Origin of the sequence: Photorhabdus hindustanensis, assembly GCF_002968995.1 — a bacterium.
GTDB lineage: Bacteria > Pseudomonadota > Gammaproteobacteria > Enterobacterales > Enterobacteriaceae > Photorhabdus > Photorhabdus akhurstii.
In genome coordinates this window covers 1-57,671 of the sequence record NZ_PUWT01000016.1, presented here as the reverse complement: position 1 = coordinate 57,671, position 57,671 = coordinate 1, and the positions used below count along the sequence as shown (strand labels likewise).

53 protein-coding genes and 2 tRNA genes (1 of these 55 running past the window's edge) are annotated in these 57,671 nt (G+C 41.3%); 32 read left to right on the top strand and 23 right to left on the bottom strand.

What is annotated here, in order from left to right; all coding sequences use genetic code 11:
* The 8 genes from sapA to gstA form a co-directional block, all read left to right on the top strand.
* Nucleotides 1-629, top strand: partial view of an ABC transporter substrate-binding protein SapA gene (gene sapA / locus C6H66_RS06850; RefSeq protein WP_105395196.1) — the end only. Its footprint begins 1,036 nt before the window's first position; the window shows 629 of its 1,665 coding nt (coding positions 1,037-1,665); its start codon lies off the left edge, out of view; the stop codon is at nucleotides 627-629.
* Nucleotides 626-1,591 (top strand): putrescine export ABC transporter permease SapB, encoded by a 966-nt coding sequence (sapB, locus tag C6H66_RS06845; protein WP_105395168.1) that lies wholly within the window; start codon nucleotides 626-628, stop codon nucleotides 1,589-1,591. The genes sapA and sapB overlap by 4 nt, the downstream gene beginning before the upstream one ends.
* Nucleotides 1,578-2,468 (top strand): putrescine export ABC transporter permease SapC, encoded by an 891-nt coding sequence (sapC, locus tag C6H66_RS06840; RefSeq protein WP_105395167.1) that lies wholly within the window; start codon nucleotides 1,578-1,580, stop codon nucleotides 2,466-2,468. The genes sapB and sapC overlap by 14 nt, the downstream gene beginning before the upstream one ends.
* Nucleotides 2,468-3,460, top strand: coding sequence for a putrescine export ABC transporter ATP-binding protein SapD (sapD, locus tag C6H66_RS06835; RefSeq protein WP_036805456.1), 993 nt, complete (start codon nucleotides 2,468-2,470; stop codon nucleotides 3,458-3,460). Before sapC ends, sapD begins: the two co-directional genes overlap by 1 nt.
* Entirely contained in the window at nucleotides 3,461-4,270 is an 810-nt protein-coding gene (gene sapF, locus C6H66_RS06830; protein WP_036805454.1) for a putrescine export ABC transporter ATP-binding protein SapF, read from the top strand. It begins immediately after the preceding gene.
* Nucleotides 4,271-4,444: 174 nt separating this feature from the next.
* Nucleotides 4,445-5,233 carry an enoyl-ACP reductase FabI gene (gene fabI / locus C6H66_RS06825; RefSeq protein ID WP_105395195.1) on the top strand — a complete coding sequence of 263 codons (789 nt, stop codon included), beginning with the start codon at nucleotides 4,445-4,447 and terminating at the stop codon, nucleotides 5,231-5,233.
* Between the two features lie 455 nt (nucleotides 5,234-5,688).
* Nucleotides 5,689-6,447, top strand: a complete 759-nt coding sequence (locus C6H66_RS06820) for a hypothetical protein (RefSeq protein ID WP_105395166.1) — start codon at nucleotides 5,689-5,691, stop codon at nucleotides 6,445-6,447.
* 375 nt (nucleotides 6,448-6,822) lie between these two features.
* Complete coding sequence (gstA, locus tag C6H66_RS06815) at nucleotides 6,823-7,428, top strand: glutathione transferase GstA (RefSeq protein ID WP_105395165.1); 606 nt, start codon at nucleotides 6,823-6,825, stop codon at nucleotides 7,426-7,428.
* 47 nt (nucleotides 7,429-7,475) lie between these two features.
* Here the strand turns inward: gstA and pdxY are convergent, their stop codons facing one another.
* From pdxY to anmK, 4 genes are all read right to left on the bottom strand, one after another.
* A complete protein-coding gene (gene pdxY / locus C6H66_RS06810) occupies nucleotides 7,476-8,339 on the bottom strand; it encodes a pyridoxal kinase PdxY (RefSeq protein ID WP_105395164.1) in 864 nt (287 codons plus the stop codon).
* 100 nt (nucleotides 8,340-8,439) lie between these two features.
* A complete protein-coding gene (tyrS, locus tag C6H66_RS06805) occupies nucleotides 8,440-9,714 on the bottom strand; it encodes a tyrosine--tRNA ligase (RefSeq protein ID WP_105395163.1) in 1,275 nt (424 codons plus the stop codon).
* 119 nt (nucleotides 9,715-9,833) lie between these two features.
* Complete coding sequence (gene pdxH, locus C6H66_RS06800) at nucleotides 9,834-10,487, bottom strand: pyridoxamine 5'-phosphate oxidase (protein ID WP_105395162.1); 654 nt, start codon at nucleotides 10,485-10,487, stop codon at nucleotides 9,834-9,836.
* Between the two features lie 49 nt (nucleotides 10,488-10,536).
* Nucleotides 10,537-11,649, bottom strand: a complete 1,113-nt coding sequence (gene anmK, locus C6H66_RS06795) for an anhydro-N-acetylmuramic acid kinase (RefSeq protein WP_046396894.1) — start codon at nucleotides 11,647-11,649, stop codon at nucleotides 10,537-10,539.
* Nucleotides 11,650-11,996: 347 nt separating this feature from the next.
* Here anmK and C6H66_RS06790 point away from each other — a divergent pair, with 347 nt between their 5' ends.
* Nucleotides 11,997-12,467, top strand: a complete 471-nt coding sequence (locus tag C6H66_RS06790; protein ID WP_036805439.1) for an outer membrane lipoprotein — start codon at nucleotides 11,997-11,999, stop codon at nucleotides 12,465-12,467.
* A gap of 86 nt (nucleotides 12,468-12,553) precedes the next feature.
* Here the strand turns inward: C6H66_RS06790 and slyA are convergent, their stop codons facing one another.
* Both slyA and C6H66_RS06780 read right to left on the bottom strand, forming a co-directional pair.
* Nucleotides 12,554-12,985, bottom strand: a complete 432-nt coding sequence (slyA, locus tag C6H66_RS06785) for a transcriptional regulator SlyA (protein ID WP_036805437.1) — start codon at nucleotides 12,983-12,985, stop codon at nucleotides 12,554-12,556.
* Between the two features lie 559 nt (nucleotides 12,986-13,544).
* The gene (locus C6H66_RS06780) at nucleotides 13,545-13,784 is read right to left on the bottom strand and encodes a DUF1289 domain-containing protein (RefSeq protein WP_036805434.1); all 240 of its coding nucleotides are present in this window, start codon (nucleotides 13,782-13,784) and stop codon (nucleotides 13,545-13,547) included.
* A gap of 172 nt (nucleotides 13,785-13,956) precedes the next feature.
* On the opposite strand from C6H66_RS06780, the gene gloA reads away from it, so the two are divergent.
* A complete protein-coding gene (gene gloA, locus C6H66_RS06775; protein ID WP_040149886.1) occupies nucleotides 13,957-14,370 on the top strand; it encodes a lactoylglutathione lyase in 414 nt (137 codons plus the stop codon).
* Nucleotides 14,370-15,026 carry a ribonuclease T gene (gene rnt, locus C6H66_RS06770; protein WP_046396885.1) on the top strand — a complete coding sequence of 219 codons (657 nt, stop codon included), beginning with the start codon at nucleotides 14,370-14,372 and terminating at the stop codon, nucleotides 15,024-15,026. Before gloA ends, rnt begins: the two co-directional genes overlap by 1 nt.
* A 112-nt stretch (nucleotides 15,027-15,138) precedes the next feature.
* Here rnt and C6H66_RS06765 read toward each other — a convergent pair whose 3' ends face one another.
* Nucleotides 15,139-15,486 (bottom strand): Grx4 family monothiol glutaredoxin, encoded by a 348-nt coding sequence (locus C6H66_RS06765; protein WP_046396886.1) that lies wholly within the window; start codon nucleotides 15,484-15,486, stop codon nucleotides 15,139-15,141.
* Nucleotides 15,487-16,177: 691 nt separating this feature from the next.
* Here C6H66_RS06765 and purR point away from each other — a divergent pair.
* On the top strand, nucleotides 16,178-17,203 hold the full coding sequence (purR, locus tag C6H66_RS06760) for an HTH-type transcriptional repressor PurR (RefSeq protein ID WP_046396887.1): 1,026 nt from the start codon (nucleotides 16,178-16,180) through the stop codon (nucleotides 17,201-17,203).
* A 6-nt stretch (nucleotides 17,204-17,209) separates the two neighbouring features.
* Here the strand turns inward: purR and punR are convergent, their stop codons facing one another.
* Entirely contained in the window at nucleotides 17,210-18,118 is a 909-nt protein-coding gene (gene punR / locus C6H66_RS06755; RefSeq protein ID WP_105395161.1) for a DNA-binding transcriptional activator PunR, read from the bottom strand.
* 148 nt (nucleotides 18,119-18,266) lie between these two features.
* Here punR and punC point away from each other — a divergent pair, with 148 nt between their 5' ends.
* Both punC and cfa read left to right on the top strand, forming a co-directional pair.
* The gene (punC, locus tag C6H66_RS06750; protein ID WP_105395160.1) at nucleotides 18,267-19,463 is read left to right on the top strand and encodes a purine nucleoside transporter PunC; all 1,197 of its coding nucleotides are present in this window, start codon (nucleotides 18,267-18,269) and stop codon (nucleotides 19,461-19,463) included.
* 261 nt (nucleotides 19,464-19,724) lie between these two features.
* On the top strand, nucleotides 19,725-20,876 hold the full coding sequence (cfa, locus tag C6H66_RS06745; RefSeq protein WP_105395159.1) for a cyclopropane fatty acyl phospholipid synthase: 1,152 nt from the start codon (nucleotides 19,725-19,727) through the stop codon (nucleotides 20,874-20,876).
* 62 nt (nucleotides 20,877-20,938) lie between these two features.
* Here the strand turns inward: cfa and C6H66_RS06740 are convergent, their stop codons facing one another.
* Complete coding sequence (locus C6H66_RS06740; protein ID WP_105395158.1) at nucleotides 20,939-21,916, bottom strand: CgnE/CgnB domain-containing protein; 978 nt, start codon at nucleotides 21,914-21,916, stop codon at nucleotides 20,939-20,941.
* Nucleotides 21,917-22,339: 423 nt separating this feature from the next.
* The gene (locus C6H66_RS06735; RefSeq protein WP_105395157.1) at nucleotides 22,340-22,996 is read right to left on the bottom strand and encodes a riboflavin synthase subunit alpha; all 657 of its coding nucleotides are present in this window, start codon (nucleotides 22,994-22,996) and stop codon (nucleotides 22,340-22,342) included.
* A gap of 224 nt (nucleotides 22,997-23,220) precedes the next feature.
* Between C6H66_RS06735 and C6H66_RS06730 the strand changes: the two genes are divergently transcribed.
* From C6H66_RS06730 to pykF, 4 genes are all read left to right on the top strand, one after another.
* Complete coding sequence (locus C6H66_RS06730) at nucleotides 23,221-24,594, top strand: MATE family efflux transporter (RefSeq protein WP_046396893.1); 1,374 nt, start codon at nucleotides 23,221-23,223, stop codon at nucleotides 24,592-24,594.
* Nucleotides 24,595-24,766: 172 nt separating this feature from the next.
* A tRNA-Val gene (locus C6H66_RS06725) sits at nucleotides 24,767-24,843 on the top strand.
* Nucleotides 24,844-24,916: 73 nt separating this feature from the next.
* Nucleotides 24,917-24,993 (top strand) — tRNA-Val (locus C6H66_RS06720).
* A gap of 460 nt (nucleotides 24,994-25,453) precedes the next feature.
* Nucleotides 25,454-26,863: a pyruvate kinase PykF gene (gene pykF, locus C6H66_RS06715; RefSeq protein ID WP_046395350.1), complete on the top strand. Its 1,410-nt coding sequence runs from the start codon at nucleotides 25,454-25,456 to the stop codon at nucleotides 26,861-26,863.
* Between the two features lie 1,058 nt (nucleotides 26,864-27,921).
* On the opposite strand, the gene C6H66_RS06710 is transcribed toward pykF, so the two are convergent.
* Nucleotides 27,922-28,773: an enoyl-CoA hydratase-related protein gene (locus C6H66_RS06710; RefSeq protein ID WP_105395156.1), complete on the bottom strand. Its 852-nt coding sequence runs from the start codon at nucleotides 28,771-28,773 to the stop codon at nucleotides 27,922-27,924.
* Between the two features lie 441 nt (nucleotides 28,774-29,214).
* Between C6H66_RS06710 and C6H66_RS06705 the strand changes: the two genes are divergently transcribed.
* Complete coding sequence (locus C6H66_RS06705) at nucleotides 29,215-29,451, top strand: major outer membrane lipoprotein (protein WP_036805405.1); 237 nt, start codon at nucleotides 29,215-29,217, stop codon at nucleotides 29,449-29,451.
* A 110-nt stretch (nucleotides 29,452-29,561) separates the two neighbouring features.
* On the opposite strand, the gene C6H66_RS06700 is transcribed toward C6H66_RS06705, so the two are convergent.
* From C6H66_RS06700 to sufA, 7 genes are all read right to left on the bottom strand, one after another.
* Nucleotides 29,562-30,632, bottom strand: coding sequence for a L,D-transpeptidase family protein (locus C6H66_RS06700; protein WP_046395352.1), 1,071 nt, complete (start codon nucleotides 30,630-30,632; stop codon nucleotides 29,562-29,564).
* Nucleotides 30,633-30,747: 115 nt separating this feature from the next.
* A complete protein-coding gene (gene sufE, locus C6H66_RS06695) occupies nucleotides 30,748-31,164 on the bottom strand; it encodes a cysteine desulfuration protein SufE (protein WP_036805400.1) in 417 nt (138 codons plus the stop codon).
* 12 nt (nucleotides 31,165-31,176) lie between these two features.
* Entirely contained in the window at nucleotides 31,177-32,415 is a 1,239-nt protein-coding gene (gene sufS / locus C6H66_RS06690; protein WP_105395155.1) for a cysteine desulfurase SufS, read from the bottom strand.
* Nucleotides 32,412-33,725 (bottom strand): Fe-S cluster assembly protein SufD, encoded by a 1,314-nt coding sequence (sufD, locus tag C6H66_RS06685; RefSeq protein WP_105395154.1) that lies wholly within the window; start codon nucleotides 33,723-33,725, stop codon nucleotides 32,412-32,414. The genes sufS and sufD overlap by 4 nt, the downstream gene beginning before the upstream one ends.
* Nucleotides 33,700-34,446 carry a Fe-S cluster assembly ATPase SufC gene (gene sufC, locus C6H66_RS06680; RefSeq protein WP_105395153.1) on the bottom strand — a complete coding sequence of 249 codons (747 nt, stop codon included), beginning with the start codon at nucleotides 34,444-34,446 and terminating at the stop codon, nucleotides 33,700-33,702. The genes sufD and sufC overlap by 26 nt, the downstream gene beginning before the upstream one ends.
* 55 nt (nucleotides 34,447-34,501) lie before the next feature.
* Nucleotides 34,502-35,998 carry a Fe-S cluster assembly protein SufB gene (gene sufB, locus C6H66_RS06675; protein WP_105395152.1) on the bottom strand — a complete coding sequence of 499 codons (1,497 nt, stop codon included), beginning with the start codon at nucleotides 35,996-35,998 and terminating at the stop codon, nucleotides 34,502-34,504.
* 12 nt (nucleotides 35,999-36,010) lie between these two features.
* Nucleotides 36,011-36,379, bottom strand: coding sequence for a Fe-S cluster assembly scaffold SufA (gene sufA / locus C6H66_RS06670; protein WP_046395358.1), 369 nt, complete (start codon nucleotides 36,377-36,379; stop codon nucleotides 36,011-36,013).
* Nucleotides 36,380-37,126: 747 nt separating this feature from the next.
* On the opposite strand from sufA, the gene C6H66_RS06665 reads away from it, so the two are divergent.
* The 3 genes from C6H66_RS06665 to C6H66_RS06655 all read left to right on the top strand — a co-directional run bounded on the left by C6H66_RS06665 (nucleotide 37,127) and on the right by C6H66_RS06655 (nucleotide 39,020).
* Nucleotides 37,127-37,285, top strand: a complete 159-nt coding sequence (locus tag C6H66_RS06665) for a Hok/Gef family protein (protein ID WP_071824117.1) — start codon at nucleotides 37,127-37,129, stop codon at nucleotides 37,283-37,285.
* Between the two features lie 419 nt (nucleotides 37,286-37,704).
* Nucleotides 37,705-37,980, top strand: a complete 276-nt coding sequence (locus C6H66_RS27595; protein WP_422615599.1) for a Hok/Gef family protein — start codon at nucleotides 37,705-37,707, stop codon at nucleotides 37,978-37,980.
* An 809-nt stretch (nucleotides 37,981-38,789) separates the two neighbouring features.
* Nucleotides 38,790-39,020 carry a Hok/Gef family protein gene (locus tag C6H66_RS06655; RefSeq protein ID WP_422615598.1) on the top strand — a complete coding sequence of 77 codons (231 nt, stop codon included), beginning with the start codon at nucleotides 38,790-38,792 and terminating at the stop codon, nucleotides 39,018-39,020.
* Between the two features lie 402 nt (nucleotides 39,021-39,422).
* Here C6H66_RS06655 and menI read toward each other — a convergent pair whose 3' ends face one another.
* Together menI and ydiJ are read right to left on the bottom strand one after the other, a co-directional pair.
* Nucleotides 39,423-39,839 carry a 1,4-dihydroxy-2-naphthoyl-CoA hydrolase gene (gene menI, locus C6H66_RS06650; protein ID WP_036805375.1) on the bottom strand — a complete coding sequence of 139 codons (417 nt, stop codon included), beginning with the start codon at nucleotides 39,837-39,839 and terminating at the stop codon, nucleotides 39,423-39,425.
* Nucleotides 39,836-42,895 carry a D-2-hydroxyglutarate dehydrogenase YdiJ gene (ydiJ, locus tag C6H66_RS06645; RefSeq protein ID WP_105395151.1) on the bottom strand — a complete coding sequence of 1,020 codons (3,060 nt, stop codon included), beginning with the start codon at nucleotides 42,893-42,895 and terminating at the stop codon, nucleotides 39,836-39,838. Before ydiJ ends, menI begins: the two co-directional genes overlap by 4 nt.
* Before the next feature lie 223 nt (nucleotides 42,896-43,118).
* Between ydiJ and ydiK the strand changes: the two genes are divergently transcribed.
* The gene (gene ydiK / locus C6H66_RS06640) at nucleotides 43,119-44,228 is read left to right on the top strand and encodes an AI-2E family transporter YdiK (protein ID WP_046397205.1); all 1,110 of its coding nucleotides are present in this window, start codon (nucleotides 43,119-43,121) and stop codon (nucleotides 44,226-44,228) included.
* 444 nt (nucleotides 44,229-44,672) lie between these two features.
* Here ydiK and ppsA read toward each other — a convergent pair whose 3' ends face one another.
* Nucleotides 44,673-47,051 (bottom strand): phosphoenolpyruvate synthase, encoded by a 2,379-nt coding sequence (ppsA, locus tag C6H66_RS06630; protein WP_105395150.1) that lies wholly within the window; start codon nucleotides 47,049-47,051, stop codon nucleotides 44,673-44,675.
* Nucleotides 47,052-47,263: 212 nt separating this feature from the next.
* On the opposite strand from ppsA, the gene ppsR reads away from it, so the two are divergent.
* The 8 genes from ppsR (at nucleotide 47,264) to C6H66_RS06590 (ending at nucleotide 55,529) form a co-directional block, all read left to right on the top strand.
* On the top strand, nucleotides 47,264-48,145 hold the full coding sequence (gene ppsR, locus C6H66_RS06625) for a posphoenolpyruvate synthetase regulatory kinase/phosphorylase PpsR (RefSeq protein ID WP_072165179.1): 882 nt from the start codon (nucleotides 47,264-47,266) through the stop codon (nucleotides 48,143-48,145).
* 141 nt (nucleotides 48,146-48,286) lie between these two features.
* Complete coding sequence (locus tag C6H66_RS06620; RefSeq protein WP_105395149.1) at nucleotides 48,287-49,333, top strand: 3-deoxy-7-phosphoheptulonate synthase; 1,047 nt, start codon at nucleotides 48,287-48,289, stop codon at nucleotides 49,331-49,333.
* A gap of 173 nt (nucleotides 49,334-49,506) precedes the next feature.
* Nucleotides 49,507-49,704 (top strand): hemin uptake protein HemP, encoded by a 198-nt coding sequence (gene hemP, locus C6H66_RS06615; RefSeq protein WP_082300897.1) that lies wholly within the window; start codon nucleotides 49,507-49,509, stop codon nucleotides 49,702-49,704.
* Between the two features lie 89 nt (nucleotides 49,705-49,793).
* Complete coding sequence (locus C6H66_RS06610; protein ID WP_105395148.1) at nucleotides 49,794-51,815, top strand: TonB-dependent hemoglobin/transferrin/lactoferrin family receptor; 2,022 nt, start codon at nucleotides 49,794-49,796, stop codon at nucleotides 51,813-51,815.
* A gap of 30 nt (nucleotides 51,816-51,845) precedes the next feature.
* The gene (locus C6H66_RS06605; protein ID WP_105395147.1) at nucleotides 51,846-52,919 is read left to right on the top strand and encodes a hemin-degrading factor; all 1,074 of its coding nucleotides are present in this window, start codon (nucleotides 51,846-51,848) and stop codon (nucleotides 52,917-52,919) included.
* Nucleotides 52,916-53,737, top strand: coding sequence for a heme/hemin ABC transporter substrate-binding protein (locus C6H66_RS06600; protein ID WP_105395146.1), 822 nt, complete (start codon nucleotides 52,916-52,918; stop codon nucleotides 53,735-53,737). Before C6H66_RS06605 ends, C6H66_RS06600 begins: the two co-directional genes overlap by 4 nt.
* Nucleotides 53,734-54,735, top strand: coding sequence for a FecCD family ABC transporter permease (locus C6H66_RS06595; RefSeq protein ID WP_105395145.1), 1,002 nt, complete (start codon nucleotides 53,734-53,736; stop codon nucleotides 54,733-54,735). Before C6H66_RS06600 ends, C6H66_RS06595 begins: the two co-directional genes overlap by 4 nt.
* Nucleotides 54,735-55,529 (top strand): heme ABC transporter ATP-binding protein, encoded by a 795-nt coding sequence (locus tag C6H66_RS06590; RefSeq protein WP_105395144.1) that lies wholly within the window; start codon nucleotides 54,735-54,737, stop codon nucleotides 55,527-55,529. Before C6H66_RS06595 ends, C6H66_RS06590 begins: the two co-directional genes overlap by 1 nt.
* A gap of 20 nt (nucleotides 55,530-55,549) precedes the next feature.
* Here C6H66_RS06590 and C6H66_RS06585 read toward each other — a convergent pair whose 3' ends face one another.
* Entirely contained in the window at nucleotides 55,550-56,191 is a 642-nt protein-coding gene (locus C6H66_RS06585; RefSeq protein WP_105395143.1) for a hypothetical protein, read from the bottom strand.
* A gap of 263 nt (nucleotides 56,192-56,454) precedes the next feature.
* Here C6H66_RS06585 and C6H66_RS06580 point away from each other — a divergent pair, with 263 nt between their 5' ends.
* Nucleotides 56,455-56,820, top strand: a complete 366-nt coding sequence (locus tag C6H66_RS06580) for a helix-turn-helix domain-containing protein (protein WP_036775906.1) — start codon at nucleotides 56,455-56,457, stop codon at nucleotides 56,818-56,820.
* Between the two features lie 100 nt (nucleotides 56,821-56,920).
* On the opposite strand, the gene C6H66_RS25845 is transcribed toward C6H66_RS06580, so the two are convergent.
* The gene (locus tag C6H66_RS25845) at nucleotides 56,921-57,178 is read right to left on the bottom strand and encodes a hypothetical protein (RefSeq protein WP_181150152.1); all 258 of its coding nucleotides are present in this window, start codon (nucleotides 57,176-57,178) and stop codon (nucleotides 56,921-56,923) included.
* Nucleotides 57,179-57,671 lie beyond the last annotated feature (493 nt).

Below are 57,671 nucleotides of genomic sequence, written 5' to 3'. Positions count from 1 at the left end.
TACCTCGGGCGTCATGGGCTTATGATAATCAAACTGAAATTACGGAATACAACCCAGAAAAATCCCGCAAAATACTTAATGGTCTTGGATTAAACGGCTTGCAATTGAGCTTATGGGTACCTTCCGCCTCTCAATCATATAATCCAAGTCCACTCAAAATGGCAGAGCTGATTCAGGCCGATTTAGCACAAGTTGGCATTACCATGAATATTAAACCTGTTGAGGGCCGCTTTCAGGAAACCAAGCTGATGGATAAATCTCACGATATGACCCTATCAGGCTGGTCAACTGATAGTAATGACCCAGACAGTTTTTTCCGGCCACTGTTAAGTTGTGCTGCTATTGCTTCACAGACCAATTTCAGCCATTGGTGTGATCCAGAATTTGATAAAACTTTGCGGGAAGCTTTGATTAACCAGCAATTATTATCCCGAATTAAGTATTACCATGCGGCTCAACAAATCCTTGAACAGCAATTACCTGTATTACCATTAGCCTATTCTCTGCATTTACAGGCTTACCGTTACGATATTAAAGGGCTAGTACTCAGTCCATTTGGTAATACCTCTTTTGCCGGTGTTTATCGGGAAAAAGAGACTGATCAAATGACTCAAAAAGGTGGCAAATGATTATTTACACTCTCCGTCGTCTGCTTTTGCTGATTATCACCCTGTTTTTCCTGTCGCTGATAAGCTTTAGTCTCAGCTACTTCACACCTAATGCTCCTCTCAGCGGAGCATCCCTGTTTGATGCCTATATATTCTTTTTCCACAGCTTATTACTATGGGATTTTGGCGTATCCAGCATCAACGGCGAACTTATCAGCGCACAGCTATGGGAAGTGTTCCCCGCCACAATGGAACTCTGTACTCTGGCTTTCTCTGTCGCCTTGCTAATCGGCATCCCACTCGGGATTATTGCGGGGGTATGGCGTAACAAACCAGCGGATACGGTTATCACTTCCATTGCTCTAGTCGGATTTTCCATCCCGATTTTCTGGCTAGCACTATTACTCACCCTATTTTTTTCCCTTTATCTCGGCTGGCTACCGGTCTCAGGGCGCTTTAATCTGCTATATCAGATTGAACCTGTGACAGGTTTCTCATTAATTGATGCCTGGTTATCAAAATCACCCTATCGTAATGAGATGATCATCAGTGCCGTGCAACATTTACTGCTACCCGTGATTACCCTCGCAGTTGCACCGACCACCGAAGTTATTCGGTTGATGAGAAACAGTACAGAAGAGGTTTTTGGTGAAAACTATATCAAAGCCGCCGCAACCCGCGGTTTATCAAGGCTGACAATTATCCGTCGTCATGTGTTACACAATGCGTTGCCCCCTATCATTCCGAAACTAGGATTACAATTTTCCACCATGCTGACACTGGCAATGATGACAGAACTCGTATTTAACTGGCCGGGACTTGGCCATTGGTTAGTCAGCGCCATTCGTCAGCAAGATTATTCCGCCATTTCTGCCGGTGTTATGGTGATTGGCACACTGGTGATTTCTGTCAATGTTCTGTCTGATATTATTGGCGCAATAACTAACCCTCTGAAGCATAAGGAATGGTATGCCCTTAGATAATTTTTATCGTGAAAAGAAAATGCCGTCACCGATAAAGGTCATCTGGCGCTTTTTTTATTCCGACATGTTGGCAATGATGGGGTTTTATGGGGTGCTTATTCTGATTGCCCTCAGTCTGTTTGGTGGCTATCTGGCCCCTTATCAGCTCGATCAACAATTTCTTGGTCACCAACTACTGCCGCCTTCATGGTCATATCACGGTAATATCGCATTTTTTCTAGGTACTGACGATCTTGGGCGCGATATTCTTAGCCGATTACTAATAGGTACCGCATCCACCTTCGGTTCAGCGCTGTTAGTCACTTTAGCCGCCGCTTTGTGTGGTCTGATCATCGGCTGTCTGGCAGGTATGACACGAGGACTGAAATCCGCGATACTCAATCATATTCTCGATACATTACTCTCTATCCCATCTCTATTGCTGGCAATTATTGTCGTCGCCTTTGTGGGGGCCAGTTTGCAACATGCAATAATTGCTATTTGGTTGGCGCTATTACCACGTATCGTTCGCACGGTTTACAGCGCCGTTCACGATGAGCTAGATAAAGAATATGTTATTGCCGCTCGTCTGGATGGAGCCTCTAATTACCATATTCTATGGTATGCCGTATTACCAAACATTACCGCCGCCTTGGTCAACGAGTTAACACGCGCCATTTCTATTGCCATACTTGATATCGCTTCACTTGGTTTTCTTGATCTTGGCGCCCAACTCCCCTCACCAGAATGGGGAGCCATGTTGGGCGATTCACTGGAGCTAATCTATGTTGCGCCCTGGACCGTTATGTTGCCCGGCGCGGCAATCATGTTCAGTGTCTTGTTAGTCAATTTATTAGGTGATGGATTACACCGTGCAATTAATTCCGGGGTGGAATAATGCCATTACTCGACATTCGCAATCTCACTATTGAATTTATGACTGCCAAAGGGCCAGTTAAAGCGGTTGATCGCGTCAGTATTTCACTGGTAGAAGGCGAAATACGTGGTCTGGTTGGTGAATCCGGCTCTGGTAAGAGTCTGATTGCCAAAGCAATAAGTGGAGTCACTAAAGATAATCTTAAAGTGACGGCTGACCGTTTTCGCTTCGATGATATTGACCTGCTCCGTCTGACTCCACGGCAGCGCCGAAAAGTGATCGGCCACAATATCTCAATGATTTTTCAGGAACCACAATCCTGTCTTGATCCTTCTGAAAATATTGGTCGGCAACTCATTCAAGCCATCCCCGGCTGGACTTACAAAGGCCGTTGGTGGCAACGTTTCAAATGGCGAAAACGCCGGGCTATTGAATTACTCCACCGTGTGGGAATTAAAGATCATAAAGACATCATGAATAGCTTCCCTTGCGAATTAACGGAAGGAGAATGTCAGAAGGTCATGATCGCTATCGCATTGGCTAACCAGCCACGTCTGCTGATTGCAGATGAACCAACCAATGCGATGGAACCGACCACCCAAGCTCAGATTTTCCGTCTGTTAGCACGATTGAATCAGAACAATAACACCACCATTTTACTGATAAGTCATGACTTGCAAGTCATGAGCAAACTGGTGGATCGCATTAATGTTCTGTATTGTGGTCAAACGGTCGAAAGCGCCGTTCCCGATGAATTACTGATAACACCTCATCATCCCTACACACAAGCGTTAAGCCGCGCTATTCCTGATTTTGGCAGCTCTTTGCCTCATAAAAGTAGGTTAAACACCTTACCCGGCGCTATTCCATCCCTTGAGCACCTACCCATCGGCTGCCGTTTAGGTCCGCGTTGCCCTTATGCGCAAAAAACGTGTATTGAAACACCACGGTTGCGGGTGATTAAAAACCATGCTTTTGCCTGCCACTTTCCACTGAATCTGGAGGAACAGTAATTGGTTAATACTCTACTAGAAGTCAAGAACTTGGCTAAAACTTTTCGTTATCGAACGGGTTTTTTTCACCGTCAACATCTTGATGCGGTAAAACCCGTTAGTTTTACTTTAAAAGCTAAACAGACACTGGCGATTATTGGTGAAAACGGTTCCGGGAAATCAACACTGGCAAAAATGCTTTCAGGTGTTATTGAACCCACTTCCGGCGAAATCATGATCGAAGGCCATAAACTCACTTACGGTGATTACAGTTATCGCAGCCAACGCATTCGCATGATATTTCAGGACCCAAGTACATCGCTAAATCCTCGTCAGCGTATTGGGCAAATTCTTGATATTCCCCTTCTGCTTAATACAGCACTCAATACAATGGAGCGGGAAAAACGGATCAACCAGACATTGCGACAAGTTGGCCTGTTACCGGACCATGCCAATTATTATCCGCATATGTTAGCCTCAGGCCAAAAACAACGGGTAGCACTGGCGCGCGCATTAATATTACAACCTCAGATTATTATTGCTGATGAGGCATTAGCATCACTCGATATGTCTATGCGATCTCAAATCATTAATCTGATGTTGGAATTACAGGAAAAACAGGGTATTTCTTACCTCTATGTCACCCAGCATCTTGGCATGATGAAACATATCAGCGATCAGGTGCTGGTCATGCATCAGGGGGAAGTTGTCGAACGGGGAAATACCGCAGAAGTGTTGGCTTCTCCTCTGCATGATATGACCCGCCGTCTGATCGCCAGCCATTTTGGTGAGCCACTCACCGCTGATGCCTGGCGGCAGGATATTCCTTGACATATAGAAAACGATAATCACTGCTCGGAGCAGAACGCAAAATACAGCATATTTCTCTCTAGCGTGATAGAATTACTGGGTTTATTAACAATAAAACGTCATATTGATATTGTCTCTATGAGCAATTTTAATCCATTAATATCATTACCGGCGTTATCACACAAGGATACTGTTATGGGTTTTATGACCGGCAAGCGCATTCTGATCACTGGCGTCGCCAGTAAACTCTCCATCGCTTATGGTGTTGCAAAAGCAATGCATGACCAGGGAGCTGAGCTGGCTTTCACTTATCAAAATGACAAGTTGAAACCTCGTGTTGAAGAATTTGCAGCTTCCCTGAACTCTACTATCGTTCTGCCATGCGATGTAGTCGAAGATGAAAGCATCGAAGCCCTGTTCACTGAATTGGGTAAGGTCTGGCCAAAATTCGATGGCTTTGTTCACTCCATTGGCTTTGCACCGGCTGATCAACTGGATGGTAACTATGTCAATTCCGTTACCCGCGAAGGTTTCAGAATCGCACACGACATCAGCTCTTACAGCTTTGTCGCTATGGCAAAAACTTGCCGTGAAATGCTGAACCCAAATTCTGCTTTACTGACTCTCACCTACCTGGGAGCAGAGCGCTCAATCCCTAACTATAACGTAATGGGTCTGGCAAAGGCATCTCTGGAAGCTAACGTTCGTTATATGGCTAACGCTATGGGTGCCGAAGGTATTCGTGTTAACGGTATCTCTGCTGGCCCTATCCGCACTTTGGCTGCGTCTGGCATCAAAGATTTCCGTAAAATGTTGGCTCACTGTGAAACTGTTAACCCAATTCGCCGCACTGTAACAACTGAAGATGTTGGTAACGCTGCGGCATTCTTGTGTTCGGATCTGTCCGGTGGTATTACCGGTGAAATTCTGCATGTTGATGGTGGTTTCAGCATTGTCGCAATGAATGAACTGGAATTGAAATAATCTGATTAATAATCAGTAAATTTCAACTCACAAAACAAGGCCCGAAAAGCTAGTTTTTCGGGCCTTTTATTATCAATAAAATAACAAATTAATTACTTCATTAAATCATCACTAGTAGGTAAAAATTAATTCTAATTCAAAATATAAAAAAACTATTGGAACGAATTATTAAACCCTTTGTAATTAAAGAGTTAAGCGATATTACCTTATAACTATTTTACTGAAATAAAAAATATCATCTTGTTTCCTTGCGCTAATCAGTAATATGTCCTTTAATATAATCAATAACTTAATTTCATTAAATCGATTATCAGTACAACATTTACAGGTAAATATTTCCAGTTAAATATTTTTAATGCAATATTTTATTATTATTTTACCCTTTTAGTTTAAATATTATATTTCACGCTTTTATACAATTTAATGATATTTATTATTTTAGCAAGGTGCATAAAATGAAAAATGATTTTTTAATTATATCTAATATGTTTAAATCAATCACCAATATAAAATTTCCAGAATGTCTGAAAAATCATGATCCATCCCAAGGAATTGCAGTTTCTTGGAATGAGTTTAAGGAATCATTATATCACTGGCCATCAGCATTGGAAGATTATGAATATGCATATAATTCCGATGAACAAGATATTGATAGAATTATTAAAAATATACACAAAGCAACAACTTATTTAGGTTCACTTAGCAGTGGATATTTAGGTCATGGTTATATTGCCAGAGTCGATCATGCATTGAAAGAAATTGAATCAGATTTTAGTAAGCTAAACGATTTCATCTCAAAACTACCACAACTATTTGAAATATCTCAAATTGATTTTGAACACAAGAAAAACTTCGCAGAAAAAACACACATAAAAATACAACAATTATTAAAGAATATTCCCGATGGAGAAGATAAAAAACAAATATACAAAGTCTCTTTATTGATGGAAGAAATCACATTAAATATATCAGACGTTTCATTTAGTCTTAGAAATATAAATAATTCCGTCAATAGACTTAACGGACAAATAGAAACAATTAATAATATTTATAAAAAGTTAGTCGAAAACTTTAATCAAGAGAATAAAAAAGATATTTTTACAAGAAACTATAGACAATGCATGATTTATTTTAGTGACTTTACAAATAAATTCAATTTATTTTCCTATGATTACAAATCATTTAACAAGAATAATATATTAATTATCTTATAACCAATATAAAATGAATTCTTGTAACTATCAATAATCGCCATTATTTACTCCATATAATATAACCAATTGCAAAATATACTATATGACACAAAATACGGGGAAGTTTTGAATAAGTCACTTCATCCAAAATCTTTCCCTAAACTTCTAAATTAACGTAACCAATCTATTTGAAAATAATGATAAAAAAATAAATAATCGCCTCTATACCAGAATATAGAAAAGGATTATTCACGATACAATCACACCACCTTATATCTATTTAATCATTCATTTATTTCCATCTGTCGTGGTAGTATATATCAAGGCTATAGCAATGCCTTACTGAGTTCCTTTGTCCTATTATATCTATTACCGGAAACTTTTAAGGAGCGGCACATGAAACTTTATTACCAACCTGGAGCTTGTTCTCTCTCACCTCACATCATACTTCGTGAAGCAGGACTTGATTTCAGCATGATTAAAGTTGATCTGAAAACTAAAAAAATGGAGAACGGCGACGATTTTTTCGCAATTAATCCAAAAGGCCAGATACCAACTCTTCTGTTAGATAACAATGAGATCCTCACCGAAGGAGCTGTTATTGTCCAATATATTGCCGACCAGAGACCGGACAAAAAATTAATCGCACCAGCCGGAACGATGGAACGATATCATCAACTTGAATGGATTAGCCATCTTTCCAGTGAAATCCATAAAGGATTTTCACCCCTGTTTTTCCCGGGAACACCAGAAAATTATCGTCCTGTTGCTATTAATAATCTACTCAGGAGATTCAAGTATATAGATAAGGTATTAGCAGAACAGCCATACATTGCTGGGGAGCACTTTACTGTTGCTGACGCTTATTTATTCACCCTCAGTAGCTGGGCGCCTTTAGTGCAATTGGATCTATCTGATCTGGTTCATCTTAAAGATTATCAAAAGAAGATTGCAGAACGTCCAAGTGTTCATGATGCCCTGAAAGCAGAAGGGTTAATTTAAGAGTAAAAAAACCGTTCCACATAATATCAGTGGAACGGTTAAATGTCTTAATCCAATTGCGTCGCACAGAATTTATAGCCAGGAGTCACCATTCTGTCCTGCGCAGCCACAATTTGTAGTTCGTATTCGCCCATATCTTTCGTTGTTACCATCACTTCATAAACCGCAGCAGCAACATGTTCGAGGGCAGTTTGTAAAGACTCGCCTTTTAATAGGTTAACCAATAGCAGGCCACTGGTTAAATCACCCACACCAACCGGCTGACGTTCGCCAAAATCCACCAAAGGCCGACTTACATGCCAGCTATGCTCTTTAGTCACTAATAGCATTTCAAAATGATCAGCCCGATAACCAGCACGACTAAGATGTTTAACCTGTACAATATCAGGCCCTTTCTCACATAATGTTCGGGCAGCCACAACAGCCTGTTCTACATTAGCCACTTTCTGCATACTCAGTGTTTCAAGCTCCAGTAAATTTGGTGCAATAATGTTACTTACAGGAAGTGCTTCTTCACACAGAAATTCAGCCACCCCCGGCGCAACAATACAACCTTTTTCTGGGTGCCCCATGACGGGATCGCAGAAATACCAAGCATCAGGATTCACCGCTTTTACCCGTTTCACTATATCGATAATATGGCTCCCCTGTTCCGGTGAACCGATATATCCACTCAGTACCGCATGACAAGATTTAAGCTGTTCAATTTCTTCAATGCCCTGAACGATTTCCGTAAGATGATTCGCCGGCATAACACACCCTTTCCATTGAGCATATTGGGTATGATTTGAAAACTGTACGGTATTCAATGGCCATACATTCACCCCCATCCGACGCATAGGGAATTCCGCAGCACTGTTACCAGCATGACCAAAGACAACATGGGATTGAATTGAGAGAATATTTTTCACAATGACGGCCTATATTTTATTCTGGCTTCTGTTTATAAGATTAAAGTCATGGTAAGAAAAAGGGCAACATTTGTGTTGCCCCATTATAATGCAATATCAGTTATTTCCAGCAGATCAAACAATCGTGTTTTTTACCACGACGCAACAGGGTGTAACGACCAAACAGACGGTTACTGTCAGTAAACAGATATTCAGGTTCAGATTGTTTTTCACCATTAATTGCGACAGCGTTGGAACTGATCATAGTACGCGCCTGACCACGAGAAGGTACTAACCCAGCATTAACTAAAGCTTGTTGCAAATCCGCACCTTTTTCCAGCTCAATTACCGGCATACCATCCTGTGCCAATTGAGCAAAATCCGCTTCGGTCAAATCAGCAACGGCCCCAGAGAATAAACTTTCTGTAATCCGTTTAGCGGCTGACAACCCTTCTTCACCATGCACCATACCAGTAACTTGTTCTGCCAACACGTACTGAGCACGAGGAGCTTTACCGCTATTTCTATCTTCTTCTTCCAACGCATCAATATCTTCAAGACTCATGAAAGTAAAGAATTTCAGGAAGCGATAGACATCGGCATCCGCAGTATTAATCCAGAATTGATAGAATTTGTACGGGCTGGTTTTCTTCGGATCCAACCAAACAGCGCCACCTTCTGTTTTGCCAAACTTAGTGCCATCAGATTTCGTGATCAGCGGAACAGTCATGCCAAATACTTGTTTCTGGTTGATACGACGAGTCAGATCAATACCAGAAGTAATATTTCCCCACTGGTCAGAACCACCAATCTGTAACTCAACACCATGTACTTCATTCAGGCGAGCAAAATCATAGGATTGCAGTAGGTTATAAGAAAACTCAGTGAAAGAGATACCCACATCATCACGGTTCAAACGCTGTTTAACCGCTTCTTTATTAATCATCTGATTAACTGAGAAATGTTTGCCGATGTCACGCAGGAAAGTCAGAACATCCATGTTGCCAAACCAATCATAATTGTTGGCTGTTTTAGCGCTATTTTCACCACAATCAAAATCGAGGAAAGGTGAAACCTGTCTACGGATTTTCTCTACCCACTCTTTAACGGTAGCTTCAGTATTCAGTTTACGTTCAGTAGCTTTGAAGCTTGGATCGCCAATCAAACCCGTAGCCCCACCAACTAACGCCACGGGTTTATGCCCGGCCAGCTGGAATCGTTTTAAACACAGCAAGGGAACCAGATGCCCCAAATGCAAGCTGTCAGCGGTCGGATCGAAACCACAATAGAGAGAGACAGGCCCCTGCGCCAGTCTCTCTGCTAACGCATTCTCATCCGTCACCTGGGCAATGAGGCCCCGCTCTTGCAGTTGTTTTATCAGGTTATTGCTAGACATTAATGACTCCATCAATTTGTGTATTTTGTCTGTTGTATAAATCGCGACTTAAAAAGAGTGCGGCATAGCATAAAACGCTACTACTATAAGTGCTAGTATTAAAAATAATAATCCACGATTTATGGCGCAAGCCTGTCAATATGCCAACTATCGCCTTCCCGTTGATAAATAAACCGGTCATGGAGCCGATTTGCACCACCTTGCCAAAATTCAACAGAATCAAAGGTCACTTTGAATCCTCCCCAAAAGCTAGGCAAAGGCACCTCGCCATTCAAGAATTTCTGTTTTAACTCAAGGAACTTCCCTTCTAAAATACCGCGTGCGGAAATACGAGAGGATTGTTGTGACGCCCATGCAGCAATCTGGCTATCTCTGGGACGACTATGGAAATATTTCATCACTTCAACAGGAGAAAGACGTTCCGCTTTACCAAGAAAAGAGACTTGCCTTTCCAGAGGATACCAAGGGAAATGGAGGCTGATTTTGTTATTGTGCGCTAAATGTTCTGCTTTCCGGCTGCCTAAATTTGTATAAAAAATCAAACTATTTGTATCAAAATGCTTCAATAACACAATGCGTTGATACGGTTGGCCATTCTCATCAACCGTTGCTATACACATTGCAGTTGGATCACTCAACTTAGCTTCACATGCTTGCTTAAACCAACGCTCAAAAAGTTCGATAGGTTCTTTAGTTAAATCTTTACGTCTTAACCCACCGCGAATATATTCACGGCGTAATTCTGCAACATCAAATTCATTATGTTCTGACATTAACGTAACTCTGTTTATGACTCACTAAATACCAGACAGCTTATCATTGTTATTGATTATTAACAGGATAAATCGCCCCTAAAATGGTTTCAGTACTCGCACCGGTAACAGAAGGCAAATTCCCTGACGCACCTGACATCGTACGGAATGCCAACCAAGCAAATGCCAGTGCTTCCATATCATCGCCGCTTAAGCCATATTTATCTGTCGGGCAAACCTCCGTTCCCGGTAATAATGCAGAAAGTCGACTCATTATCTGTGGGTTACGTGCGCCGCCGCCGCAAACCAACAGACGTTCACATCCACCACTCAACATGATTTGCTGTGACACAGACACTGCTGTCAGTTCGGCCAGTGTTGCCTGGACATCAACTGGAGATATGTCAGGAAAGTTAGCTAATTGCGCCTCCAACCAACTCATATTGAAATACTCCCGGCCTGTGCTTTTAGGAGCTGGCCGTGAAAAATAGTGATCAGAAAGCATTTGTCTAAGTAGCTGGTTATTAACCGCACCTTCCCGCGCCCATTGCGCATCTTTATCATAAGGTTTTTTCTGATGACGCCACACCCAACTATCCATCAGCATATTACCCGGACCTGTGTCATAACCTTTGACCGGTGATCCCGGTAATAGCGTCGTTATATTGGCAATACCGCCGATATTGAGAATTATTCTGCGTTCTGTCGGATGCCCTAAGACGGCGAAATGAAAAGCGGGAACTAATGGCGCTCCCTGCCCGCCATATGCCATATCTCTCCGACGAAAATCGCCAACCACAGTCATCCCAGTTAAAGCTGCGATACGGTTATTGTCGCCAAGCTGCATAGTGAAAGGCGTGTGACCATCTGGCTCATGCCAAACGGTTTGTCCATGACATCCCACAGCGATAATGTCACTGGTGGTTAACCCTGTTTTAATCAGTAAGCCCTGCACTGCTTCAGCGAATAAAGAACCTAGTTCATAATCTAACCGACCAATTGCTGATAATGTCGTTTGCTGCCCTTGGCAGACCGCAAGAATTTTCTGTTTTAATTCGTGTGGGAATGGATGTGAATAACTGGCTTGTTGAGCAACAACTTTATCATTGATTGCTGCAAGCACCACATCAACGCCATCCAGACTTGTCCCCGACATTACACCAATATAACGACCTGACTTCATAACCATTTAATTTGCCTTCCTGCTTAAAATCTGTCTTGATAAAATCAGAAACCACGCCAATAACTATAAAGCGCAGTGGTTTTGGCTGTATATGACTAATAGACAAACTAAGGAATAAAACCTGAGTTTTGGAAACAACTTCACAAAAAATGCTGAATTTCTCATTAATAGCTATTTCTTTTAAAAATCTCTATTGACGTTTAATATATGTTTAGCACTAGATTGCTAATGTACTGGCATTCTATTTGGATAAACTTTTTATTACTTATTGCCAATGCCAGTTGTTAGCCTGATTGCCCAGTAAGCTATCAGATTTCCGCAGTCAGGCATCGAAATTAGGAGTTACTATGTTTAAGCACTTTTTAGTTAGCGCGGTTGCCGTTGCTTCATTATCAGGCTGTGTCAACACCGATTCTCTTTCTGGTGATACCTATACCGCTGGACAAGCTAAGCAGGTCCAGACTGTCTCTTACGGTACAATTGTTTCTGTTCGTCCTATCAATATTCAGGCGGGTAGCGATGAGAATGTATTAGGCGCAATTGGCGGCGCGGTTCTAGGAGGCTTGGTTGGTAATACTATTGGCGGCGGTAGTGGCAATACATTGGCGACTGCCGCTGGTGCGATTGCCGGTGGTGTTGCAGGCCAAAACGTTCAGGGGGCTCTTAACACAACTAAAGGTGTGGAACTCGAAATTCGTCGTGACAGCGGTGAAAGTATCATTGTTGTTCAAAAGCAAGGTAAAACTGTTTTCCATAAAGGTCAACGAGTAAGAATCGCAGGCCAAGGCAGTAGTATTACTGTTTCACCTCGACAATAAGATATAGAAATAAGAAAACCGTGACTTCATTTTGGTAAGTCGCGGTCTTCTTTCATCCGGTTAACATTTCATGGCTATCGTAATTACTATCTACTCTGTAATTGGATAATATTTTGCTCTAACTTCTGCACTAAAGTGGAAAGAAAAGCAAGTTCCTCGCGTGAAATACCCTCCAGAATCTCATTTCTTGTGGATTCAATAACACCATCCAACTCCCTAATAACCGATGCAGAATCTTCAGTTAGCTTGATTCTCTTTGCACGACGATCATTGGCACAAGTATGCCGGGTGATAAGTTTTTTTTCCTCAAGCTGATCTAATGTCCTGACCAAAGATGGTTGCTCGATACCGATAGCTTTCGCCAACTGTATCTGAGATTGCTCCTGAGGTAACCGGCTAATATTGTATAACGTTACCCAATGAGTCTGAGTTAATTCTAACGGCTTTAAACGGTAGTCAATTAAAGCACGCCAAATACGAACTAACCGTGCCAGATCTGATCCCAATGTAGATTCCAATTGTCCCTCCTTAAATAAACTAGCCTACTAAACATAACAGCCAAATTTTTCTAAATCAGGCTAACTAGCCTTAAAAAAGTATATATAACTTCTGCATAATCACAGTAAATTCTTAGCAACTAACTAATTCAGGTAACTATAACCAAGAACAACTAAACTTAATTTAAACTCAGAACAAAACAATTAACATACAATATTTTTACCATAAAAACTATCAGAACTATGAATACAAGCAAACAGAAACCAATAAATATCATTCAATACTTTATTCAAAGTACTATAAGAATAGCTGTCATCTAAATGCTAAGCTATCTATTTTTACATTAATGTTGTTTTTATTTTACATTTATCACACAATTTGGCTTAAAATTCCATTTAAAACATAAAGTTATAAAAACACTCAAATAAGCTCCCTTAGTCTTTTCGTTAAGTAAAAAATAAAAAAATAACAAACAAAATACTTAAGATTATAGTAGAACATTTATAACTTCGCCAAAAATATAACCCTATATAAGTAAATCATTGAATTGTTAACTTTAATAACTTCAAAAATCTCTAATTAAAATAGTGATGGCTGCTCAGGTGGTTCTTCATCTGTCTGATTTTGTGCTCTCAATGCACGTAAATATCTTTGCCGGCACAGTCGCAATACTTCACGCTTTTGCCCATCAGACATTTTCATCCAATTAAATCTTTCTTCCCGGCTGCGATAACACCCCAGACAAAAACCTCGCTCATTAGCCTGACAAATTCCTCGACAAGGACTGGGAATAGCAAAAAACTCCAGTTGCTCAGCCATCACATCCCGTTTCCTATACAATTCACATACTATATTTAATTATAAACCTAGATAAGAATAAATTATAATTATGGGAAAATTGAACTGTAACCGTAAGACACGTTATAGTTAGTGGTTTTTGTGCGACCTACCGCACAAAAATATTGGTAAAACCATTAAATTAGAGGTAATTATGCGTTTACTCCATACCATGATCCGTGTTGGTGATCTACAACGCTCCGTTAATTTTTACACTGAAGTGTTAGGCATGCGTCTGCTACGCACCAGTGAAAACATCGAATATAAATACTCACTCGCCTTCGTTGGCTACGCTGATGAAAGCGAAGGGGCAGTAATCGAGTTAACCTATAATTGGGGAGTTGACCATTACGAAATGGGGAATGCCTTTGGTCACATTGCATTAGGTGTTGATGATGTCGCAGCCACTTGCGAATCTATTCGCCAAGCCGGTGGCAACATTACCCGTGAAGCAGGCCCTGTAAAAGGCGGAACAACCGTTATTGCTTTCGTTGAAGATCCAGATGGTTACAAAATTGAGCTGATTGAAAACAAAAATGCCAGCAACGCCCTGGGTAACTCGATCTGATGTCTGATAAAAAAGAGCCAAACGTCCTTAGTGGACGTTTTCGAGGTTATTACCCTGTTGTTATTGATGTTGAAACTGGCGGCTTTAATGCCAAAACAGACGCATTACTTGAAATTGCCGCCGTTACACTGAAGATGGATGGTGAAGGTTGGCTAACGCCTAGCGAATCGCTTCACTTCCATATTGAGCCATTTGAAGGAGCCAATCTTGAACCAGCAGCCCTGGAGTTCACCGGCATTGATCCATTAAATCCGCTACGTGGAGCAGTGAGCGAATATGAAGCTCTACACGCTATTTTTAAAATGGTTCGTAAAGGGATAAAAAATAATCATTGTAATCGGGCAATTATCGTTGCTCACAATGCTAGCTTCGATCATAGCTTTGTTATGGCTGCCGCGGAACGCACCGGACTAAAGCGAAATCCGTTCCATCCGTTTGCAACTTTTGACACCGCTGCTTTAGGTGGTCTGGTATTAGGACAAACAATCTTAGCAAAAGCCTGCATCACCGCCGGTATCCCATTCGACAATCATCAAGCTCACAGCGCTTTATATGATACTGATCGTACCGCTGAATTATTCTGTGAAATGGTTAACCGTTGGAAACAACTTGGTGGCTGGCCATTAACGACCGCAACAGAAGAAAAAAACGGATAAATAGCTGAACGGCTAGATTAATATAATCAAATCTAAATTAAGCAATAATACCCCCCCATATATCAATATATGGGGAGATAGCATAATAATCTGTCTGTAAGTAATTAAAAAATTACTCTGTCGCGTCTTCGTCTTCGGGACGATATTTATCAGCAGTTTCTTTGATTAATGTTTGTAACTCACCACGCTGATACATTTCAATGATAATATCGCATCCACCTATCAACTCACCTGCTACCCAAAGTTGAGGAAAGGTTGGCCAATTAGCATATTTTGGCAATTCTGCACGAATATCTGGATTTTGCAAAATATCTACGTAAGCAAAACGTTCACCACATGCAGATAAAGCCTGAACAGCCTGCGCAGAAAATCCACAACTTGGCAATTTAGGAGAACCCTTCATATACAATAAAATTGGGTTTTCTTTAATTTGGCGCTCAATCTTCTCAATAGTCATCATTTTTATTTCCTTTAAACCAACACTATGTTGATAACCAACATCGTCACAATACTACGGAGAATACCATTTTCTCTCACTAAGATGTATCCTGATCTTTTCTTATCCTGATGCAGATGGCATCATTTTCACTGTTATTTATCGTAGAAGTTGCCAGGACGACCAGAAATTTACCGGCGCAGCAGTGAAAGCTTTTGGTTCTGGGGTGGGCTTAACAACCATCAGATTAATTCATTACTCTCTATTTTAACACCCAAAGGCAAAGGGCAGATAAACCACTGAGACTATCCGCCCAATTTCTTTTAAACGTAAAGTCAATTTTTAATCCATCTCATCAGCTCAAATCAGGCAAAGATCAAGCAAAGAGCGGCAAAAATGGCAATCATCACCAACGTGCTAACAGCAGTAAATAAACCAAGTTTCAAATCGGTATTCATAAAGCCTCCTCAGAATAAAAAGTTTATAACGACAAAAACCAGTCTATCGAGATGGTTAATTGCCCTTACATAAGGAAAAGCATAAATAGCGATTACCATTCATTTTATAACACTGATTATTGCTTTCACTTTTGAGCCAGATCAGACAAAATCCAAGATTTATCGCTAACTTATTGCCAGCCCTTGTGTAAAAGGGCTGGCAAATGATTAACAAAGCGTTTTAAATTTAGACCAAAAGGTCAGGAGTCTTTCACCTCATGGCAACGATCAAAGATGTGGCTAAACACGCTGGTGTCTCAACCACTACCGTATCCCATGTTATTAATAAAACCCGCTTCGTCGCTGAAGATACTAAAGCTGCCGTTTGGGCTGCTATTAAGACACTGAATTATTCACCCAGCGCCGTCGCTCGCAGTCTGAAAGTTAACCACACAAAATCGATCGGATTACTTGCAACGTCCAGTGAAGCCCCCTATTTTGCTGAAGTCATTGAGGCTGTTGAAAACAGTTGTTATAGCAAAGGCTATACGCTGATTTTATGTAACTCACACAATAACATTGATAAACAGAAAGCCTATCTCGCCATGCTGGCACAAAAACGTGTGGATGGACTGCTGATTATGTGTTCAGAATATCCGGAACAGTTGTTGGGAATGCTGGAAGATTATCGCAATATTCCAATGGTCGTCATGGATTGGGGTCAAGCCAGAAGCGACTTCACCGATACGATTATTGATAACGCATTCCACGGAGGTTATCTGGCTGGTCGTTATCTTATCGAGCGCGGCCATCGTGATATTGGCGCTATCCCCGGCCCTCTGGCACGAAATACCGGCGGTGGTCGCCATCAAGGATTCTTGAAGGCGTTAAAAGAAGCCAATATTCCGATCAGAGAAGAATGGATTATTCAGGGGGATTTTGAGCCAGAATCGGGCTATAAAGCCATGCATCAAATTCTGCATCAAAAACAGCGTCCGACTGCGGTTTTCTGCGGCGGAGATGTTATGGCTATGGGGGCTATTTGCGCTGCTGATGAATCAGGATTACGCGTCCCGCAAGATATTTCTATCATCGGTTATGACAATATACGCAACGCTCGTTATTTCTCTCCGGCATTGACCACCATTCATCAGCCAAAAGAACGACTGGGACAAATGGCGTTTTCTATGTTATTGGACAGAATCGTCAACAAACGTGAAGATGCACAAACCATTGAAGTACATCCACGCTTGGTTGAACGACGCTCTGTCGTGGATGGTCCATTTATCGACTACCGCCGTTAATCCGTTTTATTCATCCTGAAGCCATTCAGCATTAAGCGTTTCACTATCGCCAAGATAGTCGAGCAACCAACTTAATGCTGGAGAATGGCTGTTTTGTACCCACGCCAAACAACATGGACTGTCTGGTAAAGGCTGTTCCAATTCCAACACGGCTAATTTCTTCTGCCGAATAAGCGGCATTGCCCTATGCTTAGGCACCATTCCTACACATAATCCTTCGTTTAAACAAGACAGACCAGACTCCCAATCAGGAACTACCAGCCTGCGCTGGTTATCCAGATTCCAGGTGTCACGCTTCGGTAAATTACGGGATGTATCTTCAAGGCACAAACTTGGATAAGGCCGCATTTGGTCATCAGATAGCGGCCCCGGCAATTGAGTCAACTCATGGTCTGCGCTAACCACACATAACCAAGGCATAAACCCCATATCTCGGAAACTATACCTTTCCCCGACAGGAACCACTCGGGTTGCCCCAATGGCAACATCAACTCGACTATCCACCAGCGCATCCCACACACCATTAAACACTTCCTGATGAATAAAAAGTTCTATATCAGGAAAATAGTGGTAAAAATCAAGAATAAGCTGACGACTACGTTCTGGTTTGACAACGAGATCAATAGCAATATTAAATTGCCCTCGCCAGCCGTTTGCAACTTGTTGACATTGGTGACGAGTATCAATCATTTTTTTGATAACAGAGCGAGCTTCTTTGATAAAAATAGCGCCTGCCTCAGTTAATTCTACATCCCGATGATGACGCTCAAACAACGAAACGGCAAGCCACTCTTCCAATTGTTTTACGGTATAACTGATCGCAGAAGGGACACGGTGAAGCTCCGATGCCGCGGCACTAAAACTGCCTGTTCTGGCAACCGCATCCACGACTTCAAGTGAATATTCCGACCACATAATTTTACCTTTCAATTTTTTTCACAGCACTATGCAAATATTACCATTTCACAAGTAAAAATCACGACGTATAGAATATGTGTCAATATTGTTATCTATCTTATCACTGCAAATTATTTCAATCATGACATTCAAAGAGAGTAATCAAATGAAAAACTCAAGTCAGTTCATGTTCTACCTTGCAGGCTTGAGTATGCTAGGCTATCTGGCTATTGATATGTATCTGCCAGCATTCGGTGCTATGCAACAAGAATTAGGGACATCAGCAAACGCAATTAGCGCCAGCCTAAGCATCTTTCTTGCAGGTTTCGCCTTTGCGCAACTTTTGTGGGGGCCTCTTTCAGATCGCTTTGGCAGAAAACCGATTATTATCACCGGCCTATCCCTGTTTTCTATTGGCTGTCTGGGAATGATGTGGATAACAGATTCCACCCAACTTTTAGTTTTGCGTTTTGTCCAAGCCATAGGTGTGTGTTCAGCCGCCGTCTCATGGCAAGCATTAGTTATTGATCGTTACGATTCCAATCGTACCAAACGTGTTTTCGCAACGATTATGCCATTGGTTGCACTCTCCCCTGCCCTAGCGCCTTTAATGGGAGCCTGGCTGTTGCAACATGGCGGCTGGCGCATAATTTTCCTAATCTTACTGACAATCACATTAGTACTGTTGTTTTTTACTCTATTTTTGCAAGAAAATCGCAAAAACCGTGAAACTCAAGTGCAAACAAATAATGTCTCTTTCCTTACGCTATTAAAATCACCACTGTTTAATGGCAACGTTCTGATATTCGCATCATGCAGCGCCGGCTTTTTTGCCTGGTTAACCGGCTCCCCTTCAATTCTCGGTGAAATGGGATATACCCCCGATGACATCGGTCTGAGTTATATCCCTCAAACGTTGGCCTTTATCGTTGGAGGTTATGGATGTCGCAGTATTTTGACCAAAATAAAAAGTGAGATTATTTTTCCTTATCTGTTAGTTGGCTATGCTGTCAGCATGATTACGCTCTATTTGATTGCAAAATTTAGCGAGCCAACTCTATTCACTATTCTGATCCCTTTCTGCTTTATGGCTGCAATGAATGGCGCATCATATCCAATTGCAGTAGCAAACGCTTTATCCGCTTATCCACAAGACAGTGGAAAAGCTACTGCATTACAAAACACGCTTCAATTAGGGCTCTGTTTTATTGCCAGTTTGGTTGTATCAGCATTTATCAGCAATCCACTTATATCCACAATCACTGTCATGGTTTCTACCGTTGTTCCAATGACATTAGGATATTTTATACAGTGGAAAAAAAACGCTGATCGCTGTATTCAAACAGTTGAACAAAATTCCTGATATTAATCAAATTATTATATCAATAAAGGCGGCTAATTATCAATTAATCGCGGCCTTTATTTATTAATTGATAAAACAATTTTATGCTTTTATACTCAATAAAGATCTTTATTACAAATAACCTGGAATTTGAGGTTTTGAGGAGCAATGATTGCCCCTATTAAACTCATGGATTAGTCATCTTTAAGATTTTTTTACTTTGATCCTTTGTTAGCTAAAACGAGCTCCTCAATATTCCATCACCCTAACGTTGGAGAATATATGAGTTCACCCTATATTGAAAACCCGAAAACAGCTATTAACTTCTGGCAGAGAATGGCTAATGAGATGCTAGAGGAGGCAGGTATTCAAATTAATGGTCACAATCCTTATGACATCCAGATAAAAAACCCTAATTTCTACAAAAGAGTTTTACAACAAGGTTCAATGGGATTAGGTGAAAGTTACATGGATGGCTGGTGGGATTGCGAGCGGTTAGATATTTTCTTTTATCGCGTTTTTCGCGCTGGATTAGAAAATAAAATGCCCAATAATCTCAAAGAGATAGTAAGAATCGCAACAGCCCGCTTACGTAATCTACAAACGCCAAAAAGATCATGGATTGTCGGCTATCAACATTATGATTTAGGAAATGATCTTTTTACCCGTATGCTTGACCCTTATATGCAATATTCTTGCGGATATTGGAAACAAGCTGAAACACTGGAACAAGCTCAGCTTGATAAGTTGAAACTCATCTGCGAGAAATTGGAACTTTCTCCAGGTATGACCCTGCTGGATATTGGATGTGGTTGGGGTGGGCTATCCGCTTATGCCGCTAAAAATTATGGTGTTTCCGTCACAGGCATAACTATTTCAGCCGAACAACAGAAATATGCACAGAAACAATGCTCAAATCTGGATGTAAAAATCATTCTGAAAGATTATCGAGATTTACATGGGCAGTTCGACAGAATCGCTTCTGTCGGTATACTTGAACACGTTGGACCTAAAAATTACGCGACTTACTTCGACGTCGTTCAAAGAAACTTGAAACCTGATGGCTTATTCCTGCTACACACCTCAGGTTCCAGCAAAGCTAAAGCCAGTGCTGACCCGTGGATCAGCAAATATATTTTTCCTAATGGCTGTTTGCCTTCGATTGAGCAAATAGTCCACACCAGCAAACACTGTTTTGTTATGGAAGATTGGCATAACTTTGGCGCAGATTATGATCGAACATTGATGGCCTGGTATGAAAGATTTATCGCCAGTTGGCCTGAAATACAAGATAACTATAATCCAACGTTTAAACGCATGTTTAGCTATTATCTGAATGCCTGTGCCGGTGCGTTTCGTGCTCGCGATATTCAATTATGGCAAATCATATTCAGTCTAAAAGGCATTGAAGGCGGGTTGCGGGTAGCCCGATAGTTAACCTAAAAGCTACAGGTTTCCACCGTAGCTTTTATTCAATGCAGTATATCTATTTCTCATTAACGGAAATCACCCACATAACCATTATCAAAGAAAACGGTTTGATCAAATGCTATTTTTCCACCAGAAAATATCAAATCTAAATGATGACTCCCTTTTACACCACCACCTAAACCAAGATGTAAGCCAGGATGCCGCTCTTCAAAACCGGCATTTCTGCCATAAAGCGCTTTCACCCCAGTGTTAGTACCAATACCAAACTCTTCAACAATTCTATTTCCGTGATTATGATTTAGATATAAATTAAAATCTCTACTAAATTCATCATTCTCACAATCAAAACCAATAATTTCACCCTCTTTTATATTTATAGTCATCATATCATTGACAACCCCATACTTTATGGCAAAGGGTGCAGTACTCAAAAAGGTACCACTAAAGCTAATACTGCCGTTAAGGTTCTTTATATGACTTGCTATTTCCCCAGGAATAACATCAATATTTCCGTTGCCATCAATGGAAGTCCATTTATGGTCCTTTTCTAAATAACCTACAACCGAGTTCCCTTTATTATCTGTATATTTAATCTTCTGTGATCGACTTGATAACCCAATAAGTTTTTGATTCCTTTCTGTTATTGATGCTGGTGGCTCACTGAATGCTTCAATAAAATGCGGACCATAATCTTTAAACAGTACAGATTTCTTCCATGATTCAGTAATAAAGCTTCTTATTTTGGTTAGATATTCAGGCCCTTGTGGAGATGCATTCTTTAATGTTGATGATGCGTAAAGAAAAATAAACAAATCACAATCGGCTATTTTTTGTTTTACATCGTCTGGCGGCGTTTTTTCTAAGAAAGCGAAATCAGATTTCACATCGAAATTCTTTTTATACACATGCATCTTTTGCGCAATATCGCCATGCTCAGTATCAGATCCGATAAATATTTTTATACATTCATCATTTCTTACTTTATCCGAAATCGCAGGATGATACGATAAACAACGATACATATTCTCAAGACTTTTATCCATGAGGACAATCCTGTTTATTTTTAAGTAAGGGGAAACTCTCCCCTTACTTATCTATTATTATAAAGAGCCTTAATTATAAAAAACCGTTAAGGCCAAAGTGCAGTACCAAAAGGTACGACAGCTTGCGCATTCATCATTTCAACAGCATCATCGTGTGTAGGTTCTTCAAGCCATTCATCTAACTCAATCGGGTTTTCCATAAAGTAGCCTCTAAAATATCATCGTGGAGATTAGTCTGCGCTTTACGAGAAAGAGCATTAACACAATAATAACAATATTAACTATATTAGTTAACAAAATGCGCAAGACTCTGCAATATAAATCACAAAAAGGAGCATCGTTGGTTCAATACTCCTTTTTAACGCCGTTAATTCTGTTTGAAAGCGACAAGTGGGGGTCCGCCTGTCGCTCCTCATTTATTGATCATTCTGCCATCCATGTCTCTGACTGCTGAGAGAGGACCTGTTCCCGCTCTCTCTGGGCAAGAACGCGCTCCACAGTATCAACAATCGCTTGAGTCTGTGAGTCAATCTCAATATTAACTCTCTGACCAAGACGTTTCTTACCTAATGTTGTACGTTCCAATGTTTCAGGAATAAGGTGAACGCAAAAACGATTATTAACCACATCGCCAATTGTCAGGCTAATTCCATCGATGCCGATAAACCCTTTATGTAAGATATATTTCATTAGTTGCTTATCATGGATACGGAACCATATCTGATGGTTATTTTCTGAAGTGAAAATTTTAACTATCTCAGCAACCGTGATGATATGACCGGACATCAAATGTCCACCAATTTCATCCCCAAATTTAGCCGCCCGCTCCAAATTCACATAATCCCCTATCTGCAAATCACCAAGATTAGTCAGACGTAGAGTCTCTTTGATTAAGTCGAAACTAATCTCATCGCCTTCTATTTTAGTTACCGTCAGACAACAACCGTTATTGGCAACCGATGCCCCGGTTTCAATACCCGGCAATAATTCAGCCGGGAATTTAACAACATGAGTCCGAAAATTGCTCTTTTCATCAATAGCAACCAAGGGTGCCTTTCCCTGAACGATGCCCGTAAACATAGAAGAACCTCTTAATGACTGTGTATAATTATTAATTAGTTTATATCAAGTTGTCATTGATAAATACCACCTAAACATTTGAATATAAACTCAGCATGATTGTTGTAATATAGTATCAAATAGATACAATACCCCGGTTAGTAAACGGTTGATTTTTCGAAAATCGTTTCTTATATACAGACGTTTTTCTTAATATTTTCTACTTTTAAAATAAGGTGTGATGCGTGCAGAAATATTTAAAAGAAGCGCGTAGTTTGCTCGCTCTGGGGATCCCCGTCATTATTGCCCAATTTTCCCAAACTGCAATGGGAGTTGTGGATACCGTTATGGCGGGTAGCGTCAGTGCAACCGATATGTCTGCGGTTGCCGTTGGCACCTCTATCTGGCTGCCAGTTATTTTATTTGGTTACGGCTTACTATTAGCTTTAACACCCATTATTGCGCAAATGAATGGCTCTGGACGCAGGAATCTCATTGCTAACCAAACTCAACAAGGATTTTGGTTATCGATTTTCCTCTCCATTATCATTATCGCTATTTTATACAACAGCAAGTTCCTGATTGACAGGCAACATAATATAGATCCACTTTTGGCAGAAAAAGCGGTTGGATTTATCCACGCAATCATGTGGGGTGCGCCAGGCTTTCTATTTTATCATGTGCTGCGTAATCAATGTGAAGGTTTATCGAAAACCAAACCAGGCATGGTGATTAGTTTTTTAGGATTGTTAATTAATATTCCGATTAACTACATACTCATTTACGGTAAATTCGGCGCGCCCGCTTTAGGTGGTGTTGGTTGCGGCGTTGCAACCGCCAGTGTTTACTGGGCCATGTTCCTATTAATGCGTTGGTATGTGAAACATTCGTCATCACAAAAAGATATCCGCCCTAAACATCGTTTTGCCGCACCAGACTGGCATATTCTGAAACGTATTTCAGCTCTCGGTTTTCCTATTGCGATGGCGATGTTTTTTGAAATTACCCTATTTGCCATAGTGTCATTGCTGATCTCTCCTTTAGGCATTACTGCTGTCGCAGGGCATCAAATCGCACTAAATTTCGGCTCATTAATGTTTATGTTCCCAATATCTTTAGCCGCGGCAACCACTATCCGGGTGAGCTACAATTTAGGACAAAAGTCTACCGATAATGCCCGGATATCAGCCTATACCGGAATTATGGTTGGCTTGGTATTTGCTTGTTTAACCGCAACTTTTTCTATTATTTTGCGAGAGCCGATCGCTTTGATGTATAACGACAATCCTGAAGTTATCATCATGGCATCGCATCTGATGTTATTTGCCGCGCTTTATCAATTATCTGATGCCGTACAGGTTGTAGGGGCTGGTGTTTTACGTGGATATAAAGATACGCGTTCTATCTTTTATATCACTTTCATCGCTTACTGGATTTTGGGGTTGCCAAGCGGTTACATTCTGGGATTAACTGACCATTTCGTACCCGCTATGGGGCCGCAAGGGTTCTGGATTGGCTTTATTATTGGCCTGACTGCATCAGCAGTGATGATATTTACCCGTATTTTGTGGATACAAAAACAGCCAGATGAGATAGTTTTACAACGTTCAACTCGCTGATTTATTTTCTATAAAGCCGGGGACGAATACTTAATTTGGTGGAATAAACGACAAACTCACTGTGTGTAGATGCAAATACGAACAGTTGAACAATAATTTGTATTATTCCCCTTGCCAGAAGGCTAACTCGCCGCTAATATTCGTCCCCGTTGTCACCCATGCAATTTAGATTGCGTCCGTAGCTCAGTTGGTTAGAGCACCACCTTGACATGGTGGGGGTCGGTGGTTCGAGTCCACTCGGACGCACCAATTACTTGATTAATATTACTTGATTAATATTACTTGGTTAATATTGTTTGGTTGATAGCATAATCCTATTAGTGCGTCCGTAGCTCAGTTGGTTAGAGCACCACCTTGACATGGTGGGGGTCGGTGGTTCGAGTCCACTCGGACGCACCAAGTCTACAAATCTCTTTTCTTACTTTTATTATCTCTTGGTTGCGTTCGATCCTCTTACCTTGTCAAAATACACTGTCGGCTGTTTACAAAAAGTTTCCTCAATGAGTTATAACCCTTCTTTGCTAAGATCTGCGTCATTTTTCCAGTTTATCGTTATAATTAATTCACATAATCATTTTTCGATTCATTTCACAGAAATAAGTCTCTATAATACGGCGCAATTTACAGTTGAATGGTTTCAGCTCATTAGTTTGCCGAACACTGAAAAGTTATAGATTAATCGTATGTATAAACTCACATAATTACATGTGCCTAACCTTGCACAAAAAGCACCGCATGTCTTCCCCGCCACCTGTCCTTAATGATGTTGCGCAACATTCAACACTATATGGTATCTGCGCAAGCCATAAAGTTGGCGGTTTCACTATTTTATCCAATTAAAACCTGTAGATAGATTGTCATGAAAAAAACCAAAATTGTTTGTACTATCGGGCCAAAAACAGAATCCGAAGAAAAACTGACCGAACTGTTGAATGCCGGCATGAATGTTATGCGCCTTAACTTTTCACATGGAGACTATGAAGAGCACGGTCAGCGTATTCAAAATATCCGTTCAGTTATAGCTAAGACAGGTAAACAAGCCGCTATTTTGCTGGATACTAAAGGCCCGGAAATTCGCACCATGAAGCTGGAAGGCGGTAATGATGTCACTCTAACCGCTGGTCAGACCTTCACTTTTACCACTGACACTTCCGTTATCGGTAATAAAGACCGTGTAGCTGTCACTTACAGTGGTTTCCCTGCGGATCTGGCTCCCGGTAATACCGTGCTAGTCGATGACGGTTTGATCGGCATGACAGTCAAAGAAGTCACTAAATCAGAAGTCATTTGCCAAGTTTTGAACAATGGTGACTTAGGTGAAAATAAAGGTGTTAACCTGCCGGGTATTTCCATTAGTTTGCCAGCTCTGGCTGAAAAAGATAAACAAGATTTGATCTTTGGTTGCCAACAAGGTGTTGATTTCGTCGCCGCTTCTTTTATCCGCAAACGCTCCGATGTTCTGGAAATCCGTGAACATTTGAAAGCGCACGGCGGTGAAAATATTCAAATCATCTCTAAAATTGAAAATCAGGAAGGTCTGAACAATTTTGATGAAATTCTGGAAGCTTCTGACGGGATCATGGTTGCCCGTGGTGATCTGGGCGTTGAAATCCCGGTAGAAGAAGTGATCTTCGCTCAGAAGATGATGATTCAAAAATGTAATATTGCTCGCAAAGTTGTTATCACTGCAACTCAAATGCTCGACTCCATGATTAAAAACCCGCGTCCTACCCGTGCGGAAGCCGGTGACGTCGCTAACGCTATTTTGGATGGTACTGATGCAGTTATGCTTTCCGGTGAAAGTGCAAAAGGTAAATATCCAATAGAAGCGGTGACTATCATGGCAACGATTTGTGAACGTACAGACCGCGTAATGCCAAGCCGTATTGAAGCCGTCAATTGCCGTAACCTGCGCGTAACCGAAGCGGTATGTCGTGGCGCCGTTGAAACAGCAGAAAAGCTGGAAGCCCCTCTGATTGTGGTCGCAACCTATGGCGGTAAATCTGCCAAATCCATTCGTAAATACTTCCCTGGCGCTCCTATTCTGGCATTGACCACTAATGAAGTGACTGCCCGCCAATTACTGCTTGTTAAGGGCGTTTCTACCCAAATTGTTAAAGAAATCGCCTCTACCGACGATTTCTACCGCATTGGTAAAGAAGCAGCACTAGCAAGTGGCCTGGCGGAGAAAGGTGAAATCGTAGTTATGGTATCCGGTGCCTTGGTTCCAAGCGGTACAACCAACACCTCGTCCGTTCACGTACTTTAATTTAATAAGTTGTTTTATTTCTGAAACACCGCAAATATGGCGGTGTTTCAGAACATTAAATATCTGATTTTCTCCATCAACTGATGCAATACCAAATTATTTTACCAATCATCATAATCACAGATTTATTTCCATTCTATCTATTTCAACGAATAATAAAATAACCTTATTCTTCTTATTTACCATTAGCCAAATATTTAAAACCGCCATTTTCAATTTTGGCTTTTAAATTATCCCTTTAAAATAGAATAGATTTAATAATCAGCCATAATACATATGTATTTTAAAAACAATGAGCATTATTAACACACATAAAATAATAAGATTATCTACTTAATCAAAAAATAATTTACACAGAGAAAATCCTATGATTATATTAATAACTTTAAAATATAATAATGTATCTTTGTTATTTACTTCTACCTTTATTATTTCCTTCATTTAATATCTTTTTCTTATTGATATTATCTCTACCTTGCTTCCCGCGCCATCTGGCTAACGGCAAGTACAGATTACCAGCCAGTTTCATTGGCGTTCATGTAATAACATGCAAAAAGCTCAGTTGATGAACATGACAATAGGTTAACTCACTCCTGAAAAATATCGCTTTTAATACTCTAATCTCTAATCTAAAGTTATTAAAAAATTCCTCATTAACTCCTATTTCTACAATCCAATCATTAATCACGAATGTCAAATAAAATCTAACAACAATAATATTTTATCAACACCTAAAATATTATTAATGATAAATAACAACATGAATAATAAATCAAAATTAAATAATAATAGAAATATTATTATAATATATTTATTTTGGTTTTTGTGAAAATTTACAATCTGACTATAAGTTATTTATTAACAGAAAATAAAATCATTTAATATATTCATTATATGGATCAAATTATTCCATCCACTTATATGCTGATTGATGATAATGCCATTCTCTGTTTTCTCATGGTCAGAAAATGGCGTAAACCTCGACAATGATGACATTTTCCAGCACTACATCATTTGCGGAGAACCCACTTTGTATGTCATCAATATCTTTTCCTTAATTATGGTTCATCGAAAGCTTTACCGACTTCACTTAAATTCTGGAACTCACTTTTTGTTCCGGCCGCTTTCGCCTGAATCGAGCACAGAATATCTTGACGACTAAAAATCGAAGCTTGCAAAAGTGCTATTTGTTGCAGCGATTCATAAACACCATGATCACGGCTGTAAAGCATAGCTCGTTTAATCCCGTTAATGGCAACAGGAGGCCGATCAGCAATGCGTCGGGCAGTCGCGAGAGCACCTTCGATTAATGTCTCTGTAGAAGGGAACACTTTTACCACCAGCCCCAAATCATGAGCCTGAGCCGCACTCAGCGTATCTCCAGTAAGGGCAAAATAGCGGGCCATACCCCCAGGGATCAAATGTTGCAAACGTTGAAGAATACCTAAGTCAGCCATCATACCGATATTGGTTTCTTCTATACGAAACTTCGCATGTTCAGCAGCAAAACAAAAATCGCATGCGGCAATTAAGTCAAAACCCGCGCCAAGACAGGCGCCTTGCACCGCGGCAATAACAGGGAATCGTGCATGCTCCAATACGCTTATCGCCTCCTGCATTTGTAATAAGCTGAACTGCATCGATTCCCGCTCATTAGGATTAGCCGTATTAGCCTCTTTGCTGGAGGCAAAAATTTGCAGATCAAGCCCACCACAAAATGTGTTTCCTTGTGCTGAGATCACCATTGCCCGAACTTCACCTGAACGACTAAGTTGCTCTATCGCCTCAGGAAACCTTTTCCAGAACCCAAGCGCCAAACTATTTGCCTTTTCGGGACGACTGAGTTGTAAATGAGCGACTCCGTTGTCAATGTTGATGTCAAAATATTCGTTAGATTGATCAGTTAACATAACAAACTCCTCTTACCAGTTTGCATTTGAGCCTAGGATTCAACCTGAACATTGTCAAGTTGTTCATCTACAGTAAGATTCAGTTAACAAATTTGTTTTAAGAGAAACCCTAAATTTATGTATAAAAAATGGCTGCATTAATAGAGATGTCCTGATGGTTCAATAGATGCAAGATGATTTGGATGTTGTATTTTTTATTTATAAGAATTTTTAACTAAAATTATTTCGAAGAATATCATTCCCTCATGGAATAGGCTTTTTTTGATTAAAATGTTACTCAACGGTTTTGTTTTTTTACATTCAGATAAAAATTATCCACTCGTTAAAGAGAAAAATTGAAATAATTGGTTTTCATGATAAAAATTTATTCTCTTTCTAAAAAACTTTGTGTAATACTTACATGGCTACTTGGAGATTAACTTAAATCTAGAGGGTATTATAATGAATCGTACTAAAATTGTACTGGGTGCAGTAGTTCTGGCTTCTACTCTGTTGGCTGGTTGTTCAAGCACTGCTAAGGTTGACCAACTGACTTCTGATATTCAGACTCTGAATGCAAAAGTTGATCAACTGAGCAATGACGTGAACGCAGTACGTACTGACATTCAAGCCGCTAAAGACGATGCAGCTCGTGCGAATCAGCGTCTGGATAATCAAGTTCGTTCCTACAAAAAGTAATTTTTTGTAATTATGTACAAAAATGGCGCACAGTCTATCTGTGCGCCGTTTTTTTATCATCGGATTCTGTTAGATAAATATTTGCTGACTTCCCTGTCCGCAATAAAATATTAATTTTCCCGATAGATTGGCCCAGGCTGATATAACGGTGGTAATTTAAACGATTCAGATATATCTTTATTCACCGCTTGTTCAGCACCTTTAACATCATCCTCTACCCGCACGATATTCTCTTCCTGCAACTCCTGTTGTGTTTCAGGTTCTATGCCTTGACTTACCAATACCGGCATACCAGAACGGCGTACTATCGCTTGTTCAACAATGTTTTTATCCGTTTTGCTATTATCAATGAACTTGTTCAAATCGATTGATCGGACAATAGGTAATGTTTGTGGATCATCATTCTCTTTCTTAGACAACGGCTGGTGTACTTCAATATAACGCTCACCATTTGGTTCTACAGAATACTTAACCGCTTCATTGATAATCTGTACTCGCGTTCCTCGGGGCACTGTGTTGAATAACGTTTCAATATCATCAGGACGTAAACGGATACAACCGGAACTCACCCGCATGCCGATACCAAAATCAGCATTCGTACCGTGGATCAAGTATTCTCCGCGTCCGGCAGCTAAACGCAACGCAAATGCGCCCATTGGGTTTTCAGGACCAGCAGGAACAACCGCAGGTAAGCTAATCCCCTGTTCAGCATAATGCTTACGGATATTCTTAGTCGGCGTCCAAGTTGGATCTTTAATTAACTGGCTGACAGATGTTGTCATCACTGGCGTATTACGACCAAGTTGCCCAATACCAATCGGATAAACGATGACTTTATTTTTTCCTTTAGGGAAGTAGTAAAGTCTAAGTTCTGCAAGGTTAATCACAATCCCCTGCCTCGGTGTATCAGGCAACAGCATTTGTGACGGAATAATCAGTTCAGAACCCGGAGTAGGCAAATAAGGGTCGGTACCAGGGTTAGCTTCCAGCATTGCCAATAAACCAATTTCATATTCGGCAGCAATGGCTTCCAAAGAACGCCCATCATCGGGTACAACCAATGTCGTATTTTCGCCAATTAAACGGCTATTGGCCGCTGGCAAAGTATATTCTGTGGCGCTAACGGTGTTAGCTAATCCACTTAACAATAACATGCCAATAAACGTTAAAACTCGTTTCATGCTTGCTTCCTGGAATGACTTCTGAATGGTTATCGAATAAATTTAAGTGTAAAAGGTTGAAGCCTTATCGGCCGTATATGTTATCAGTAGTGAAAGAAACTCGTAAGACTAGTATTTAAACCATTTTACTTGCCCTATTTCGGATGGCGCATATCATCGCATGCAGCCCCTGCGTACGTGAGGGTGTCAGATGTTGCTCCAAAGACAATTTTCCAAAATATTCAGTCACCTCCAAAGCCAAAATCTCCTGGGGCGTTTTATCCTGAAACAGGATAAAGACAATCGCAACCAACCCTTTAACAATAGCGGCATCACTGTCGCCAATAAATTCCACTTTGTTTTGGTGATTCGTTCTCAGCAGTATCCACACCTGACTCTGGCAACCTGCGATTAAATTCTCAGGTTGGCGTTGTTCGTCAGTAAGAGGAGGCAACCTCGCCCCCAATTCAATCATATAGAGATATCTTTCTTCCCAGTTCTGACAACGGGAAAAATTACGTAACAACTTATTTGTGTCGGGCAAACTTGCCATGACTTTTTCCTTTCAACCCAGTAACTGTTCTATTCGCTGCAATGCAACAACAAGCGCATCAATATCTTCTTGCGTAGTATAAATCGCCAATGATGCCCTACACATACTGGAAACGTGATAATGCTCCATCAAAGGAAGGGCACAATGATGTCCGGTACGGATCGCTATTCCATATTGATCAAGGAAACTTCCCACATCATAAGCATGGTGCTGACCAAGGTTGAACGCAATAACCCCCTGACGTCGCTCAGGACCATACAATTTCAGGGTTCTGACCTCTTTCAGCCGTGCCATCGCATAATCCATCAGTGCCTGTTCATGTTGCTGAATTTCATCCAGCCCAAGTGAAGTAACATAATCGACAGCAGCACCAAGCCCAATAATTCCCGTAATATTTGGGGTTCCCGCCTCAAATCGCCACGGTGATTCTGCATAGGTTATCCCCTTTTGCAGGCTAACCTGTTTTATCATCGCGCCACCCCCTTCCCAAGGTGGCATAGCATCCAGCAGGGATTTACGCCCATAAAGCACACCAATGCCTGTTGGACCATATAATTTGTGGCTGGAAAAAACATAGAAATCGCAGTCCAGATCCTGCACATCAACTTTCTTATGCATAATGGCTTGAGCGCCATCGACCAGAATAGGTAACCGACTTCCCTGCTCATTAGCCAGTTTTCTTGCCTGTTTGATGATTTGACGTACAGGATTCACGGTGCCAAGCACATTAGAAAGGTGAGTAAAAGAGAGTAATTTAGTACGTGAATCAATCAAAGAAGCCAAAATTGCGTGATCCAATTCGCCATTCTCATTCAACGGCCATATTCTGATTTCAAACCCAATCTGTTCTGCCAACATATACCACGGAACGATATTGGCATGATGCTCCATTTCAGTAATAACAATATTATCGCCGCTATTGATAAATTTGCGGCCATAACTGTTAACAACCAGGTTAATCCCTTCCGTCGTACCCTTGACGAACACAATCTCTTCATCACTTCGAGCATGAATAAATTGCGCCATCTGATGACGCACATTTTCAACCATCCGAGTAGCCGCAGAACTCAGGGTATGAATTCCCCGGTGAACTGACGCATACTGGTGTGAACAAAATTCACTTTCTCGTTCAATAACCGAAACCGGCTTCTGAGCACTGGCTGCACTATCAAGATAAACCAGTGGATGACCATTAACCTGTTGAGCTAACACCGGAAAATCTTGCCGCACCTTTTTTACAGAAAAAGTCATTTTTCCACTCCCGCTAAACGGTGCTTAATGTGTTTCATCACCGCGCTCTTCAGGGATTCATCTGCAATAGATTCAGTAAGCTCAGCAGCAAAAGCAAATACCATCATATGCTCTGCATCACGTCGGTTGATACCACGTGATTGCAGATAAAACAGTTGCTCTTCATCTATCCGGCCAACGGTCGCACCATGACTGCATTTCACATCGTCAGCGTAAATTTCCAGTTGGGGCTTGGTATCCACTTCTGCCTGTTTACCTAACAACAAATTGTTATTGGTCATTTGTCCGTCAGTTTTCAATGCATGAGGCGCCACTTTGATCACGCCGTTAAATACCGCTTTGCTCTGATCCATCACAATGGTTTTATGCAACTGACGGCTTTCACAATGCCCTTTATTATGTTCCAAATAAGTACGAGTATCGGCGACCTCTTTTCCTTGTGGCAACAGTAAGCTATTCAACGACAAATTGGCCCCTTCGCCATCCAACTTAACACTGGCATTGTGTCGGCCAAGCCCAGAACCTAATAAAAAGCTGGTGCTTTTTACTTGAGCATCACGACCAATCACAATATCGCTATGTGCAAAGTGATAACTCGCACTATTCTCAACCCCCAGTTTTATATGGGCAAAATGAGCATTGTCACCCACTTCCGCAGTTAATCGGCTGCCTGTCATATGAGGTTGCTGTCCATCAATACTGGCGAAATGTTCGATCACGCTGGCACTCGCATTCGTGCCTACGACAATATGGTAGCGGTAATGACTGGTATTCAATTCTTCACCACCATGACCACTGGTTATATTCAACAGGTACAAGGGCTTTTCTGCTACTTGTCCAGCCTTTAACGTAATAACCAAAGGCTGTTGGGCCAAACTCTCTGTCAGATGCAGAAAAATCTCACCCTGTACCGGTGCCGGAAGCCCACTTTTATTATCCAGTAAATTGAGCTGATAGGGTCCAAAATCACAGGAACTCAATAAAGGTGAAAAACAGCCATCCACCATAACGACACGCCAACAATCCATTGGAATCGCCAGTTGTTCACATTGTGCTACTGTCAATTCCCAAGTTTCGCTGCTGTATTGCTGATTTAACAATTTATCCAGCCGAGTATAACGCCAATCTTCATGTCTGAATTGGGGAAAGCCGGTTTGAGTGACTCGTTGCCAATGCAAACTGGCATGAGATGAATTCTCACCATGACGACAACGATATAAATTTGCAAAACGTGCTAACGCTTGCTGGTTACGTTCTGCAACCTGCCGCACCTTTTCAGCTTTTTCACTGTTGGTCAATAAGCCAGCCATAACCTTGCTCCTCCAACTTTTTCGCCAAACTGAAATCACCGGATTTAATAATTCGTCCCTGATAAAGTACATGCACAAAATCGGGTGTCACATAATCCAAAATACGTTGGTAATGGGTCACAATAATAAATGAGCGATTCTGATCACGTAAGGAGTTCACGCCATTAGCCACAATTTTCAATGCATCAATATCCAGCCCTGAATCTGTCTCATCCAGAATACAAAGTGTCGGCTCCAGCGCGGCCATTTGCAGAATATCATTACGTTTTTTCTCGCCACCGGAAAAGCCGACATTGACTGAACGTGTCAGCAAATCCGGCGGCATATCCAACAATTCAATTTTCTCTTCGATAAAATCGGCAAAATCAAAGCGATCCAGCGGCTCCTGACGGCGATATTGGCGGACAGCATTCACTGCGGTTTGTAGGAAAAACTGATTACTGACACCCGGAATTTCCACCGGATATTGAAAAGCGAGGAAAATCCCCTCCCCGGCTCGCTCTTCTGGCTCAAATCCAAGTAAATCTTTACCTTTAAAGGTGATTTCACCATCACCAATTTCATACTCTTCACGGCCAGCTAACGTTGCTGATAATGTACTTTTACCGGAGCCATTCGGCCCCATAATGGCATGAATTTCACCCGGTTTAACTTCAAGGTTTAATCCTTTTAAGATTTCATTACCTTCAACACTGACTCGTAAATTTTTAATACTTAACATATTACATGCCTTCGAACGACTTAACGTTCTGTCATAAAAAAGAAACCGGGAAAACTCATCCGACACTGTGTTCAAGGCTGATCGCCAGCAACTTTTGTGCTTCAACGGCAAATTCCAGGGGAAGTTCAGAGAACACATCCTTACAGAATCCATTAACGATCATGGAAATCGCATCATCTTCACTGATGCCACGTTGCAAACAATAGAACAATTGATCTTCACCAATGCGAGAAGTTGTCGCTTCATGCTCCAGTTGCGCCGTATTGTTCTGTACTTCTACATAAGGGAATGTATGCGCGCCACATTCAGTACCAATCAACATGGAGTCACATTGGGTATAGTTACGGGCGTTTTCTGCTCCCGGTAATATTTTGACCAACCCACGATAACTGTTCTGACTACGACCGGCAGAAATACCCTTTGAAATGATGGTCGATTTAGTGTTACGGCCAATGTGGATCATCTTGGTACCGGTATCTGCCTGTTGAGTACCGTTAGTCAGAGCAACGGAGAAAAACTCGCCAATCGAGTTATCCCCTTGCAAGATCACACTGGGATATTTCCAGGTAATTGCGGAACCTGTTTCCGATTGCGTCCAAGACATTTTGGCATTTTCGCCCTCACATAACGCTCTTTTAGTGACAAAGTTGAGAATCCCCCCTGCACTGTCGCCACCTGAGAACCAGTTTTGTACCGTGGAATATTTCACTTCAGCATCTTTATGGATAATCACTTCGACAACAGCGGCATGAAGTTGATAGCTATCACGCACCGGCGCGGAGCATCCTTCTATATAGCTGACATAACTGCCTTCATCAGCAATCAGGATAGTGCGCTCAAATTGTCCCGTTTTCGCAGCGTTGATACGAAAATAGGTGGATAGCTCCATTGGGCATCGAACGCCCTTTGGCACATAAACAAAAGTACCATCAGAAGCCACCGCGGCATTCAATGCGGCAAAAAAGTTATCGTGGCTTGCAACTACACTGCCGAGGTATTTACGGACCAATCCAGGATATTCCTGTATCGCTTCACTAAATGAACAGAAAATAATCCCTTCTTTCGCTAACTTATCCCGATAGGTGGTTGAAACAGAAACGGAGTCAAAAATAGCATCTACCGCAACCGCTTCACCTTCCCGTACAGGAACACCCAACTTACCAAACGCTTCTTCAATTTCCGCGGTTAAATAGCTATTAGCTTGCTCCGCCCCTGTCCCTTGAACAACACCAGATTGTGAATTGCAACTATCATCACAAGCACCACATGAAGGTGCTGAATAGTAACTGTAATCCTGATAATCAAGATTGGGATAATTGGCTTTCAACCAATGAGGCTCTTCCATTCCTAACCAATGGCGATAAGCCTCCAGCCGAAATTCAAGCATCCATTCGGGTTCATTGCGTTTTGCGGAAATAGCCCGCACAACTTCTTCACTCAAACCTTTAGCCAACTCATCCGTCGCCACCTGAGTAAAGAAGCCTTCTTTATAGCGATGATCGCTGAGCCAAGTCTGCACATCATCGCTGATTTCTACATTGCTCTGAGACATATATTGGTACACTTATATACCAAAGCTTTCACCACACCCACAGGCATGTTGTGCTTTTGGATTATTGAATTTAAATATCTGATTTAAACCTTCACGAACAAAATCCACTTCAGTACCATCAATAAAGGGCATGGCTTTCAAAGGGACATATAGGCACGCGCCTTCATTTTCATACCTCAGATCATCAGGCGCGGGTTCGTTAACCATCTCAAACACATAGCCAAAACCGGCACATCCTGACTGCTTAACCCCCAGATATAATCCTTTACTTTGTGGGTTTTGCTGCATCAACTTTAGGATCTGCGCCGCGGCTCTCGCGGTGATGGTAATTCCTTGCCATGCGGTTTCATTTAGAGAAAAGGTTTCAACGCTGTTTGTCATAGTTGACCTCACATTTGTTCCATAGCTATTTTTGCCGCCGTTATCGGAGTGTTCTCCTTCCGTATAATGGTAATGATAACCTTTATCACTTCAACCATTTGTTTTAAGAGGATATACCTTAATAAGGTTAAATTTTATTCGAATGCGATAATTTATGTTCATTTCATATGAAGGTATCTCTTTAATTTACTGTTTTATCTATAAATTATTAGTTTGATCAATTGTGCTATCCTTTACTTATTGGCGTAAAACAAAAGCACAAAAAGTTCATCAGAAATACTATCGATACGAGCTTTCAGATACACAGGAGAATGGCTTCATCCCCGGTATGAAAATAGCAGCCAGACAAAATTGACATAGTTAACCGGAGATAAAGAATGGGGATTGCTATTATTGTATATGCAAATTAAATTTCTATTTAATCGACGCAATTAATTAAACGCATTAAGAAACAATTTAATCTATATATTCCATTTTCAACATTTCTTCCCTTTTTATTAATAGTTTGACTGGCTGGCTAATTTAATTCGAAGGTATTACATGACAATAATAAATATTTTCAATATCTTGCATCTTATATGAATAAAAGTATACTGCCTCCGGGTGCTTGAGACTTTCTGTCTTGAGCATTATGTTCCAGGCAGAAAGAGAAAAGCCCCATCCGACTATAAATCGAAATGAGGCTACCCCTATGCCTAGCAACGTAAGGCTAGCCTCTTACCTGATAAAAAGCAAGGAGAGAAGGCTATGAAGCCGCAAAAAATCGCAATATTTAGTTTGATCATTATTTGTGTGACATTACTCATATTCACGTGGATAACAAGGGGTTCAATCTGTAAACTCCATATCAAACGAGGTAATACAGAGGTTGCGGCAATCATGGCTTACGAATCCAGCGACAGGTAAGGCAACCTTAGGCGGGAAGTTTTTACTCCCGCCCTTTTAGATGTTGTTATGACTTGGTTCTCAGGCACCCTTCATATTTAAGCGGCATTAAGCATAAATTAAAGCTACTGAAACTCTGTCATTCTTGGATTCACATAATAAGTGCAACATCGTTAACCGGAGATGTAAAATAGAGGTTGTTATTATATATTTTCTATTTAATTAATCAAATGCATTAAAAAACAATTTTATCTATATATTCCATTTTCAACATTTATTCCCTTTTTATTAATAATTTTACTAACTTGCTAATTTAATTCGAAGGTATTACGTGACCATAATAAATATTTTCAAGATCTTGATTCTCATGCGAATAAACGTATACTGCCTCCGGGTGCTTGAGACTTTCTGTCTTGAGCATTATGTTCTAAGTAAGAATTATGTTTCAGGCAGAAAGAGAAAAGCCCCATCCGACTATAAATCGAAATGAGGCTACTCCTATGCGTAAACAACATAAGGTTAGCCTCTTACCTGGCAAAAAGCAAGGAGAGAAGGCTATGAAGCCGCAAAAAATCGCAATATTTAGTTTGATCATTATTTGTGTGACGTTACTTATATTCACGTGGATAACCAGGGGTTCAATCTGTAAACTCCATATCAAACGAGGTAATACAGAGGTTGCGGCAATCATGGCTTACGAATCCAGCAACAGGTAAGGCAACCTTCGGCGGGAGGTTTTTACTCCCGCCCTTTGAGATGTTGTTATGACTTGGTTCTCAGGCACCCTTTATATTTAAGTGGAAAATAGGGGGGCTATTATTATATATGCAAATAGAGTTTCTATTTAATCGACGCAATTAATTAAACGTATTAAAAAACAATTTTATCTATATATTCCATTTTCAACATTTCTTCCCTTTTTATTAATAGTTTGACTGGCTGGCTAATTTAATTCGAAGGTATTACATGACAATAATAAATATTTTCAAGATCTTGCATCTTATATGAATAAAAGTATACTGCCTCCGGGTGCTTGAGACTTTCTGTCTTGAGCATTATGTTCCAGGCAGAAAGAGAAAAGCCCCATCCGACTATAAATCGAAATGAGGCTACTCCTATGGTCAACAACATAAGGCTAGCCTCTTACCTGATAAAAAGCAAGGAGAGAAGGCGATGAAGCCGCAAAAAATCGCAATATTGAGTTTGATCATTATTTGTGTGACATTAATCCTGTTCACACGGATATATAAAAATAGAATTTATATTTAATCAATTCAATTAATTAAACACATTAAAAAACAATATTATCTATATATTCCATCATCAACACCCCTTCCTTTCTTTATTAATGGCTTTACTAGCTGGTTAATTTAATTCGAAGGTATTACGTGACTATAATAAATATTTTCAATATCTTGCATCTTAGATGAATAAAAGTATACTGCCTCCGGGTGCTTGAGACTTTCTGTCTTGAGCATTATGTTCCAGGCAGAAAGAGAAAAGCCCCATCCGACTATAAATCGAAATGAGGCTACTCCATATGCATCAACAACATAAGGCTAGCCTCTTACCTGAAAAAAAGCAAGGAGAGAAGGCTATGAAGCCGCAAAAAATCGCAATATTGAGTTTGATCATTATTTGTGTGACATTACTCATATTCACGTGGATAACAAGGGGTTCAATCTGTAAACTCCATATCAAACGAGGTAATACAGAGGTTGCGGCAAGCATGGCTTACGAATCCAGCAACAGGTAAGGCAACCTTAGGCGGGAGGTTTTTACTCCCGCCCTTTTAGATGTTGTTATGACTTGGTTCTCAGGCACCCTTCATATTTAAGTGGAATTTAACGCAAATTAAAACTGCTGAAACTTTAGCATTAATTAATATATCAGAATTTACAGATTTGAATAAAAATTTATAATTAGATCTTTCCCTATTCCAATATTAATTATTTTAAAATAATTCACCATTTATATTCATCGGACATATACAATCAAACAACCCATAATATTATAAAAACATCGATAAGTTACATAAATACATATACTTCTTAAAGGTTATCACAATTAAATTCAATTACTGTGAAAAATAACCTTTTCACTTAAATAGTAGGTTATTTATCCATACAATAACCTACTTTCATTTTTGTTTTATATTTTATCCAGGCAAAACTGATGTGGTTAACCGAGAGGTACAGCACAAATGTTGCCGCTCATCAAAAATATCAATTCGCCACACTTGGTGATTACGGCCAATATGAAGAGGTTTACACACGCCTTTCACTTCACCACTACGAACTGACCGAATATGGTTAGCATTAATTTCCAATCCAACAACTTTTTTCTCACCTTCGGAACAGAGATACCCAGCTAAAGAACCGAGTGATTCTGCCAGCACAACAGATGCCCCGCCATGCAATAAACCAAATGGCTGACGGGTGCGATGATCAACCGGCATTGTGCCTTCAATATAGTCATCACCGATATGCGTGATTTTTATGCCCAGATGGCCCATCATACATTGGCTATTTACTTGATTTAGGCTATCCAGTCCAATATCACGTTTCCAAATCATGGGATTATCTCCAATAAAGCTTGCAACGGATGCTTAAGTACTTGCCCTTCTATCCGTTTAACCTGACTGCGGCAGGAATAACCGGAGCTTAGACAGCGCTCCAATGGTAATTTCTGTAAGGCAGGTTGCCAGGATAATTTATAGATACCAATAGAGTGTTCTATGTTTTTGTTTTCATGACCATAGGTTCCAGCCATGCCACAGCAGCCTACACTGATATTATCCAGCTTGCTACCCAACCGATGGAAAATTTTTCCCCATTGTTGACTACTGCCCGGTAGCATAGTCACTTCAGTACAATGTCCAAATAGATACCATTTATCACCTGATTTTTCTTCATGATCACTTTTTTCTGGCAAGGCGTTAATCAACCATTCATGAACAAGCTGAACCTCAAACTTTCCACGCTGTTCTCCCAGAATTTCTTTATATTCGTCCCGGTAGCACAAAACCAGCGCCGGATCGACACCAACCATAGGAATTCCCAACTCAGCAACCCGGTTCAGGAAATCTGACGTCTTCTTGGCCGTTTTAGCAAAACGGGATAAAAATCCTTTGATATGTTGTGCTTTACCGTTTGGCGAAAATGGCAGTAATACTGGTTTATATCCCAATTTCTCTACCAAACAGGCAAAATCAGCCACAACTTTAGCGTCGTAATAGCTAGTGAATGGGTCCTGAACGATCAATACATGTTCGTTACGATGAGCCTGATCCATTTTTTCAAGCTGTTCCAGCGTGGTAGAAAGCGCATAATGCCCCGCCAGTTGTTGGTACAGCGTCGGGCTGGATAACAAGGGTAAATCCACCATGCCGATAGTTCGGCGACTCAATTCTTGTATCCACGGCTGTTTCAGGAAGAAATTAAAGACCCGAGGAACCTTAGCCATTAATGGCGTGCTGCTTTCCGCACTCGCCACAATATGATCACGTAAAGGGCGAAAATAGCGACCATGATATAACTCAAGAAAACGTGCGCGAAATGACGGAACATCAATTTTAATCGGGCACTGTGTTGAGCAAGCTTTGCATGCCAGACAACCCGACATTGCCTCTTTCACTTCGTGAGAAAAGTCATACTCCCCGCGCCATGCCTGCCAGCTATTGCGAGTCTTCTCAATCAACCCACGTAAACTTGGTCGTTTTTGTTCTAATCCCTGTTTCAGTAGTGTCGGAGCCACACCCTGTTCAGTTAAAAGACGCAGCCATTCGCGCACGAGTGTCGCACGTCCTTTCGGCGAATGGATACGCTGCTGACTCACTTTCATCGATGGACACATCGGGCTTTTTACATCGAAATTAAAGCAAAGCCCATTCCCATTACATTCCATAGCGCCACGGAATGTATTCCTGACATTTACCGGAATTGTCCGATCATATGTTCCTCGCTTAACAGCATCGACTTTCATCATAGGGGCATCAATCCCCATCGGCGGACAAATTTTACCCGGATTCAAGCGGTTATTCGGGTCAAAGGCAGCCTTAATCCGGCGTAATTCTTCATACAAGATACTACCGAAAAATTCAGGGCTGTATTCAGCACGAAATCCTTTACCATGCTCTCCCCACAATAAACCACCATAACGTGCCGTAAGACTGACAATTTCATCAGAAATCTGTTTCATCAGTATCTCTTGCTGAGGATCACACATATCCAGCGCTGGCCGAACATGCAACACCCCCGCATCCACATGACCAAACATGCCATAATTGAGATGATAGCTATCCAATAGCTGTCGGAATTCCGCAATATAATCAGCAAGATGCTGTGGCGGCACACATGTATCTTCCACAAAAGGAATGGGTTTCGCCGCACCTTTACTGTTACCCAATAAGCCAACCGCTTTCTTGCGCATTGCATAAATACGCTCAATATCAGCTAACTCTCGGCAAATTTGATAGCCAATAACCCCTGCTTGCTTGCTATCCATCAGTTCATCAAGGCGCTGACAAAGTGTTTCTACTTGCCGCTCTATCAAAGGTTGATCATCGCCACTGAATTCAACAATATTCAACCCCTGCATATCTTTGTTAGGAACATCAGTGATCAACTCCTTAACTGAATGCCAGACGATATCCTCACGCGCCAAATTCAACACCTTGGAATCCACGGTTTCAACCGATAACGCCTTTGCCTTCACCATAAAAGGAGCATTACGCAATGCAGAATCAAATGAATCATATTTCACATTCACCAACCGCCTGACTTTCGGCAGCGGGGTAATATCCAAAACCGCTTCGGTAATAAAAGCGAGTGTTCCTTCTGAACCAGTTAAGATACGCCCCAAGTCAAATTTCTGCATATCGTCACTGAAAACATGGCGCAAATCGTAACCGGTCAGAAAACGATTGAGTTTGGGGAATTTTTCAACAATAAGTTCACGTTGTTCACGGCAACGACTAAGCACCGTGTTATAAATGCGACCGACAACCGAATCTTCTTGCGCAATCGATTCCGCCTGGGCTATATCCATAGCGCGGGTATCAAGTAATTCCCCCCCTAATAGAACGGCCCGCAGGCTAAGAACATGATCAGAAGTTTTACCATAGACGAGTGAACCCTGACCGGATGCGTCGGTATTAATCATGCCGCCCAATGTTGCACGGTTACTGGTTGAAAGTTCTGGTGAGAAGAAATAACCATATGGACGCAAATATTGGTTTAGTTGGTCTTTAATCACCCCTGCTTCAACTCTGACCCAACCTTGCTCTGGGTTAATCTCAAGGATATGATTCATATAGCGGGACATATCCACCACCACACCATCATTAAGCGCCTGACCGTTTGTACCTGTACCGCCACCGCGTGGAGTAAATGTCAAATTCTGATACTCTTTTTCACCGGCGACGCGAGCCAATAAAACCACATCGGCACTGGATCGGGGGAAAACGACAGCCTGTGGTAAGAGTTGGTAGATACTGTTATCTGTCGCCATTGTCAGACGATCGGCATAACTGCTTGCAACATCTCCGGTAAATCCTTGTTCCTTTAATGTATCCAAGAACTTCTGTGCGACCTCACTGACGTGCGGTGCTTGTGATATGCGTGGGATCATTGTCGTTTTGACCCTTTTAAAATGAGTGTCCACATTGCTCCATTTATACTATCTTTGAATCAATGCCTTAATCAGCCGTAATCATTTACCACCGTTAACTGATTTGTCTGAGAAGGCAAGCGTTTACCTTATCATAATATTCACCCATTTTGAGTAACCTATAGATAACATCCTATTTATTCATTATCTTTAGCGCCACTCAATCCCTGAGAGAAATTAACTTATGGACAAATCTCAACCACATTATGATCTACCAAAGTTATTCTTTACTTTAATTTTCTTGTCACTGTTAATTGTTACTAGTTTTTGGGTGATAAAGCCCTTTATCTTCGGTTTTGTCTGGGCGGGTATGGTTGTTATCGCTACCTGGCCATTATTAGAAAAACTACAAAACAGTTTATGGGGTAAACGCTGGATTGCCGTCTCCATCATGACGCTACTGCTAATTCTATTGTTTGTGATCCCTGTCGCATTACTGGTCAGTAGCTTGTTGGAAAACAGCGCACCATTAATCCAGTGGGCTAAATCCCCCTCCCATTTTCAGATACCGACAATGACCTGGCTGAATAGTATTCCTCTGGTTGGCGATAAACTTTACAGCGGTTGGAACTCGCTCATTACTGATGGTGGAAATGTGCTGATAGCTAAAGTCCAACCTTATGTTGGAGAAGCAGCAACCTGGTTCTTTACTCAAGCAGCAAATGCCGGGCGCTTCGTATTCCATCTCGGCTTAATGGTGTTATTTAGCATATTCTTATATCTGAAAGGCGAACAGGTGGCGCTAAGTATTCGCCATTTTGCCATTCGTCTGGCAAATAAACGTGGAGATGCCGCCATCCTGTTGGCAGCACAATCCATCCGTGCCGTAGCGCTCGGCGTGGTAGTTACCGCGCTGGTTCAAGCCATTATCGGTGGTCTCGGCCTGGCTGTTTCAGGTATTCCTTATGCGACGTTGCTGACCGTACTCATGTTTGTCTGCTGTGTCGCTCAGCTTGGCCCATTACTGATTTTAGTTCCTGCTGTCGCCTGGCTTTACTGGACAGGTGATACAACCTGGGGAACCGTATTACTGGTCTGGAGCTGCATCGTAACAACAATGGATGGATTTCTTCGCCCATTTTTAATTCGTCTGGGCGCAGATTTACCTATGGCGCTGATATTAATAGGCGTCATTGGTGGAATACTCTCATTTGGCATGATTGGCTTATTTATCGGCCCCGTTGTATTAGCGGTTGCTTATCGTTTATTAATCGTATGGATGAATGAAGTCCCAGAGCCTGAAAATGATTTAGCCGAAACGGAAAAATATCTGGAACAAGAATTTTCAGAATAATTTGTATGATAATTAATTCTGACTTACACAGCGAAAGAGAATTAGCTCTTTCGCTAAAGCATAATCTTATAAAACTTACCACTCTTTTGCGGCACTTATTCATTAAATATAATTATTGTGAAAAAATTGTTAAAAATTAGTTAAATTTGACCCATTTTAGTCGTAAATAATACGGAAATTAGGACAATTCTTAATGAATAAACCATATAACTAAATTAATATAAACAGGCTATGAACGAGACGTTTATTTCTCCTTTTGATGGTTCTACTTGTTAGAAGCTCCTATATTGCTGTGTGTAGTCCTTGCCTATCACGCCCATGATAGGCTTTTTTTTTTCGTTACTTTTATGCTTTTCCACAGAAACTGTAATCAGCAACCTTAATCGTGAAAAAACCCGCCATTATTTTGACGGGCCTTTAATTTCAATTGCGTATTATTCTCAATTAACTCACTTTTGCTAATCCTAACCAAGTTTTTACAACGGTATCTGGATTTAATGACAGGCTGTCAATACCCTCTTTCATCAACCAGTGAGCGAAATCCTGATGGTCTGAAGGCCCTTGACCACAAATTCCCACATACTTGTTTTGACGTTTGGCCGCCTGAATAGCTAATGAGAGCATGGCCTTGACCGCATCATTACGTTCGTCAAATAGTTCAGATACCACCCCAGAATCCCGATCCAAGCCAAGAGTCAATTGAGTCATGTCATTAGAACCAATAGAGAAGCCATCAAAATGTTCAAGGAACTGTTCTGCCAGAATTGCGTTGGACGGAATCTCGCACATCATAATGACTTTCAAGCCATTCTCACCACGCTTCAACCCTTGGGATGCCAGTTCAGCAATAACCGCTTCAGCCTGAGCTACCGTACGAACAAACGGGATCATAATTTCGACGTTGGTCAACCCCATATCATTACGTACGCGTTTAACCGCTTCGCACTCTAATGCAAAACAGCGACGGAAACTGTCAGAGACATAACGCCCTGCACCACGGAAACCTAGCATGGGGTTCTCTTCATCAGGTTCATAAATGTCACCGCCAACCAGATTGGCATATTCATTAGATTTAAAGTCAGACAAACGCACAATAACCCGTTTCGGCCAGAACGCAGCCGCCAAAGTAGCAATCCCCTCAGTCAAGCGCCCAATATAGAATTCAACCGGATTGTCATAACCGGCCATCAGCGATTTTATCTCCTGCTGTAACTCCAGAGTTTGCTGATCAAACTCCAGTAATGCGCGAGGATGTACACCAATCATCCGATTAATAATAAACTCCAAACGAGCAAGACCTACGCCGTCATTCGGCAATCGGGCAAAATCAAATGCACGATCTGGGTTGCCGACGTTTAGCATAATTTTTACATCAAGCTCCGGTAACTGATCGACCTGAGAACTTTGTACAGTAAAGTCCAGTTGATTTTGATAAACAAAACCCGTATCACCTTCGGCACAGGAAACTGTCACCGGCTGATTCTCTTTCAAACGTTCCGTTGCATCACCGCATCCAACAACCGCGGGAATGCCCAATTCACGGGCAATAATCGCTGCGTGACAGGTCCGTCCGCCCCGGTTAGTCACAATCGCAGCGGCTTTTTTCATAATAGGCTCCCAGTCGGGATCGGTCATATCAGTGACCAGAACATCACCCGGTTGGATGCGATCCATTTCATTCAAGTTGTGAATAACTTTTACTCGGCCTGCGCCAATACGATGGCCGATGGCGCGTCCTTCCACCAATACCTGACCTCGTTCATTCAGTTGGTAACGCTCCATAACCTGCTGGTTTGAGCGGACAGTCTCAGGACGCGCCTGAACAATGTACAACTTGCCGTTATGACCATCTTTAGCCCATTCAATATCCATTGGCCGGCCATAATGCTTTTCAATTAATAATGCCTGACGCGCTAATGCCTCAACTTCTTCATCCGCTAAAGAGAAACGATTGCGTTGTGATTCTGCTACATCTTCGATACGTACCTGCTTACCATGTTCTTTATTGTCAGCATAGATCATATGCAATTTTTTAGAACCCAGATTACGCCGCACAATTGCCGGTTTTCCCTTATTCAGAGTTGACTTATGAACATAGAACTCATCCGGGTTCACAGCGCCCTGAACAACCATCTCACCCAATCCGTAAGCAGAGGTAATAAAAACAACCTGATCAAACCCTGATTCAGTATCAATAGTGAACATCACACCGGAAGAGGCGAGATCAGAACGCACCATACGTTGTACACCCGCAGACAGCGCAACTCCTCGATGGTCATATCCCTGATGGACACGATAGGAAATAGCGCGATCATTAAACAATGAAGCAAACACATGTTTGATGGCAACCATCACCGCATCAATGCCTTGCACGTTTAGAAAAGTTTCCTGCTGCCCGGCAAAAGAGGCATCAGGCATATCTTCAGCGGTGGCCGAAGAACGTACAGCAAAAGAGGCTTCCGGCTCTCCTTCAGACAACTGTTGATAAGCATCCTGAATATCTTTTTCCAGTTGTGGCGTAAATGGCGTATCAATCACCCATTGGCGAATTTGCGCGCCGGCTTTAGAGAGTTGATTGACATCATCAACATTTGTTTCATCCAGCAAGTCATAAATACGCTGATTGACGCCACTTTGTTCCAAGAAATCATTAAATGCCTGTGCTGTCGTAGCGAAACCATTCGGGACAGAAACCCCCAGTTCTGACAGGTGAGTGATCATTTCTCCTAGGGAGGCGTTTTTACCACCAACCCGGTCAATATCATGCATACCTAATTGGTTATACCAAAGCACATTACGCGGGGTGAGGTCATTATTGGGCATTAAAACAATCCTTTTAGCATTTGGGTACAAATCGGAAAATTGGCGCTGCATAGCGCAACCATAAATAGACTAACACAATGTTTTCGCACACATAGAAAGGTGAATCGATCAACCCAACACATTATTTTTTTCTTAGGTATACTTTGCAGAGAATCAATACCCGGTTTTATTCAACTAAACAATTGGCAAGATGAAAGGTCACTATAAATATCATGGCAGAATTCAAATTAGCAACATCAGCGGAACGTAATAATGTTGAAGACGTTGAGAATGTTGAACGTACCGTTTTCTTTATTTCAGATGGTACGGCAATTACCGCAGAAGTATTGGGACATGCTGTCTTATCACAATTTCCCATCAAAATAACCGCTTATACTCTTCCTTTTGTCGCCAGTGAAACCCGCGCAAAAGAAATAAAGCAACAAATAAACCAGATATATCAAGATACGCGTATAAGACCTTTAGTTTTCTATTCCATTATCTCTTCTGGAGTGAAAAATATTATTACCAGCAGCGAAGGATTTTGTCAGGACATTGTACAGACACTCGTTGCCCCATTACAGCAAGAAACTGGATTGGAACCCAAACCCGAACTTAATCGTACCCACGGTCTGACTGAAAAGAATCTCAGTCAGTACGATGCCCGCATAGCGGCTATTGATTATGCCCTGGCCCATGATGATGGTATCTCTTTACGTAATCTTGACCAGGCACAGGTTATCCTATTGGGCGTATCTCGCTGTGGAAAAACACCCACCAGCCTCTATTTAGCCATGCAATTTGGTATTCAGGCTGCAAATTATCCTTTTACGGCGGATGATATGGACAATTTACAATTACCTGCGACATTAAAACAGTTTCAACATAAGTTATTCGGTTTAACTATAAGCCCTGAGCGGCTGGCGGCGATTAGGGAAGAACGTCGAGAAAATAGCCGTTACGCATCATTAAGGCAATGTAGAATAGAAATTTCGGAAGTTGAAGCTTTATTCCGCAAAAATAAGATTAATTATCTTAACACCACCAATTATTCTGTTGAAGAAATCTCGACCAAAATAATCGACATGATGAAGCTAAACCGCCGAATGTTTTAAAAATATATCAATAGGAATAACGGAAAAAAATTCATCATATGATTAATTATATCATTTGTTTAACTTAGTCGTTTTCGTTTATTGTAATTTCAATTACCTATAGATATGCCTGCTAATGTGAAACGAACTTTGAGAAAATATATGTACAAAACAGATGGTTTAAGGACTCACCGTGTCGATAGTTTGGTAACACCTCAAGCTCTTGCAATTCAATTTCCCGTCTCCGAAAAAATCGCTAACAATGTTACAGCGTCACGGAAACGCATTGCTGATATTCTCTGCGGGAATGACCCACGGCTTATGGTAATCATCGGTCCTTGTTCTATTCATGATATTGATGCTGCTTTAGATTATGCACAGCGACTGAACAGATTGCGTGAAAAATACCAGCACAGACTGGAGATTATTATGCGCACCTATTTTGAGAAACCGCGCACAGTAGTAGGCTGGAAAGGTTTAATTTCAGATCCCTATCTCGACGGCTCTTGCCAGGTAAATCGGGGAATTACTTTGGCCCGGAAATTACTGGTCGACGTCAATGAGTTGGGTTTACCCACGGCAACCGAATTTCTGGATATGGCGACCGGCCAATATATTGCCGATCTGATCAGTTGGGGCGCTATCGGAGCCAGAACAACAGAAAGCCAGATTCACCGTGAAATGGCATCCGCCCTCTCCTGTCCTGTTGGTTTTAAAAATGGAACGGACGGCAACATCCGTATCGCCATAGATGCAATCCGCGCAGCCAGTGTCCATCACACATTTCTCTCGCCTGATAAGCACGGTCAGATGACCATCTATCAAACCGAAGGCAACCCATACGGCCACATTATTATGCGTGGAGGCAAACAGCCTAATTACAGTGCCCAAGATATCGCTATAGCTTGTGCCCAGCTACGCGAATTTAATTTACCAGAACATTTAGTTATCGATTTCAGTCATGGCAATTGTCAAAAAATACATAAACGCCAACTGACTATAGCAAAAGAGGTGGGCCAACAGATTCAAGAGGGTTCTACCGCTATTGTCGGTGTGATGGCTGAAAGTTTTCTGGTTGAAGGCACCCAGAAAATCATTCAAGGACAACCGCTAAATTACGGTCAATCGATCACAGATCCTTGTCTAAACTGGCAAGATACAGAACAACTTATTGACATTCTCGCCGAAGCAGTAAGTTACCGTTTCTGAATCCTTATTCTGAGTTAGCCTTTATTCATTCATAAAAGGCTAACTGACAACAAATTAGTAAAATTTTATTAATGTGATGATCATGACCACCAAAAATATTGCTTGAAGTCGCCCCTTCATATAACGATAATAATTCTCACTATGATAATAGTTAGTATTCGCAAAGTGGTTTTATGACTAAAATATGTCACCAACATTCTTGCATTGCGCTTGAAAAACATTACAACATCTATCCTACTGAAATTGTAGAAATTGGCTACATTGACAGTAAACAACTATTAGGTGAGCTAGGAATTACCAGAATTCGTCACCAAGGAGAATTCTACCAATTACGCCAAACTAAAGCCGGTAAGCTGATACTAACTAAATAAAATAATAACTCAGCCAGCCACCCGGATCGCGTATCGGGGCAGCCAGCTATATCCATAACTCATAAAATATTATTATGGAGATTCGTCTGATGTCTCAATCTGCAAGATCAACACTTAAACTATCAGCATTAAGTTTAGCGATTATTAGTACTATTTCTGCTCATGCAGCAACAGAATCGTCCGATTCCAGCAGTGATAAATCATCATCCCGTGATGTGATAACTGTTTATGCCACAGGTAATGAAAGGGATAGTTTCGAAGCTCCCATGATGGTCACAGTGATAAACAGTAAGTCACCACAAAGTCAGACAGCAGGTAATGCTAACGACCTCATCAGAAAAATACCTGGCATTAACATAGCCGGAACAAACCGTGCTAATGGGCAAGATGTTAGTCTGCGCGGTTATGGTCCAAAAGGTGTTTTGACATTGATTGACGGTATTCGCCAAGGTACCGATACCGGTCATATCAACGGTACGTTCCTGGACCCGGCATTAATTAAACAAGTCGAAGTTGTACGCGGCCCTTCCGCCCTACTTTACGGCAGTGGCGCCTTAGGTGGTGTGATCGCTTATCAAACCGTTGATGCAGCAGACCTTTTGCAAGCAGGTCAAGATCATGGATTCCGCGTTTTCGCCCGCGGTGCGACGGGTGACCATAGTATGGGCTTCGGTGGTGCGACTTTCGCGAAATCGGAATCCCTGGATGGGGTATTTGCCTTCAGTACCCGTGATTCAGGTAATATCCGCCACGGTGGTGGTGTGGTTGGCGATAATGATGAATTTATCAGTAACCTGATGGCAAAAGGCAGCTGGAAAATTGATGACAACCAGTCCCTGAGCAGTCAGTTACGCTACTACCGTAATGAGGCGAATCAACCTAAAAATCCACAAACACTCACCGGAAAAAATAAAGCTCCTAGCACTTGGACTGACCGCACGACAACTCAACGTGATGCCCAACTTAGCTACCAATTAAATCCAGCGGAATATGATTGGTTAAATGCTAAAACTGACCTCTATTATTCTGATATCACTATTGATGCCCGTACTAAAGGAAAAGGGTTCGAAGGCCGTGAACAGAAAACCTATGGCGTAAAATTGGAAAACCGCTCCCGCCTGTGGACAGATAGCCCGCTGGCGCATCAATTTACCTACGGTGGCGAAACTTACAAACAGAAACAGACCCCAAACGGCAATACAGATAGCTTCCCCGATGCTGATATCCGCTTTTATTCCGGATGGTTGCAAGATGAGATGACGCTGCGCGACCTACCGGTCTCTATTATCGCCGGTACTCGCTATGACAAGTACAAAGGAACCAATTCTAAAGATAAGGCTGTCAGCGCGGATAAATGGTCTTCCAAAGGCGCCATCAGTATCACGCCAACTGACTGGTCGATGCTGTTCACCTCTTATGCCCAAGCTTTCCGTGCCCCGACAATGGGAGAAATGTATAACGATTCTATGCACTATCCCGGAAATTTCTGGATTCCCAATCCAAATCTCCGCCCAGAAACTAATGGAACGTGGGAGTCTGGTTTTGGTTTACGTTTCGATAATCTACTGGCAGATAATGACGAACTGAAATTCAAAGCGAGTTATTTTGATACTAAAGCTAAAGATTATATTAAGTCAGATGTAGTCAATCGAGGAAGGAATACAACATCTATCAATATATCTAGAGCCAAGATCTGGGGATGGGATGCTTCCATAAACTATGAATCCAATCTGTTCTCCTGGGAACTGGCTTACAACCGCACAGAAGGTAAAGATGAACAAAGCGGTGATTCTCTAGATAACCTTAGCCCAGATACTATCACCAGCATCTTGGATATCCCTATTGCACAAACCGGTTTCTCTGTCGGCTGGGTAGGTCAATTCACCAAGCATACTAATTTCAAAGGTAAAGATGCCAGAGGTAGAGATCCTAAACAACAAGCTGGCTACGGTGTTAATGATTTCTATGTCAGCTATCAAGGTGAAGGAATGCTAAAAGGTGTGACTACCACGGCAGTTTTGGGCAATGCTTTTGATAAAGAATACTACTCGCCACAAGGAACACCTCAGGATGGCCGCAACGCCAAACTGTTAGTCAGTTACCAGTGGTAATTAAATAAATATATTTCAAGGAGTTAAACTGTGAATTCGTCACTTTATGAACGTTACTTGCAAGCCAAAACTGATAATAAGGCCAAATATGCCCGTGATTTGGCGGCCTATCTGAATGTCAGTGAAGGTGAATTATTGCATAGCCGCGTTGGCATCGATGCCAAACGCCTTAACGTTGACGCCCCAACTTTACTGGAAGAGTTAGCTATTGTTGGTGAAACTAAAGCGATCACCCGCAACGATTTTGCTGTTCATGAACAGATTGGCCGTTATGAAAATACACGTTTCAGCAGCCATGCAGGGCTAGTCCTGAACCCTCGTGAACTCGACTTGCGGATATTCTTTGAACTTTGGAGTAGTATATTTTATCTGGTTGAACCCGCAAAAAATGGTACGCGCCATAGCATTCAATTTTTTGATCATCAGGGTGATGCGGTGCATAAAGTTTATGCAACAAACAATACTGATATGGCCGCCTGGGAAGCGCTGATTGAAAAATACCAGACAGAAGACAACCCTGAATTGGTCATCAAACCTATAGAAGAAACCACCTATTCAACCGTAACAAATGAACTGAAAGCCCAGCTTGATGAAGAGTGGCGAGCAATGACTAACGTTCATCAATTCTTCACGTTACTTAAACGTCATAATCTGAACCGCCAGCAAGTTTTCAACGCGGTACAGGATGATCTGGCTTACAAGGTGGAAAATTCTGCGCTGAATGAGCTCATCAACACCGCTTATAACGATCAGAATGAAATCATGATTTTCGTTAGCAACCACGGCTGCGTACAAATTTTCACCGGAAAGCTGGAACGACTGATGCCACATCAGGAAGAAAACTCAGATCAAAAATGGATTAATATCTTTAACCGCAATTTCACACTACATTTAATAGAGAGTGCTATCGCTGAAAGCTGGGTAACTCGTAAGCCAACAGAGGAGGGTTTTGTCACTAGCCTTGAGCTATTTGATGCTAATGGCAACCAAATTGCTCAACTGTTTGGTCAGCGTACAGAAGGCACTCCTGAACAAACTCAGTGGCGTGAGCAAATAGCTGCTCTGCCAAAACTGCAATCAAAACAGGAAGAGTGTATAGCATGAAACAATGGCTTCTGACATTTGCCCTTGCGGTATTATCGTTCAGTGCTTTTTCCACTGAACGGATCGTCACTATCGGTGGCGATGTATCTGAAATTGTTTTTGCACTTGGTGAAGGTGAAAAAGTTGTCGCCAGAGACAGCACCAGCCAGAAACCAACCGAATTGCTTACTTTACCCGATGTCGGCTATATGAGAATGCTCAACCCTGAAGGTATTCTCTCTATGAATCCGACACTGGTTCTAACCAGTGAGCTGGCAAAACCTTCACTGGCGCTTAAGCAACTCCAGGATTCTGGCGTAGAAGTTATTCAGATAACCGGAAAAGCAGCGTTAGAAGCCATTCCTGAAAAAATTAAGACCGTCGCTAAGGCGGTCAATCAGGCTGAACGTGGTGAACAACTGATTCAGCAATATCAAAAATCGCTGGCAGAAATACCGACAACGACATTGCCCACCCGTATTCTGTTTGTCATGAGTCACGGGGGTATCATGCCAATGGCCGCCGGGCAAAAAACCGCCGCGGACAAAATGATTCGCGCTGTCGGCGCCATTAATGCCATGCAAGGTTTCAATAATTATCGTCCACTTTCCCAGGAGGGTGTTATTGCCAGCGCACCAGATCTGTTATTGGTGACGGAAGATGGGATTAAATCAATGGGCGGTTTGGATAAAATCTGGCAATTGCCCGGCTTGAAACATACCCCTGCCGGCCAGAAACAACAGGTTTTAATTGTAGATGATATGGGGCTACTCGGTTTTGGCCTCGAAACCCCCTCAGTAATGAAACAACTCAGACAGGCGGCGGAGAAGACTCAATGAGCCGTATGAAGTCTCCGGGATTGGGTTTAGCGTTTCTTTTTTTGATATTATCCGGCTTGGCTATCGGCTCTGCCAATATTGGCGCATTATCATTATCTTTCAAGACATTATGGGAATCTTCCATTAGTGATCCCCAGTGGCAAATCTGGCTTAATATCAGATTACCAAGGGTGCTATTAGCCATACTGGTTGGCTGTGCTTTAGCGGCTTCCGGCGCTGTAATGCAAGGATTATTTCGCAATCCACTGGCTGATCCTGGTCTGCTAGGTATCAGCAGTGGAGCCGCACTGATGGTTGCAATGGCAATTGTTCTGCCCGTTAGCCTGCCATCTGCAATTGCTATGTACGGACATATTATCGCTGCTTTTATTGGCAGCCTGCTAATTTCATTACTGATTTTTTCACTCAATAAATATAACTACGGAAATCTGGCCCGCTTATTACTCGCCGGGATTGCTATCAATGCCCTTTGTATGTCTGCTATTGGCGTCCTGAGCTATATCAGTGACGATCAACAGCTACGCCAATTCTCCTTATGGATGATGGGTTCACTCAGCCAAATAGAGTGGCCGACGTTGGCAATTACCGCTTCTTTAATTATTCCCGCCACTATCCTAACTTTCAGCCAAGCCCGCAAACTGAATTTGCTGCAATTAGGAGATGAAGAGGCCCACTATCTTGGTATAAATGTCCAGCGCACTAAATTCCAGTTATTACTACTCAGCGCCCTGCTTATTGGCAGCGCTGTTGCATTAAGTGGCGTTATTGGATTTGTTGGGCTAGTTGTCCCACATTTGATCAGAATGCGATTTGGCGGTGATCATAATTGGCTGCTTCCCGGTGCTGCGTTAGGCGGAGCTTCTCTTTTGCTTACCGCGGATACACTGGCAAGAACATTGGTCTCCCCGGCAGAAATGCCCGTTGGCCTTATCACTGGTTTAATCGGCGGTCCATATTTTCTATGGTTGATACTCAAACAACCGGGGAACCGTGCATAATGGATGCCATAAAAAACAATATTTCTCTGCAAGCACAGAATTTAAGCTACTCAATTGGCAACCAGAAAATAATTGATAATGTTTCGCTCTCGGTAAATAAAGGCGAGATTGTCGCCATCATTGGGCCAAATGGCGCTGGGAAATCCACATTATTGCGACTATTAACGGGATATATAAAACCTGAACATGGGCAATGTTATTTACATGGAATACCCATTGAGCAATGGCCGGCGGAACAATTAGCCCGTACTCGCGCCGTCATGCGTCAACATAACTCACTCTCCTTCCCTTTCAGTGTGGAAGAAGTGGTCGCGATGGGACGTTCTCCTCATGGCACTCATCATAAACAGACAGCGATCGATACCGTCATTGAGCAAACGGACTGCCAAGAGTTACGTCACCGCGACTACCGGCAACTCTCCGGTGGTGAACAGCAAAGAGTACAACTCGCTCGCATCCTGGCTCAACTTTGGTATCCAACACCGATAGAATGCTGTTTATTTCTTGACGAACCGACATCAGCCCTAGATCTCTACCACCAGCAACATACTTTGCGCCTGCTTTACCGACTAACGCGGGAACAACCTATGGCTATGTGCTGTGTTCTACATGACCTGAATCTTGCTGCTCTCTATGCAGATAAAATCTTTCTGTTACATAAAGGGAAGCTTGTCGCTGCGGGTACACCAGAAGAGGTACTAAATGATCATACTCTGAGAAAATGGTACCAAGCAGATCTTGGTATTACCCGCCATCCTGAAACTCAGCAACCTCAGATTTATTTGAGGCAATAACAGCAAATCTGACAGGCAAATTATTTCAATCTCTTGCCTGTCTTACTTTTCACTTGAAATTTTATCGCATCAGGCAGATACCAAAAAGTTGCAATCAAACACAAGCAATAACCCAGAAGTTCACACCCTTCCTCAACCATGTTTTTTGCGGTTCGATCAAAATTTTCGAGCATCAAACCTTTCCATAACTCTCCCATACCAAACAAACGGGAAAAAACGAGTACACACAAAATACCCGCAACCATCATGCCGTAACTTTGATGGCGGGTAAAATGAACAAGACCAACCAACGTATCCCTGCCTTTATAAGCAGCGTAAAAAATACAAATTAGCGCTAACGGAATAGCAATCCACGCCCAGGCGCCATGAAATATTTCATCGAAAATAGCATCCAGCTCTCTTATCAATAAACAAGCAAAAAAACCTGATATCAAGACTAATGCGGGACGTAATTGACAATTCTTCTTTGCTTCTAATAGAAATACAGCAGAAATAACAAACAGTATACTTTCCTGAGAAATTTCAGTTACTGAGTTCTCCTTTACCGCATTCTGCAAATAGATAACATCAACAAAGAGTAAGCCTATAACTATAGTTAAAATCAGAGCATAAAGAACAAAAAATGCCAACTTTTTCGTTAAAAAAATCAAGTCCGATTGCATTACAACCTCCATTAAATTAAATGACGAACGATGATACTGTTTTAAATAAATTAGTGAAGATCATTTGATGCTAATTATTATTAAAACAAAGGAAATTTGCACAAATGATAATAATTATCAATTATAAATAGCACTTTTTGCCTATAGATATCCCGGATTTATTTTAAAATACACACATTAGTAACCATCGTTATTATCCTTATGAAAATAACTAACGAAATCTAATGCTTTAGCAACTAGCCCACCATTAGTGGGAGGTGAAAATGTCAGAAAATGTAGTAAATGATATTGTCAGATGGCTCGAAACTCAGCTCGAACGTAACGAAGGTATAAAAATAGCGACCATTGCTGACAAAAGCGGTTATTCAAAGTGGCATCTACAAAGAGTGTTTAAAGAAGTGAAAGGCTATACCCTAGGTGAATATGTTCGCAAACGGCGTTTACATGAAGCAGCAAGATCTCTACGTGAAGAAAACTTACCAATCCTTGATATCGCCTTACAGTATGGGTTCAGTTCTCAGGCAACATTCACTCGGATCTTTAAAAAACACTTTAATACCACACCTGCCAGATTCAGAGAAAATGGCAATCTACCTGAATTAATGTACTTCTTAGATCATAAGCAATAACCGGGTCCATAATAACCTTATTGATAGTATTCCCTAATGGTCAATATTTTATTGGCCATTTAATTTTTATGCTATCTGAATCCATTAACGTCCTAATTGTTCAAAGAACCAAATAAAGATTTTTCAGATAATTATTAGCTAACCCCGCGTTATTTCTTGGAAATGGAGAAAAAATTTCCATAAGTCTTCCAAGAAAATTACCACATATACCAGCATAAATTATCTCAGAAAATAATTTTATTAAATGACAATAAAATTCATTCAGTTCTATTAATCCACTGCGAATAAACCAATTAGTATAATTTAAAAAAATATTTTCATATAAATCATAACCATAATATGAAATATCTTCATCCAACCATAAATACAATCTTTTACTGCCAGCAAACAGATAAAAAACATAAAAACACCATCTTGCTTATTTTTAGTCAATGTATATTAACGAAAGCTACTTATTTGTTTATTAAATAGTATTAATTCAAATGACTTTTTAATAGCACTTAACAACCCAGCAGAAGAAAACTGAAAAAATATATATCAGGTATTTATAAGTGTCTTTTTCCTCAAGCTCCATGTATGTTCAGTTATTAAAAAGTAAAAACCCTAAAGATTAAACCTCAGGGTTTTTATTCAAAATTAATTCCAATTCACTATTTAATACCTTTAACGTAAATAATAGAGAATACTATGCTCTATAGAAATTCTCACTCCGATAATTCCTAATTTTTACTGTCCTTTATTATCCGCCAGTTCCACCGCCAGTTCCACCGCCAGTTCCACCGCCAGTGCCACCAGTTCCACCACCAGTTCCACCACCAGTTCCGCCACCAGTTCCACCGCCAGTTCCGCCG

Excerpts from the sequence above, each read along its gene's own strand:
- sapB (WP_105395168.1), top strand. The coding sequence starts at position 626 with ATGATTATTTACACTCTCCGTCGTCTGCTTTTGCTGATTATCACCCTG.
- sapC (WP_105395167.1), top strand. The coding sequence starts at position 1,578 with ATGCCCTTAGATAATTTTTATCGTGAAAAGAAAATGCCGTCACCGATA.
- sapD (WP_036805456.1), top strand. The coding sequence starts at position 2,468 with ATGCCATTACTCGACATTCGCAATCTCACTATTGAATTTATGACTGCC.
- fabI (WP_105395195.1), top strand. The coding sequence starts at position 4,445 with ATGGGTTTTATGACCGGCAAGCGCATTCTGATCACTGGCGTCGCCAGT.
- C6H66_RS06820 (WP_105395166.1), top strand. The coding sequence starts at position 5,689 with ATGAAAAATGATTTTTTAATTATATCTAATATGTTTAAATCAATCACC.
- gstA (WP_105395165.1), top strand. The coding sequence starts at position 6,823 with ATGAAACTTTATTACCAACCTGGAGCTTGTTCTCTCTCACCTCACATC.
- tyrS (WP_105395163.1), bottom strand. The coding sequence starts at position 9,714 with ATGTCTAGCAATAACCTGATAAAACAACTGCAAGAGCGGGGCCTCATT.
- pdxH (WP_105395162.1), bottom strand. The coding sequence starts at position 10,487 with ATGTCAGAACATAATGAATTTGATGTTGCAGAATTACGCCGTGAATAT.
- anmK (WP_046396894.1), bottom strand. The coding sequence starts at position 11,649 with ATGAAGTCAGGTCGTTATATTGGTGTAATGTCGGGGACAAGTCTGGAT.
- C6H66_RS06790 (WP_036805439.1), top strand. The coding sequence starts at position 11,997 with ATGTTTAAGCACTTTTTAGTTAGCGCGGTTGCCGTTGCTTCATTATCA.
- C6H66_RS06780 (WP_036805434.1), bottom strand. The coding sequence starts at position 13,784 with ATGGCTGAGCAACTGGAGTTTTTTGCTATTCCCAGTCCTTGTCGAGGA.
- gloA (WP_040149886.1), top strand. The coding sequence starts at position 13,957 with ATGCGTTTACTCCATACCATGATCCGTGTTGGTGATCTACAACGCTCC.
- rnt (WP_046396885.1), top strand. The coding sequence starts at position 14,370 with ATGTCTGATAAAAAAGAGCCAAACGTCCTTAGTGGACGTTTTCGAGGT.
- C6H66_RS06765 (WP_046396886.1), bottom strand. The coding sequence starts at position 15,486 with ATGATGACTATTGAGAAGATTGAGCGCCAAATTAAAGAAAACCCAATT.
- purR (WP_046396887.1), top strand. The coding sequence starts at position 16,178 with ATGGCAACGATCAAAGATGTGGCTAAACACGCTGGTGTCTCAACCACT.
- punR (WP_105395161.1), bottom strand. The coding sequence starts at position 18,118 with ATGTGGTCGGAATATTCACTTGAAGTCGTGGATGCGGTTGCCAGAACA.
- punC (WP_105395160.1), top strand. The coding sequence starts at position 18,267 with ATGAAAAACTCAAGTCAGTTCATGTTCTACCTTGCAGGCTTGAGTATG.
- cfa (WP_105395159.1), top strand. The coding sequence starts at position 19,725 with ATGAGTTCACCCTATATTGAAAACCCGAAAACAGCTATTAACTTCTGG.
- C6H66_RS06740 (WP_105395158.1), bottom strand. The coding sequence starts at position 21,916 with ATGGATAAAAGTCTTGAGAATATGTATCGTTGTTTATCGTATCATCCT.
- C6H66_RS06735 (WP_105395157.1), bottom strand. The coding sequence starts at position 22,996 with ATGTTTACGGGCATCGTTCAGGGAAAGGCACCCTTGGTTGCTATTGAT.
- pykF (WP_046395350.1), top strand. The coding sequence starts at position 25,454 with ATGAAAAAAACCAAAATTGTTTGTACTATCGGGCCAAAAACAGAATCC.
- C6H66_RS06710 (WP_105395156.1), bottom strand. The coding sequence starts at position 28,773 with ATGTTAACTGATCAATCTAACGAATATTTTGACATCAACATTGACAAC.
- C6H66_RS06705 (WP_036805405.1), top strand. The coding sequence starts at position 29,215 with ATGAATCGTACTAAAATTGTACTGGGTGCAGTAGTTCTGGCTTCTACT.
- C6H66_RS06700 (WP_046395352.1), bottom strand. The coding sequence starts at position 30,632 with ATGAAACGAGTTTTAACGTTTATTGGCATGTTATTGTTAAGTGGATTA.
- sufE (WP_036805400.1), bottom strand. The coding sequence starts at position 31,164 with ATGGCAAGTTTGCCCGACACAAATAAGTTGTTACGTAATTTTTCCCGT.
- sufS (WP_105395155.1), bottom strand. The coding sequence starts at position 32,415 with ATGACTTTTTCTGTAAAAAAGGTGCGGCAAGATTTTCCGGTGTTAGCT.
- sufD (WP_105395154.1), bottom strand. The coding sequence starts at position 33,725 with ATGGCTGGCTTATTGACCAACAGTGAAAAAGCTGAAAAGGTGCGGCAG.
- sufC (WP_105395153.1), bottom strand. The coding sequence starts at position 34,446 with ATGTTAAGTATTAAAAATTTACGAGTCAGTGTTGAAGGTAATGAAATC.
- sufB (WP_105395152.1), bottom strand. The coding sequence starts at position 35,998 with ATGTCTCAGAGCAATGTAGAAATCAGCGATGATGTGCAGACTTGGCTC.
- sufA (WP_046395358.1), bottom strand. The coding sequence starts at position 36,379 with ATGACAAACAGCGTTGAAACCTTTTCTCTAAATGAAACCGCATGGCAA.
- C6H66_RS06665 (WP_071824117.1), top strand. The coding sequence starts at position 37,127 with ATGAAGCCGCAAAAAATCGCAATATTTAGTTTGATCATTATTTGTGTG.
- C6H66_RS27595 (WP_422615599.1), top strand. The coding sequence starts at position 37,705 with ATGTTTCAGGCAGAAAGAGAAAAGCCCCATCCGACTATAAATCGAAAT.
- C6H66_RS06655 (WP_422615598.1), top strand. The coding sequence starts at position 38,790 with ATGAGGCTACTCCATATGCATCAACAACATAAGGCTAGCCTCTTACCT.
- menI (WP_036805375.1), bottom strand. The coding sequence starts at position 39,839 with ATGATTTGGAAACGTGATATTGGACTGGATAGCCTAAATCAAGTAAAT.
- ydiJ (WP_105395151.1), bottom strand. The coding sequence starts at position 42,895 with ATGATCCCACGCATATCACAAGCACCGCACGTCAGTGAGGTCGCACAG.
- ydiK (WP_046397205.1), top strand. The coding sequence starts at position 43,119 with ATGGACAAATCTCAACCACATTATGATCTACCAAAGTTATTCTTTACT.
- ppsA (WP_105395150.1), bottom strand. The coding sequence starts at position 47,051 with ATGCCCAATAATGACCTCACCCCGCGTAATGTGCTTTGGTATAACCAA.
- ppsR (WP_072165179.1), top strand. The coding sequence starts at position 47,264 with ATGGCAGAATTCAAATTAGCAACATCAGCGGAACGTAATAATGTTGAA.
- C6H66_RS06620 (WP_105395149.1), top strand. The coding sequence starts at position 48,287 with ATGTACAAAACAGATGGTTTAAGGACTCACCGTGTCGATAGTTTGGTA.
- hemP (WP_082300897.1), top strand. The coding sequence starts at position 49,507 with ATGACTAAAATATGTCACCAACATTCTTGCATTGCGCTTGAAAAACAT.
- C6H66_RS06610 (WP_105395148.1), top strand. The coding sequence starts at position 49,794 with ATGTCTCAATCTGCAAGATCAACACTTAAACTATCAGCATTAAGTTTA.
- C6H66_RS06600 (WP_105395146.1), top strand. The coding sequence starts at position 52,916 with ATGAAACAATGGCTTCTGACATTTGCCCTTGCGGTATTATCGTTCAGT.
- C6H66_RS06595 (WP_105395145.1), top strand. The coding sequence starts at position 53,734 with ATGAGCCGTATGAAGTCTCCGGGATTGGGTTTAGCGTTTCTTTTTTTG.
- C6H66_RS06590 (WP_105395144.1), top strand. The coding sequence starts at position 54,735 with ATGGATGCCATAAAAAACAATATTTCTCTGCAAGCACAGAATTTAAGC.
- C6H66_RS06585 (WP_105395143.1), bottom strand. The coding sequence starts at position 56,191 with ATGCAATCGGACTTGATTTTTTTAACGAAAAAGTTGGCATTTTTTGTT.
- C6H66_RS06580 (WP_036775906.1), top strand. The coding sequence starts at position 56,455 with ATGTCAGAAAATGTAGTAAATGATATTGTCAGATGGCTCGAAACTCAG.